This is a genomic window from Chryseobacterium sp. UNC8MFCol (assembly GCF_000482305.1).
Classification (GTDB): Bacteria; Bacteroidota; Bacteroidia; order Flavobacteriales; family Weeksellaceae; genus Chryseobacterium; species Chryseobacterium indologenes.
This window is the reverse complement of record NZ_AXUZ01000012.1, coordinates 230,686-273,851: the sequence shown is the minus strand read 5'-3', so window position 1 is coordinate 273,851 and position 43,166 is coordinate 230,686. Positions and strand designations below refer to the sequence as shown.

Genomic DNA, 43,166 nt, shown 5'->3' with positions numbered 1-43,166 from the left:
GAATCAAAGAAGTAGAAGGCACCTTAATTCTGCTTCCCACAAAAAAAGAAAAAACAAGATATGGGCAGCAAGTTGCAAGATTAAGATTCCGTGCAAGAGCAGCAATAGAACCCTGTATTTCACATTTAAAAAGAAACCACTCCTTAGGATTAAACTTCCTTAAAGGAGTGGCTGGAGATATTCATAACGCTCTATTAGCAGGGATTGGATACAATTTGAAGATGAGATTGAACCAAATCAAACAACAAATTCTTTTTTGGCTCGAAGTTGTTCTCAAAATCTTCTTAGGCAAGTATAATTTTCAAAATGAAAAATTAGCTTTTTAAGGAATGACTAAATAATAATATAAGTGAAAAAAAATATTTTATTCAAGCAACATTAAACCCGGAAGATTTAGAGGTAACAGGTAATTTTGTTCAAGAAGAAAGTGGAATGTATGCTTTGGAAACATACGAAGATTTTGACTTTAATAATGATAAATATAATCAATCTTTTAATAATAAATTTGGTATAAATAGTGTGGACGTGGGCTCAAAATTATTGGACAATTCAAACTTTGAGACTAAGCTTAAATTTTCCAGCAGCAATCTTTTGGATAAAGTTGGAGAGAAGTTGATAATAAATCCCGTTTTATTTCTTAAAAATGATGTTGAAATTTTTAATCAGGTAGAAGCTAGAAAGTATCCTATTGATTTCATTTCCGGATTTGTTAAAGAGAAAAGAATCGAAATCAACATTCCTGAAAACTATAAAATAGCTGATTTTCCAAAGAATAAGAAAATTAAAACAGATGATAAAGAGATTGGTTATTCATATATTATAGAAGAAAAAAACGGAAAGGTTATTTTAACAACTAAGGTAGAAGTACAGCGTGCAACTTACCCTAAGGAGTTTTATCCGGCTTTTAAACAAATTTGGAAAGTGATTTCAGATTGCGAAAACCAGGTAATCAGCTTAAGTAAGAAATAATTAGTGTATATTTTCTGAAATGAGTATCTTTAGAATAAGATTTTATAAAAACCGTTCATGTTTTGAATGGTTTTTGTATTTACCATTAAAATTGAAACTATGAGAAACACAATTGCCGTTTTGGCTTTATCCTCATTCTTAGCATTTACTGCCTGTACAAAAAATGAAAAAGCAGGAACAGTTACGGAAACGGCTGAAAAACAAGCAGAAGACTTTGTCGTAGATTCTGTTATAATAAATGATTCTACAAAGGTTGCCGATTCATTAACGCTTGCTTTTACTTCAAAGCTTTTGGTTTTTCCTTCAGTAAAAGATAAAAAACTCTTAGACAGTATTTATTTTCAGGATCCGAAAATTAAAGATTTTTCCAAAACAGGACTACAGACCTTTCTGGAAAATCAGAAAAATGAGTATTTCAATTCTATAAAAAAGGAGAATCAGGACTGGATTACTGAAGTGACCCGTGCTCAGAAGTGGTATTCAAATTCTTCCATGAATTTAAAATCCAATATCAACGGCTATATGCATATTCAGTATGAAACCAATGCCTATATTGGTGGCGCACATGATGAATATGGATATTCGGAGAGGGTTTTTGACCTTAAGAATAATAAAAAACTTGAATTAAAAGATATTACTTCCATGCCATCGGGCGCAATCGAAGCGATCCTAATGAAAAATATCAATACCATAAAAAGTGGAACAACGGATGAGAATGGCGAGGTAAAAAATTCTGAAATGCTGCTGGTTGATAAAATACCAGTCTCTGGTAATTTCTATTTTGATGACAAAAACCTGTATTTCCATTATAGTCCGTACGAAATTGCGGCCTTTGCTGCAGGAGATATTACAATTCCTGTTTCGTGGGAAGAACTTAAAGGAACCTTAAATGCCGAATTTAAAGAAAGAATGAAAATTAAGTAAATAAATGCTTCCGGTTCAGGAAGCATTTTTTAATTTTGCGGTAATGGAAAAAGTAGCTTTTATCATCAATCCTTTTTCGGCTAAGAAAAATTATCAGCCGTTTCTCAGCGAACTGAAAAAAAAAGTTGATAACCCGTCATATTATATCTCCGAATCTATTGCCGGAACAGATGAGTTTATTCAGACGTATTTTGATAAAGTGGATATTTTCGTAGCAATAGGTGGGGATGGTACTATTTCTACAGTAGCAAAAAATCTGATCAATACAGATAAAATTCTGGCCATTTTTCCGGCCGGTTCAGGAAACGGTTTTTCTAATGAAACCCGCTTTAATAAAAACCTCGATGAGTTGCTGGAAAAGATAAAAGCCAAAAAATCCAGAAAGATTGATACGTTCACAGTAAATGGCCGTTTGTCGATCAATGTATCGGGGACAGGATTTGATGGAAAAGTAGTTAAAGAATTTGAGAAAACCAGCCGCGGATTCAAAAATTACATTAAAGTTTCCCTGAAAACCTTCTTCAATTATAAACCGATCAAGGTGAAATTTTCTGATGAAGCATATAAGCAGTATAACGGTAAATACCTGATGCTGAATATCGCCAATACAAGACAGTTTGGAAATAATGCCTATATTGCTCCCAAGGCGAGTAAAAGTGATGGACTGGTGGATATGGTTTTGGTAAAAAAGTTTCCTCTTACTTATTCTGCTCTTTTTGCTTTCAGAATGTTTACCAAGAGACTGAAAGATGATGAATATGTGACCTATCTTCCCGTTTCCGAAATATCATTTAAAGTCAATACCAAAAATTGGCATCTTGATGGTGAGTTTAACAAGATTGAATCTCCTGTTCATGTGAAGGTACAGCCATCAAGCTTAAATATTTTGATTTAAAATCGCTGATTGATCGATAACAGGCTGATTTCGTAAATCTTATAACGAATTCTCTGTTTGCAAACTGAAGTAACGATGGGTGAATTTTAATTCTGTAACTTGTCTACACTTCCATCTTTTTTTCAACTTCCTGAGGATGATTTAAACAATAATGAAACTGTTCCTGGTCCAGTTGTTTTTCCCAATTGGCAACTACGACTGTGGCTACAGAGTTTCCGATAACATTCGTAAGCGCTCTGCATTCACTCATAAATTTATCAATTCCTAAGATCAGGGTCATTCCTGCAATCGGAATTTCCGGAACTACTGCTAATGTTGCTGCTAACGTAACAAATCCTGCTCCCGTAACTCCTGCAGCACCTTTGGAGCTTAACATAGCAATCAATAACAGCATCAGTTGTTTGTCAAGAGAAAGATGAATATTTAATGCCTGAGCAATAAACAAAGAGGCCAGAGTCATATAAATATTGGTGCCGTCCAGATTGAACGAGTAGCCTGTGGGAACTACAAGACCTACTATAGCTTTCGAACATCCTGCTTTTTCCATTTTTTCCATAATTCCCGGAAGTGCAGATTCTGAAGAGCTCGTTCCCAATACCAAAAGAAGCTCCTCTTTAAGGTAAAATAAAAGCTTGAAAATATTGAATCCGTTATACCATGCTACCGCTCCCAGAACAAGAACGACAAAAAGAATGGAAGTAATGTAAAAAGTAGCTACCAGAAATATCAGATTCAGTACCGAATGAAGACCATATTTTCCTATCGTAAAAGCCATGGCTCCGAAAGCGCCGATAGGAGCAAGTTTCATGAGCATATGAACAATTTTGAATACCGGAGCAGACAGATCCTGTAAAAAATGAGTGACATTCCCGCTCTTTTCCTTAGTTAAAACCAATGCAACACCCATTAAAATAGCAACCAAAAGAACCTGAAGTATGTTTTCACCTACCAAGGGACTAAACAGTGTTTCAGGAATAATATTCATAATGAAGCCCGTCAGTGTTGATTCGTGGGCTTTTGCCTGATATTGTGAAACATCACCGGAAAGACTTGCCGGATCAATATTCAGACCGTGGCCGGGTTGCAGTACATTACCTACCACAAGGCCAATGATAAGAGCTAATGTTGAAAACGTGAAAAAATAAATCATCGCTTTTACAGCAATCCTTCCAACTTTTTTTAGGTCAGTCATATGAGCAATACCCAAAGTAAGGGTAATGAAAATAACCGGAGCAATGATCATTTTTACAAGTTTGATAAAACCATCTCCCAGTGGTTTCATTTTTTCTCCCAATTCAGGATAGAATTGTCCTAAAAGAATGCCCGAAACAATTGCGATGATCACCTGGAAATAAAGATGCTGATATATTTTTTTTGCTTTCAAAGTGAAATAATTTTACATTTCTGAAAGTGCGAAAGTATGAATTTTTTATAAAAACATGACGAATGTCATGAAAAAGTTTCGGCGGGGCTGAAAGCCCCGCCGAAACGTCATTATCAAATGTATTATTATAAATTTTGTAATTTCCTCCGATACGGGAAATGATTATTCAACCGCCACGGAGTCATCTCCACGACCATCTGCGACTGCATGGATATTCCCTTTGTCATCCAGAACAATCATCTCTGTTTTTCCAATATATTTTGTTTTTTCAATGACGTAATTTTTACTTTTCAGTTCGGTAATGGTACTTTCCGGAAAATTATTTTCTACAGTTATCGTTTCCGGAAGCCACTGATGGTGAAATTTCGGTGCATTCACTGAAATGTTGGCATTCAGTTTAAAATCTACAACATTCACAATAGACTGGTAAACTGAAGTGGGAATGGTTGTTCCTCCGGGAGTTCCTACCACCATAAAAGGTTTTCCGTTCTTAAGAATAATAGTTGGAGTCATAGATGAAAGCATTCTTTTATTAGGCTGAATGGCATTGGCTTCTCCACCAACGGCTCCAAACATATTGGGTACTCCCGGCTTGATAGAGAAATCATCCATTTCGTTATTTAAAAAGAAACCTGCGCCTGAAACCAAAACTTTGCTTCCATAATAACCATTAAGAGTTGTGGTCACAGAAGCCGCATTTCCATCCTTATCCAGTACAGAAATATGAGTGGTCTGCATAGATTCATTAGGCTGGGCTATGATTTTTCCCACTTCAGAGCTTGGAGTTGCTTTATCAAAACTGAAATTTTTCCATCTGCCTTTCAGGTATTCATCAGAGATCAAATAAGAAGTTTTATCCTGAATAAAATCAGGGTCACCCATATATTCTGCTCTGTCTGCAAAGGCTCTTCTTTCTGCTTCAGTCATAATCTGAACAGCCTTCGTAGAGTTCTGCTGATATTTTTCAAGATTTTCAAAACTCGCCATTCTCAGCATTTGGGCCAGAAGTACCCCGCCACTTGAAGGTAAAGGCATGGTGACAACATCATTTCCTTTATAGTCAAATTCAAGAGCTTTTCTCTCTGCAACTTTATAGTTTTTAAGGTCTTCCAGGGTAATGATTCCGTTGCCTCTTTTCATTTCTGCAACCAGCAGATCAGCTGTTTTTCCTTCGTAAAATCCTTTTGCTCCCAATTTTTGGATGAGCTTTAAGGTTTCGGCAAGGTCTTTTTGAATTAATAGATCTCCTGCTTTCCATGGAGCGTCTTTTACAAAAATAATAGAAGACCTATTATGTTTCTGAAATTTTTCTCTTTGGCTATTCAGCATTTCTGCCTCTTTATCTGTGATGGCAAATCCTTTTTCAGCAAGATCAATGGCAGGCTGAATAATCTTTTCCATAGGTAGCTTGCAGTGCTTTAAAGTAGCAAAAAAACCGGCAACACTTCCCGGAATTCCTACTGCCAGTCTTCCGTTTTGAGAAAGATCGGTATCGGCTTTTCCTTTTTTATCAATATACATATCCCGGGAAGCTTTTTTCGGAGCTGTTTCCCTGTAATCTAATGTAAATTTTTCCCCATTGTTTTTTACCCCTACTAAAAATCCGCCACCTCCGATATTGCCTGCTTGCGGATAGACAACAGCCAGTGCATACTGTGTTGCGGTAATAGCATCATAGGCATTTCCTCCCATCCTTAAGATTGCGGCTCCCGCTTCACTGGCTAAGGGATGTGCAGAAACTACAACGCCCTTATTTTTTACCTGAACTTCCTTAATAGTATTGAAATTGGTCAACTGAGCCCAGCTCAGTTGACTTATCAACAGGATCGAAGCAATTAAGATCTTCTTCATATGATTGTTTTTCTTTATAACAAAATTACCGATTTTTATGTAAACCGTTGGTGTTGATTGTTCTTAAACCTTTTTTTTCCTTTTCTGATTTTTGAAATGATAAAATCAAGATCATTATTACATCTGAATATTCGACTTAGTGAAAAATATTTTAATACTTTAATTTTTTTTGTATTAAAATTTAAATGGTTTTATTTTATTTTTAGTAAATATTGTATTTATTTGATGTTTTGTTGGTTAATATTGTTTTTTGATGAATAAAATGTATGTTTTTGTGTTGTAATTTGCTACATTTGATAAAAAATACAGAATGAGAAAAAAATACCAGAAAATTACTTCTTTAGGAATGTTATTCTTTGTTACGGCTAATGTTTATGCCCAGGCAACAGATACAATAAAAGTAAAAACTGTTGATGAAATTAAAATTACTGTTGGATCGAGAAATAAAAGCAGGGTAGCTACTGATACGCCGGTTCCGGTAGATGTAATCAATATAGGGTCACAATCGGTCCTTAGCCCGCAGATGGATCTTAATCAGATTTTGAACTATGCAGCACCTTCCTTTACTTCCAATTCTACCACAGTTGCAGATGGGACAGATCATGTGGATCCTGCGCAATTAAGAGGTTTAGGACCGGACCAGGTTCTTGTATTGCTTAATGGAAAACGAAGACATACTTCGTCGCTGGTCAATATTAATGGTTCCCCGGGAAGAGGTTCTGTGGGAACAGACCTCAATGCAATTCCTGCTTTTGCTATTGAAAGGCTTGAGGTATTAAGGGATGGAGCTTCTGCGCAGTATGGTTCGGATGCCATCGCAGGAGTGATCAATGTTATTATGAAGAAAAATACAAACAATCTTACCGCTGCGATCACGGCCGGTGGCTTTAATTCGAAGGGAGCTAATGATCATCGAGGCGGTTGGGATGGCGGAAAGTACCAGGTTGATCTGAATTATGGTACAAAATTGGGGGCGACAGGATTTCTTAATTTTACGGCAAGTTTTCTGAACAGAGACGCTACAAGTAGGGCAGGAACGGCTACGGGAGATATTTTTAATGCCTATAATGCCATTGAACAGAGAGCTCGAGAAAATGGAGTTGATATCAATTCTTTATTCGGGAATATTGGGAATACTTCCAATACCCAACAGATTATTAATTATATTCATCAATATGCTCCTTATGTCAAGTACTTCAGTCCTTCAATGCTGGCGGGTATCCAGAATGCCAACACAATTCCTGATTTACAATCAATTTTAAAAGCTGATGTTACAAGCAATGAATTAGCGTACAGAGGGCTTGAAAGAAATGATTTCAATATGCGGGTAGGACAATCTAAGTTGGGGTCGGGTCAATTTTTTATGAATTCTGAATTTGATCTTTCTCCATCTGTTCGTGGATATGCTTTCGGAGGTGTTTCTTACAGACAGGGAAATGCAGCGGGATTTTACAGAAGACCCAATCAAAGCCGGACGCCTACTTCACTTTATCCTAACGGTTTTCTTCCGGAAATCGCTTCTGATGTGATTGATCTTTCACTGGCAGCCGGTTTTAAAGGGAAAATAGGAAAGGTGGGCTATGATATCAGTAATACTTTCGGGCAGAATACATTTGATTATACGATAAAAAATACAGCCAATACTTCCTTGTTGGGTTCAGATCAAAGAAAGTTTAGGGCAGGAGGTTTGGGATTCCTGCAAAACACCATTAATGCTGATTTTGATACCAAATTCGATTGGCTGAAAGGGTTTAACGTTGCATTTGGCGGAGAAGTAAGGCTGGAAAGATATAAAATAGAAAGCGGCGAAGAAGCTTCCTGGGCACTTTATGATATTAATGGAAATATACAAACTCCCGGAACTCCTGCTTCATTGAAACCTACAGACTTTATGGGCGCCACGAGACCAGGAGGTGCACAGGTATTTCCAGGATTCAGACCTGAGAATGCTTTGAAAAAAGGAAGAAGTTCTGTGGCCGCTTATCTTGATACAGAATTGGATGTTACCGACCGTTGGTTACTAAGTGCAGCGTTGAGATATGAGAATTATTCCGATTTTGGATCTACCTTTAACTATAAAGTCGCTACGAGATATAAGCTTACCAATAACATCAATATCAGAGCAGCTCATTCTACAGGATTCAGAGCTCCTTCTTTACAACAGATTTATTTTAATGCAACCGCCACTCAATTCGTCGGAGGAACAGCTTTTGAAGTAGGGACATTCTCCAATGATTCTAATGTTGCACAGATATTGGGTATTCCGCAGTTAAAACAAGAAGAATCTAAAAGTTTTTCTGCAGGTTTTACGGCTAAAATTCCACAGGCAAATCTGACATTTACAGTAGATGGGTATTATATCAGAATAAAAAACAGGGTGGTTTTAACAGATCAGTTTTCGAGACCTGTAGGTACATTCCCTGCGGGAAGTCCGGAATATGACCTTCAGCAAGGTTTTGATAAAGCTAATGCCAATGCAGCGACCTTCTTTGCTAATGCTATTGATACTCAGACCAAAGGAATAGAAGGCGTAATTTCACATCGGTTTAAAGCCTCCGAAAAAGTATCGCTGAATTCTGATTTAGCAGTTACGGTATCTAAAACTAACAGGGTAGGAGATATCAAAGGCTCGGATGTCTTAGTGAATGCAGGACAGATCAACCGGTATTATTCTGAAACGAGTCGTGTTTACCTTGAAGAAGCCGTGCCGCGATTTAAAGCTTCATTGAATAATTCTTTGGAATTTAATAATTTTAGTATCCTTTTAAGGAATGTCTATTTCGGAAAGGTTACCGATCCCAATACAACAGATGTTAACGGAGATGGAATGGTAGATAGCAGCATTGTTAACGATCAGGTGGTTCCCACTGAACATCCGGTATGGGGAGGTAAAGTGATCACTGACCTTTCGGTTGGGTATAAATTTACAAAAGAACTCAGGGTGACCATTGGGGCTAATAACTTATTTGATATTTATCCTGATAAAAATTATGGTCCAAAATCCCTGACAACACCTTCCGTAGATGCTTCAGGTCAGCCTATAACCAATATAGACCTTACTAATCAGGATCAGTTTGTATATTCCAGGAATATTTCCCAGTTTGGAATGAACGGAAGATTTCTCTTTGTACGGTTGAATCTGAGCTTTTAACCGGATCCGGTTATACCTCAATTTTGAAATATTTTCCTACAGAAAATCAATGGTGTGTTTTTTTAAATACACCTTTTTTATTATGGTTAACATGTTTTTTTTACTTTTGTACAATTCTAAAAAAATCTGAAAAATGGAATCCTATACGGAAAGAATACTGATTACAGGTGCCTTGGGACAAATCGGCACCGAATTGACGAACAGACTTGTTGAAATTCACGGAGCAGAAAATGTTGTTGCTTCAGGACTGGACAGATGGCAGGAAGGGATTACTTCTGCGGGGCATTATGAAAGAATGGATGTAACCAATACGCAGTTAGTGAGACAGGTGATTAAAGATTATGATATCACTACAGTGTACCACTTAGCTTCCCTCTTATCCGGAACTTCTGAAAAGCAGCCAATTTTTGCATGGAAATTAAATCTTGAACCTCTGCTTCATTTTTGTGAAATGGCGAAAGAAGGACTTCTTAAAAAGATCTTCTGGCCAAGTTCTATCGCTGTATTTGGAAAAGGAATTCCTAAGCATGATGTAGGACAGGATGTCGTTCTGAATCCTACTACCGTATATGGGATCTCAAAAATGGCGGGTGAAAAGTGGTGCGAGTATTATTTCGACAAATATGGTGTGGATGTAAGAAGTATCAGATATCCCGGATTGATTTCATGGAAAACTCCTGCAGGTGGCGGAACAACCGATTACGCTGTTGAGATTTTCTACAAAGCAATAGAGGAGGGCAAATATACAAGCTTCATTTCTGAAAACACCGGAATGCCGATGTTGTATATGGACGATGCTATTAACGCAACCCTGAAGTTAATGGATGCCCCCAAAGAAAGTCTGACCGTTCGTTCGTCTTATAATTTAGGAGGAATGTCATTTACGCCGAAAGAATTGGCAGAAGAAATCAAGAAAGAAATTCCTGATTTCTCAATCGATTATCAGCCGGATTTCAGACAGGCAATTGCGGATTCGTGGCCGGCCTCAATTGATGATTCCGTAGCGAAAAAAGACTGGGGACTGTCTTATGATTTTGGAATTTCAGAAATGTCGAAAGACATGATCAAAAATCTAAAAGTGAAATTAGAAAAGAATTAATGATGTAAAGTAAAGCTTTATTTAAACTTTTATTTAACATCTGATTTTTAGTATATTATAATTTTTATCTAAAATTTAATTTAAATGATTTTATTAACTTTCAACATTATAGAAATTGAGGCTGAGGTAAAAAACAGCTTCAAAATAACCGATGAAGAAAGATTGAAAATCACTGAAGAGAATACAAAAGCCATTCTCAGAATTTTAGATATTCATGATATAAAAGCAAGTTTTTTTGTGGAGGTTTCCCTTACCGGAAAACTGCAGAATCTTATAAAAGCAATTTCATCCAAAGGGCATGAAATTGCTTTTTATAATAAAGATTCAAATCTTGATGACATTGAAAATGCCAAGAAAAATATTCAGGACCTGCTCGAAAAACAAATTCGGGGAATCCGTCAGAAGGATGTAAAGATCCCTCAGGAACGTCTGAAGCTTCTGGAATTTAATTATGTTTCCAATATCGACAATGCCAATATTCTTTTTCCTTTTAAAAGACTGAAAAGAGATACTGAAATAACGGAAGAAGACGGATTGAGTATTGTTCCTGAAAGCATCTCACCATACAGTCAGTTGCCCTATAATGATTTTACCTTTCAGATCCTGCCGATGAAATATTACCAGAATATGATGCTGGAAACATTACAGAATGAAGAATTTGTACTGATCTATCTCAATACCTGGCAGTTTACGGATTTTAAAAAATACCGTTTTGATATTCCTTTTTACAGAACTTTGTTTTCAGGCAGAAAAATGGAGGACAAATTAGATGCCCTCCTGAGTTTTATTAATGGGAAAGAGCTTGCTGTTTCCCGTATGAAAGATTATATTTTTTAGATGTTGGGTAGCGGTTATTAGGTAGCAGCTATTAGGTAGCAGGTGCTAAATTAAAGGGTTTAAGCTCAAGATTCCAAGTTTAAGATAGCCATCCACAAAAATAGCCATTGTCCACCACGTAACTCGTAACTCGATCCCGTATCTCTAATTCAGTTCAAAAAGGGTAATTTCCGGCAATACGCCCACTCTTCCAGGATATCCCAGTACCCCGAAACCTCGGTTGACATACAGCATCTTTCCCTCACTTTCGTATAAATCAGCCCACTTTGGATAGCGGTATTGAACCGGCGACCATTTTATATTTTTAAGGTCCAGGCCAAACTGCATCCCATGAGTATGTCCCGAAAGTGTCAGGTGAATGTTTCCCGGATGTTTTTTTACAACATAATCAAAATGAGTAGGGTCGTGGCTCATCAAGATCTTGGTTGCAGATTCAGGAATCCCCTTCAAAGCATCATCGATCTTCCCAAATTGAGGAAACGGTTTCAGTCCCCAGTTTTCAACCCCCAGGATGTATAGTTTTTCGCCGTTTTTCTCAATGACACGGTGCTCATTTCTCAGCATATCAAAGCCGGCTTGCTTTTCATAGTCGATAAGGGTGTCCAGATTCTGTTTTTTAGCATCAAGGGAAGTCCAGGTTACATAATCTCCGTAATCATGGTTTCCCAGGACCGCAAACTTGCCGTCTTTCGCTTTGATCTTCGAAAACAGAGGAATAAAAGGTTTGAATTCGTCCGCTACATTATTTACCATATCTCCGGTAAATAAAACAAGATCCGGATTCTGCTCATTGATCAGATCAATAGCATGTTGCAGTTTCCCCGGGTCTGAAAAGCTTCCGCTATGCACATCGGAGATCTGGATGATTTTGTAACCTTTAAAGCTTTGGGGAAGATTCGCCAGCTTTACTTTGATTCTTCTTACTTTATGACGGTATTTCCCGAACGTTATTCCGTCAATAAACAACAAAGAAAGCACTCCGCCCATTCCCAGTCCCGCAAGGCTCAGGAATTTTCTTCTCTCGGGAAAGAAATTATCTGCAGACTGGGTAAATCCGATAGCATAACTTCCGATTCTGAAAATATCATCTATCAGTAAAAATAAAACGACAAAGATTTTAGGAAGGATAAATACCAGGAACAGTGAAATCATGATCTGTGCTCTTATCATACTGCGGTCCGACCTTTGATAATGGGTTACCTCGTAGGCGAAAATTCCGTAGATAACCAGAGATACTGCCCAGTAGCCGGTTCTCAGCCAGAAATTATCGGTCAGTGTTCTTACGGCCTGATAAATATAAATCTCCAAAAACAGGAAGATTCCGGCAATGATTAAAAGATTCTTTTGCATAATCTGATGTAAAAAAAGCACAAAAGAAGATTTCCTTTGTGCTTTTTTATATTTTTAATTGTTTAAATGCTATTTTTTAGGAAATCTGTAAACAAGAGCATTGATGTTCATTCCGGCACCTACCGAAGTCATCACAATGTTCCCGTTATCTTTAAACGATTGACCAGCCATTTTTCCTTTAATTATTAAATCATACATCGTAGGAATGGTTGCAACAGAGGTGTTCCCTAAGTCCTGAATAGTCATTGGAGAGATCGCATGATCATACTCTTTGATATCATAAAGTCTGTGAAGCCTTTCAATCATGGCATAATCCATCTTCGCGTTAGCCTGGTGGATCAGGATTTTGTCAATATCTTCAATGGATAGTCCTGCATCTGTGATCGTTTCCTTGATGGCAACGGGAACGTTTTTAAGAGCGTACTCATAAATTTTTCTTCCCAGCATTCTTACGTAAAGGCGCTTTTGGTCAACTTCTTTATTGATAGACGGAGCATTCTCAAGGTAATTTAATTCAGGGCCATTGTCACAGATTGTATTGTGAGCAATGATTCCTACATTTTCATCGTCAGTGGCTTTTACGACTACAGCTCCCGCACCGTCAGCAAAGATCATTCTGTTTCTGTCATGTGGATCTGTTACACGGCTTAATGTTTCACCTCCAACAACCAGAATTGTTTTTGCTACGTTAGCTTTAATCAGGTTGTCTGCTAAAATCATAGCTTCTACCCATCCCGGACATCCGAAAAGCATATCATACGTTACGCATTTTCTGTTTTTAATACCCAGCTTATTCTTTACTCTGGCAGCCATTGTAGGCATGAAATCAGCATATCCGTTCTCAGTAACTTCCCCGAAATTACTTGCGTAAATAATATAATCCAGTTCTTCGCCGTCTACTTTTGCATCCTCAAGGGCAATTTTAGCGGCTTCATATCCGATTTGTGAGTTGGAAAGATCATCCTCAATGAATCTCCTGTTTTCGATTTCTGTAATTTCTACAAACTTCGCAATGGTCTCTTCCACAGGCTTTTCAATCTTTACTCCGTCTTCAGTATAGAACTCGGAATTCATGAAGTAATCTCTACCAATAACTCTGTTCGGAATGTAAGATCCAGAGCCAATAATGATCGTATTCGGCATTCGTTTATATGATTTTTTTAAAGATGCAAAGTTAATAATTAATATTAATAACGGAGAATTAAAAATATTATTAAATTTGCAAAAATTGTACTTTACAATCTATGAAAAACAACTCGTCCTTGAAAGGCTTACTTATTGCAGCTGTGGCGTTTATCGTTGCCTTTGGGATCTACTTCCTTTTTTTAGCCAAGAAGAATTATTATGTTGTAGATAATCCTACCCCGAATACCTATTATTTTAAGATTAATAATGGTTCCGAAGGAATCATTTCTGCGGGGCAGTATGTGCATGTGGATCTGAAGAAGGGGAAAAACTCTATTCAGGTTTTTGACCAGAATAAAAAAATGCTGTACGATTCGGCATTTGAAGTAAACAAACTTCGTGGTTTGCTGAACATTGCTCACCAGGATTACTACGTGAATGACCAGTACTACGGGTATAATCTTAAAAAAGATTCACTGTTGATGTCCCTTGACAAGACCGTGATTGATGGAAAAGATTATGTCGGAGGAGCAAAGCGTTTCAACAAGCTTTACACAGAAGATTTTTATTACAATGTTGATGAAGATTATGACAAAGTGATCAAAAATATCCAGAAAGTGGAATCAAGATCCAAAATCTTCAGAAAGCAGGATTACCTAAATTATTATAAAGAATATTACAAGTTTTAAGTTTTGACAAAAGATATTACCAAAGTTACTCCCTACGATACAGGGGCTACAAAAAAAAGCCAGGTGGAGGATATGTTCGACAATATTGCGCCGAAGTATGACCTTCTGAACCATGTTTTATCCATGAAAATTGATGTTTTATGGAGAAATAAACTGGTAAAATGGATGAAAAATGATAACCCGCAGGAAGTGCTGGATGTGGCTACTGGAACGGGAGATCTGGCAATTACGATCGAAAAAGGAACCGGTTCCAAAGTAGTTGGTTTAGATTTATCACAACAAATGCTCAATGTTGGCGTTATTAAAATAAAAAAACTTAAATTAGACGGCAAAATTTCCATGCAAAAAGGAGATGCAGAAAATTTACCTTTCGAGGACAATAGATTCGATGCCGTTTCCGTTGCATTTGGAGTAAGGAATTTTGAAAACCTTACCAAAGGTTTGGCAGAGTTAAGAAGAGTAGTTAAAGATAACAAGAGTGTTTATATACTGGAGTTTTCAAAGGTTGAGGGTTTCATGGGGCCATTGTATATGTTTTATTTCAAAAATATATTGCCTGCCATTGGCAGATTGGTTTCTAAAGATAATAGGGCGTATACATACCTTCCGGATTCTGTAAATGCTTTTCCTTTCGGGGAAAAGATGAAGCAAATTCTTTTAGATACGGGATTTAAGAAAGTAGAATATAAAAAATTAAGTTTAGGTATAGCCACAATTTACAAAGCAACAAAGTAACCTATGAATAAATTTCTATTAAAAGCACTGGTTTTGACCTCAGTAAATGTTGCCGTTTTTGCAAACGCGCAATTTAGAACCCGAAACAGAATGGATAAGTTGGAAGATTTCGACGAACAAAAATTCAGCTGGGGGTTTTATCTGAACGGGAACAGACTAGACTACCGCATTGTACTGCACCCTAGGTACGGTATGAATGAAAATCAGAATCTTGTTACCTCTAAAGAAAGTTACAGTTTCGGTGCCGGTCTTATCGCAAAATGGAGACTGAACGACTATCTTGATGTAAGATTAGAACCTGGTTTACAGTTTGCTCAAAGACAGTTGACTTTTAATACGCAATCAAATGACATCTATGCCGGCGGATCTTTAACCAATCCTCCTTTCATGCCGATCCCTTTACAGGAAAAAGATAAAGTAAGAGAAATCAAATCTACCCTGGTAGATATTCCTGTAATGCTGGAACTTCATGGGCAGAGATGGTACAATTCAAGGCCTTATGTTGCTGCAGGGGTAAACTATATTGTGAACCTGCAGTCTAATGCATCTTCTACCGATGATAATATGCAGGGCATTTTCAGATCCACCACGCACAATTTTGCATGGTCTGCGGAAATGGGAATTCAGTTTTATTTCAATAAATTTAAACTGACTCCGGGAATCAGAGGAACGTTCTTTATGAACAACGAAAAAGTAGCGGATAATGCCACTACACCTCCGTACTGGGCTTCTGCGGTGTCTACATTACAGACAAGAGCTATCATGTTTGTCCTTAAATTTGAATAAGAAATATCCTATTGAAAAATACAAAGGAGGTGCTTTTGCATCTCCTTTTTTGTTGGCACCTCAAAATATAGTGGCTTTTATTTTTGTTAGTGTTATTATTTTTTTATTTTTGCTTCTAGTTAGAATATACAACCTGAAATGCTTCAAAATTTAGAAAACAATTTTTCAGAATTAGAGAGAAAGATTTTGGCTCTTCAAAAGAATTACAGAAATCTTACTGAAAAGTTAGCGGAATTAAGTACTGAGCATGAAGATTTGAAGAAGAAGTATGATGAGGAAAGAAGAAGAAATCAGGTATTAGCAGAAGAACAAAAAAATATAAAACTTTATTCAGCAATATCAGGAAATCCTGAACACAATAGGTTAATGAAAAATCATATCAACAGATTGGTGAAAGAAATTGATTTCTGTATTGCTCAGCTTCAAAACAGTGGACTATAATGGAGGTAAGGAGAATAACCGTAAACATTGCAGGAAGGGTATATCCGCTGAACGTACCGGCAGCAGAGGAGGAGACTTTGCGTAAAGTCGGGAAGCAGATCGAAAATATGATTAAAGATTTTGAACAAAACTTCGATGTAAGAGATAAACAGGATGCTTTGGCGATGTGTGCCCTGAAACTGGGAACCAATGCTGAGGTAGTATCTCTTAATTACGAAAAAAATATTAATTCTACCAACGACAGATTAACCCAAATTAATCAGTCATTGAATGAAATCGGGAAATAGATTTTTTTTCCTGAAAAAGACTGCCTACAATAATTCTAACACATTAAAGGTAAACTCAACGCTAAACAATTACCGAACAAATGTCCATTGAATGGCGTGCCGGTCTCCGGATTACAGACAGTGGAAATCAGTTCAAATCGTGTTGATTAGGAGTTTACTCTCAATCTCTGGATTATTGTGGGCTTTTTTTATTTAAAAAGATATGAATACAATTAAAACTCAATATATATTATGATAGAAGTTATAGTCGGCGTTATTTGTTTAGTTATTGGGGCCGTAATAGGGATATTTTTCTCTAAAAGCTCGCTCAATACGAAAGCAAAGTTTATCATAGACGATGCAAAGAAAAATGCCGAAAACCTTATAGAAAAAGCAAACGTACAGGCTGAATCCATAAAGAAAGAAAAGAACCTTCAGGCCAAAGAAAAATTCCTGGAACTGAAATCTCAGCATGATGCTGATATCCAGTCTCGTGAAAAGAAAATGCAGGAGGTTGAGAAAAGAACGAAGGATAAGGAACATAAGCTTAACGATGAGCTTAGCAAAGTAGGAAAGCTTGAAAAGGATTTAGACAAACAGATTGCAGATTATTCTAAGAAAAACGAAATTCTTGAAAGAAAACAGCAGGAATTAGATACCGCAACTGCTAAGAAAGTAGAAATACTTGAAAAAATCTCTAATTACACTGCTGAAGAAGCTAAAGCGGAATTGGTGGAAACCATGAAGGCTGAAGCAAAAACAAGAGCTCAGGCACACGTTCAGGGAATCATGGAAGAGGCTCAGCTGAATGCTAAAAATGAAGCCAGAAAAATTGTTATCCAGACCATTCAGAGAATCGGAACTGAGCAGGCCATCGAAAACTCGGTATCTGTTTTCAATATCGAATCTGATGAAGTAAAAGGTAGAATTATCGGTAGAGAAGGTAGAAACATCCGTGCTTTAGAAGCGGTAACAGGAGTTGAGATCATTGTTGACGATACTCCGGAGGCCATTCTCTTGTCTTGTTTCGATCCTGTAAGAAGAGAGATTGCAAGACTATCTCTTCACAGATTGGTTACAGACGGTAGAATTCACCCGGCAAGAATCGAAGAGGTGGTGGAGAAAACAAGAAAACAAATCGAAGAAGAAATCATTGAAGTAGGAAAGAGAACCATCATTGATTTGGGAATCCACGGATTGCACCCTGAACTGATCAAAATTGTCGGAAGAATGAAGTACCGTTCTTCATACGGACAAAACTTACTGCAGCACTCAAGAGAAGTCGCCAATATCGCTGCAACCATGGCTGCTGAATTAGGATTGAACGTAAAATTGGCAAAAAGAGCAGGTCTTTTACACGATATCGGGAAAGTTCCTGAGCAGGAATCTGAACTACCTCACGCGCTGTTAGGAATGCAATGGGCTGAGAAATATGGTGAAAATGCAGAAGTAGTGAACGCCATCGGAGCTCACCACGATGAGATCGAAATGAAATCATTATTATCACCAATCATCCAGGTTGCTGATGCTATTTCCGGAGCAAGACCGGGAGCAAGAAGACAAGTCTTGGAATCTTATATCCAAAGACTGAAAGACCTTGAATCTGCCGCATTAAGCTTTGATGGTGTATCGAGTGCTTACGCAATTCAGGCCGGTAGAGAATTAAGGGTAATGGTAGAGAGCGGAAAAGTAAATGACGAAGTGGCTTCTCAGCTTTCTTATGACATCTCTGAAAAAATCCAAAATGAACTGACCTATCCGGGACAGGTAAAAGTGACCGTGATCAGAGAAACAAGAGCAGTGAATATTGCCAGATAATAATCGGACAAAGATATTTTATAAAAACCTTTCAAGAAATTGAAAGGTTTTTTATTTTTATCAAAACTTAAAAATGCAAGAACTGTCCATGTCTTCAAAGCTGAAGTACATTTTCTCTATTCCCGTTATTATTTCTGCCTTAGGCTATTTCGTCGATATCTATGACCTTTTATTATTCGGGATTGTCAGAATTCCAAGTTTAAAGGCGTTAGGACTAAACCCTGATGCAGACGGAACCTTTATTCTGAATTGTCAAATGGTTGGTCTTCTGATCGGCGGTGTCTTCTGGGGGATTTTTGGAGACAAAAAAGGAAGGTTATCCGTACTTTTCGGATCCATTTTAGTGTATTCATTAGCGAATATTGCCTGTGGTTTTTTACCCTATTTTCCAAAAGAGCATTTAGTCTATCAATACGCCGCTTTAAGGTTTATAGCCGGTATTGGGTTAGCAGGGGAGCTTGGAGCGGGAATTACATTGGTTTCTGAAAGCCTGCCGAAGAGTTTGAGAGCCATTGGGACCTCAGTAGTTGCCGGATTCGGACTGATGGGCGCCGTTGTAGCTCAGCTTACAGTAGAGCTTGCAGGAGGATGGAATATATCTTATATCATTGGCGGGGTAATGGGAATTCTGTTGCTGTTACTCAGGATAAGTGTTTCAGAGTCGGGGATATATAAGAATATCGTGCATAAAAATGTTTCTAAAGGTAATTTTCTATCCTTTTTCACGAATAAGGATAGACTGATAAGGTATTTAAAATGCATCGCGGTGGGATTGCCAACCTGGTATTGTATCGGAATTCTGGCCGTTTTGGCCAATCAATTTGCCCCTGAATTTGGAATTAAGGATCTTAATCCCGGAAAAGCCATCATGTGGGCTTATGTAGGGATTTCTGTGGGAGATCTGATGAGTGGTTTTATCTCCCATGCTTTAAAATCCCGTAAAATGGCCATATTTTATATGTTGATATTCACTTTGGTGGGCGTCGCCATCATGCTCTTTGGCAATACCGACACAGAAACTAAATATTACTTATTTTGTGTATGGTTGGGCTTTGGAACCGGATATTGGGCTATGTTTGTCACTCTCGCAGCAGAACAGTTCGGAACCAATATCAGAAATACAGCTACAACGACCGTCCCCAATATGGTAAGGGGTCTGGTGCCGGTTATGATTCTGGCATTTGATACGCTGAAAGATAATTTTTCCGTAGTGGAAAGTGCTGCTATCGTAGGCGTGGTAGTTTTTGGCCTCGCCTTTTATTCTGCCCTTACCATCTCAGAAACCCACGACAGAGATCTGGAATTTACAGAATAGTAACTTCCTTTTTGTACTATTACATGTCAGAATTTGAGTTAATTAACTTTTTTTGTGATTTATGGAGCTATTTTTTAATTACTTTTGAAAGAAGACAAATTAAATTTTAACTAAAATCAAATCATCATGTCACAAAAAATTTTAAAAAACGCTAAAAAGCTAAAAAAAGACGATCTTAAAAATATCGTAGGAGGTGTAGCGGGAATCGCAACCCCGGATCTTTCGCAATGCGGCTGTAGTTGTACAGGTGCGGTTACAGGTCCGGCCTATTGTGTGAAATACAAAAACTGTTTACAGGTCATCACCTGCTAATGAAACAATTTATAGTGTTAAACCCTCTCCATTTGTGAGAGGGTTTAATTTTTTTATTGAAATGAGATTATTCGCGATATTCGTCATTTAATTGGTGATCATACCTTTTGAATATGGCGCTATTTTTAAGTTGTTTAATTAATAAATAATGTGTATTCCTTGTTTTTTATATTTTAATAATTTAAAAATCAGGTTTTTATTAAAATTTTTATGAAAATATGTTGCGAATATTTAATATTTGTTTAACTTTGGGAAGTAACTAAAACTATATTGTTTAATTAAAACTAAATCACATGAATAGTATTAAAAATGCTAAAAAATTAAGAAAAGCAGATCTTAAAAATATCTCCGGAGGAGTAATCGGAAATCCTGATTTATCTCTTTGCGGATGCAGCTGCTCAGGGTCTGTGACAGGTCCATGGTATTGTGTTCAATATATTGGCTGCCCTCAGGTATATACTTGTGGTGAAATATAAGAAAACATTTACATGAAATAAACATTTCCACATTTAATAAGCGGAACCCTTTTGATGATAAAAGGGTTCCGCTGCTTTTAATGGATGATATAAAGTAAGCTGCCAATACTTATACTGACCCAAAGCAGTACAGCGGTTAATAAAGGTTTACATCCTATTGTTTTCAAGGTTTGGATGGAAAGGGTAGAGCCAATGAAAAATAAAGTAAGATTTAAACCGGATTTAGCCACAGCAGTGATCGAAGTACTGAAAGCGTCAAGAACAGGAAAATAAGTATTCAGCAGAATGGCCACTATAAAATATCCGATAAACCATGGAATTTTTACTTTTGATTCTTTGTTCTTGAAAATAAACATCGTGATCAATGAAACCGGAATAATCCATAAAGCACGGGCTAATTTTACGGTAGTGGCCACTTTCAACGCCTCATCTCCATACTTGCCGGCTGCACCTACTACAGAACTGGTATCATGAATGCCCACAGCACACCAGAGACCAAACTGTTCCTGGGAAAGGTTCAAAAGGTGGCCGATAGCCGGGTAAATAAACAAGGCGATAGAGTTTAGGGTAAAAACAATAGCTAAAGCCAGTGAAATCTGTTTGGTACTTGGCTTAATGATAGGAGAAACTGCTGCGATGGCACTCCCGCCACAAATAGCAGTTCCGGCTGATAACAGATATGATAAAGGCCTTTCAAGCTTAAAAACTTTTCCAAGGATGAATCCCAAAAGCATTACGCTGACAATACTGACAACAGTTAACATCAATCCGGTTTTTCCTGCATGCAGGGCCTCATCAAGTTTTAGTCCGAAACCCAATCCGACAATTGAAATCTGCAACAGCAGATGAATATATTGATGCAAATGTTTTTCAAAAGGATTTCCTATAAAGACAGCCAGACCAAAACCAAGAACCAGGGCTATTGGAGATGATATAAAGGGAGTAAGACATAAAATAGCCAGTATGATAAAAACGGCTTTTCGTACAACTTCATTTTGAATGAGATCTTTCATATTGCGAACTTTAATGATGGGTCAAAATTCGGCAATATATTATCACAAAGTAAATTGTATTTTGTTATATTGGATAACTATAAGTTATAATAAAAGATAAAAGATAAAAGATAAAAGATAAAAGATAAAAGATAAAAGATAAAAGATAAAAGATAAAAGATAAAAGATAAAAGATATTGCCGTTATACAACTACTATCCATACGGATATCAATATTAATAGAGGTGAGCTTTAGTCTGCCACCCAAATAAATTAAATACATTCACCTGGCTTTAGCCAAAATCTGAAAAATATCGGAGTTATTCCGCAAACTTTAAAAATAGAGCTATCAGTTCGGACTGGTCACCCTTGGGAAGGATAAAATGAAAATTTCTTTCGATGCTGAAATTTTTAATATCAACAACAGTCAGGATATTATTCTTTAATTCGGTGAGAATCGTACTGATGGAAAGAAAGGCCATGCAGTCTGAGTAAAGCAGGTAATTTTTGATACTTTCACTGCTTCCAAGCTGTATGACTGTTTTTAATTCACTGATGTTAATTCCTTTTTCTCTTAACCTGTTTTGGATAAACTCCAATGTTCCCGAACCTTGCTCCCGGAAAATCATATCAATATCATACAGGTCTTTGGTCTGTAAAGTTTTGTGCGCAAGTGGATGACTGGCTTTTGCGGCAAGCACAATCTCATCTGCCTTAAAGGTTTTATAGTCGAAGTAGGCAGATTGTGATTCGCCTTCTATGATTCCCAAATCAATTTTTTCTTCCTTCAGAAGAGCAGAAATAGCTTCGGTATTTCCGGTAAGAAGTTCGATCTTTATATCTTTATAATAAGTATTGAACTTGGCCAGGATTTCAGGAAGGATATATTGTGCAACCGTTGTACTGGCTCCGATAATCAATTTTCCCTTATGTTGTTGATTAACCTGGCTGATCTGAAACTCCAGATCGCGGTAAATATTCCGTATTTTTTCAGCATATTCATGCAATATTTTTTCCGCTTTGTGTCAGCTGAATAGAAGTTCCCTTACGGTCAAATAGCTTGGCTCCCAGCTGAGTTTCAATTTCTTTGATGTGCTTTGTAACAGCCGGTTGTGAAATATGAAGCTCTTCTGATGCTTTTGTAAAACTTAGCCTTGATGCTACTGTATGGAAGACTTTTAATCTGTAATCGAACATAACGCAAAAGTACGGATTATAGTTGGAAATAGGGAGACACGATACTCTAGGGATAACCATCAACCAGCAAAAAAACTATAAGAAATCAGAAATAGACCTGTCCTGCTGACTTTCATATCTGCGGTTCTTGGCTTCTCCAATTTTTTGTTTAGTGTAAATACTGTTGTGCCCCGAAAGAAGATAAGAAACAACACAGGCGATAGCTACATAAACACCGCATTCGGCTCCAAATAATTCTATCCCCATTAGCATACAGGCCAAAGGAGTATTGGTGGCTCCGGCAAATACAGCAACAAAGCCCATTCCCGCCAGCAGACCGAAAGGAAGTGGAATAAATAATGATAATGCGCTGCCTAAAGTAGCTCCGATAAAGAATAAAGGTGTGACTTCCCCTCCTTTAAATCCTGCTGAAAGTGTGATAATGGTAAAGATCATCTTTAAGGCGAAATCATATAATGGAAGCTGCTTTTCGAATGATTCCACAATAATCGGAACCCCTAATCCGATATATCGGGTCGTTCCCATGATCAGAACCGCTAAAGTGATGATCGTTCCTCCAACAACAGGCCGTAGAGGAGGATATGTAATCTTAGACTTGAAAATAGCACCCGCCCAATGAATAATTTTACTGAACGCTGCTGCGCAGATTCCAAATACAATTCCTGCCAGGATACTGTAAACAATAGGTAAAAACTCAGGTTTTGGAATAAGATCGATATGGTAATGTGTATGTGTCACATTCCAGAGATTCGTGATCCAATCTGCGAGAATAGCCGAAGCAAAAGCAGGAAAAATGGCAGTGTATCGTATTCTTCCGATCAGAAAAACTTCAAGTCCGAACACAGCTCCTGCGAGCGGAGTTCCGAAAACAGAGCCAAAACCTGCAGCAATGGCGGAAATAATTAATACTTTTCTTTCGTTTCTGTCAAGTTTAAACGGTTTTGTCAGTTGGTCAGCAATAGCACCGGCCATTTGAAGAGCGGTACCTTCACGACCTGCCGAACCTCCAAAAAAATGAGTGGCAATGGTTCCAAGATAGACAAAAGGCGCCATTTTCAATGGAATAATACGCTGGGGATCATGAATGGTATCGATCAGAAGGTTATTCCCCGCTTCTACATCTTTTCCCCAATAATAATATAAAAGTCCGATGAGAAAACCGGCGACAGGAAGCAAGGCAACCAGCCAGATATGATTTTCTCTGAACCGGGTAGCCCATTCCAGAGATTGCAAAAATCCTGCAGAAGCTGTTCCTACCAATACCCCGATAATAGTACTGATCAGCAGCCATTTAAAAATATGGGGCAGTGCCGGAAATTTCCTGAAGAAAAAATAAGTGTGAAAAACTGCTTTTTTACCAAGTGTCCGTTGATGTTTTGACATAATAATCCTGATTAGTTATTGTTAATAATCTCTCAATCAGGCGTCATCAGCTTCTGTAAAGCGGTTGGGTAAGGAAGAACACCATTTCCTTTTGGTACTGCAAATATATGAATTAAGATAAAAAGATAAAAGATAAAAGATAAAAGATAAAAGATAAAAGATCTTGCCGTTACACCACTATTATCCATACGGATATCAATATCAATAGAGGTGGGCTTTAGCCCAAGCTTAGAAATGAAGCAAGTTTTTAATATATCGGGTAATGTATAGCCTTATCGATTTCAAGGGGATTGTTATATTTTCTGATCACCTCCTGCATACTTTTCGTTTGTGTATTCAGCTCATCAACATTATGTATTTCTTTTCCGTTGATATTGATTTTTAAATCATTATCTGTTTTGCTGAAGTTATTTCTTTCGTAGGCGAAAGGGTCATTATAGAATTCCATCATCAGCTTATGCTTTTGTTTTTCGTTAATAGGAATGGCTTTATTTCCGAAGTTAGATTCCACGAAAGATTCTGTGGAATAGCTCTGGGGAAGTTTCTGGCTTTTAATGAGATTGTAGATGAAATTTTTCTTTGTATCTGATAATTCAAAAATTAAACCGGGAAGTCCGCGAAATTTAAACGGGCCTTCATTAAAAGGAATATCTTTACAGAACCAGGCCGTCCAGCTTCTTCCTCCGAAATTTGCTGTTGCTTTTTGCAGGTTATAATGTTCTGCTTTCTTAGTTTCATCAGAAATATTCCAACTGATCTTATCGGTTGTTTTAAAAGTATAGTATCCCCGTTTTATATTGATGTAATTTTCGTGATCAAAAGAATTGATTTTTCTTTTGACGATCTGACCAGACATATCAGTATACTCGGAATTCATCCCGAATTTTTTGTTCAAAGAATCGGTAATCGCCAGGTTCTGACCATAAAATTTCACTTCTTTAGGGCCGATGTCTAATACCATATTCAATTTTTCAGGCATCATATCTGTAGAGTCCATTTTGTATTGCAACTCGTAGATAAATCTATTAGTCTGTGCGTGGATGAAAGCGATCATCAGCAAAGCAAAGATTGAGAAACTATTTTTCATCTTATGAATGTGAATGGTGTAAGTTTTCGAAGTTGAGATGTTATAAAAAAGGCTTCATTTCATCCTCAATCTGTGTTCTCAGCTCCATCAGGCGTTTGGCATACATTTCCTGCTGTTTTTCTTCTTCTGTGGTTGGAACCCATTTCGGAACAGGAAGTTTTTTGCCGTTTTCATCTACGGCAACAAATACAATAATGCAGTGTGTCTTTTTATCAAATGTAGGCTGCTTAAGGTTTCTTGAAAACACATTGATGGCAATATGCATACTTGATGTTCCGGTATAAATAACCTGAGCATCTACTTTTACTACTTCTCCGATTTTAATCGGTTCATAAAAGCGGATTCCTCCTACATACACCGTTACTGAATAATTTCCGCTCCATGTCGTAGCACAGGCATATCCTGCCTGATCAATCCATTTCATTACACTTCCTCCATGTACATTTCCTCCGTAGTTAACGTCTGAAGGCTCTGAAATAAACTGAAAAGTAATTGGTTTGTTCTCCATCTTTATAAAATTTGAATAAAGTTATTTAATAATTTTTAAAGTTTTAGATTAAATCCTACTTTTGAAAGACGAAACGTATTAACGAGAATTTTTAACACAATAAAAGACTTAGAAATTGTAATGAAGAAAGTATTCTATCTCAACACATGTGATACCTGCAGAAGAATTTTAGCACAATTTGACCTTACAGACTGGGAACTTCGTGAAATCAAAAAAGAGCCGGTCACAAAAGAAGAGCTTGCAGAAATGTATAAGAAAACAAAATCATATGTAGCTTTATTCAGTAAAAAATCAACTCAGATCAAGGTAAGAGGGTTAGATGTAAAAGCTTTAACTGAAAAGGATTTTAAAGAACTATTATCAGACCATTATACTTTTTTGAAAAGACCGGTTTTTCTAACTGACAAAGAAATATTTGTTGGCAATGACAAGAAGAATGTAGAGGCATTGCAGGAGTTTTTTAATGGTAAGTAAATCTTCCATGTTAGGATTTCATTTTTTAAAAAGCTGAAAAATTGATTAGTAGAGCAATTATTATCATCTCTTTGTTTTTGAACATTTATGGCAATGCTCAGAATAAAGCCGTAATGAAATCTCCAAAACGGGTTGAGAATAATAAAGCCCTGGATACATTGGGCTACCTCAAAACTTTTGAAGCGAATAAAGCAGAATATATAGGCAAAAACTTTTCTTATTTGTTATCAAAAATGAAAAAGCTGCAGCCGCAAACAATTTGGAGCGTTCCGAATTCAATGGATAGTACTGTGGTTACAAAATCTTTGTTTAGATTTTCTGATATTAATTATCCTGTCATGAATGAGACAAAAATGCTGATTACATGGGAAACGGAATTGCCTTTTAAAACTGTTAACTTTAATAATCAAAGGAACAAGTTTTATTTCTCGCAACCTGAAAGGCAGTTTTACGGATCTAAAATTGTAAGAAATATTTTAGTATATAGATAAGCAAACCAGAACAGACAAGCGCTACAGAATATCTGTAGCGTTTTTATTACTTTTTTTGTAAGTTGTTGATTTGCAGTTTGTATATTGGTGTCTTGAGTTTGAATTCCTATATTTGTAACTACCAAAAACAAAACTATGAAAACACAGTTTCTAAAAACAAGAATTCTGAGAAGATCAGAATTAAAACAAATTAACGGAGGAATTGGTCCCCTGAATCCGTGCAACGTCCTATGTCCCGGTGGTGGGGTTGTTTCAACAAGACCGGGAATAGGAGATGTTTGCAATTCAGACAGATCCGTCTGTTGTATCTGCTATTAATTATCAGGATATAAGGTAGAATAGTATTGCCTTTTGTGGACCCTGCGGTCCTTATCATAAAAAAGGATGTTCTTATCGAAGAACATCCTTTTTCTATATAGAAAATAAACCATTACACAAAAGGAGCTTTCACTACTTTTGCAGGAATGTTTTTGTTTCTTACCTGGATAAAGATTTCAGAGCCTAATTTGAAGTGAGGTTTGTCCACATAAGCAAGACCTAATCCTATTTTTTTCATCGGAGACTGTGTTCCCGAAGTTACTTTCCCGATCACATTACCTTCAGCATCTACAACAGGGTAGTCATGTCTTGGTACTCCTTTGTCCTGTAATTCGAATCCAACCAATTTTCTGGTCACTCCTTCTTCTTTTTGTTTTGCAAAAATATCTTTAGACACAAAATCTTTATCAAATTTAGTGATCCATCCCAGACCTGCTTCAATGGGAGACGTTGTATCATCAATATCATTACCGTAAAGGCAGAACCCTTTTTCTAACCTTAAAGTATCTCTAGCTGCCAGTCCGCAAGGAATAATCCCTTCTTCCTCACCTGCTTTCAGAATTTCATCCCACAGTTTTTCAGCGCTTTCATTGTTAAAATAGATCTCAAAACCTCCGCTTCCGGTGTAACCTGTATTGGAGATGATCACGTCATTCACTCCGGCAACGCTTCCCACTGTAAAATGGTAGTAAGGAATTTCCGAAAGATTCACATCGGTAAGTTTCTGAAGAATTTCCGTAGCCTTAGGGCCCTGGATTGCCAATAAAGACATATCGTCAGAAGCATTGGTCATTTTCGCCCCGAAAGTGTTATATTTTGAAATATGATTCCAGTCTTTTTCAATATTGGAAGCATTCACAACCACGAAATACTTATCATCATCCATTTTGTAAACGATAAGGTCGTCCACAATTCCTCCGTTTTCGTTCGGAAGACAAGAATACTGAGCTTTTCCATTTTCAAGAGCATCAACATTATTGGTAGTCACCAATTGTAAAAGGTCTTTTGAACCCGGTCCTTCGATGAAAAATTGTCCCATGTGTGATACATCAAACAATCCTGCTTTCTCTCTTACTGCAAAATGTTCTTCCGTAACTCCTGAATATTGTACAGGCATTTCAAAACCTGCGAAAGGTACGATCTTAGCTCCCAGAGAAGCATGTTTGTCGTACAAGGCTGTTTTCTTCATATTTACTTTTTATTTCTTTATTTTAAAACTGTTAAAAGTCTCGTTAAACAGAGTCATATAGTTTCCGTTCCAGAATTTCTGACCGCAATTGATGCTCACCAGATACAGGTCTTTTTCCCTTTGGAAAGCCCTGGTAATCCAGAATAGTTTTTCTTTTTCATCAAAATACTCGTAAAAATATTCTGTATATCCTTTCTTGCTTCTGTTTTCTTTTACCTTATTTTCGGGCTCTTCTGATTTATAGAGAGCGAGAATGAATTTCTTCATTTCTTCCTTAGGAAGTGCCAGATCATGGTATTCCGAAATCGTAATGGCCCCGATTTCATTAGTCGGAAAAATATTGACAATATCACTGTCATTGGTAGATCTCCAGCCTTGCGGAATATTGATGGAGTAATTCGGGCTATCATATACCTGTGCCTTTTGAGCAAAAAACAGACATCCCGTCAGAAAAGCGGTTACAAGGAATATTTTTTTCATCGTTAAAAATGGTGTTTGTATTCTTCAAGGATAATTTTGAACCATTCCGTGAAGTTTTCCGGAGTTTCGGCTATTTCTTTATCCAAATCGGTAAGAGAAATAAATCGTACTTCTTCTACCTCTTCTTTATTTAAATTAAAATCAGATTCATGATTCCCCACAAATACATGGTCAAGCTCATGTTCCCAAAGACCTCCTCCAACATCTGCTTTGTAAATGAAATTGAATTTTTCCGTAAGCTCGGCTTCAATTCCCAGTTCCTCTTTCAGCCTGCGGGTAGCGCCTTCAAGATAAGTTTCTTCTTCTCTCGGATGTGAACATACAGCATTGGTCCATTGATTGGGAGAATGGTATTTTCCTGAAGCTCTTTTCTGAAGAAGCATTTCACCTTTACTGTTGAAGAGAAACACGGAGAAAGCACGGTGCAACAAGCCATTGATATGTGCCTGTTGTTTTTCCATCAGACCCAAGACTTCATCTTCAGGGTTTACTAAAACTACAAATTCTTCCATTCCTACAAATGTAAGTGTAATAAATGTATTTTGGAAATTTTTAGATAAACATCATGTTTTTGCTGGGTGAAAGGCAAAAATAAAGCAGCATTCTGAATATTTGTTGAACTCTATACCAATAAATGATTGAACTTCCTTGAAGATCCGCTACTGACCATTTTATTCATCAATTAAACCCCGAAAACGAAAATTTTTAATCAAAACCAATAAAAAAACGAATAAAATGTTTATATTATTCTTTAAATACAAGTTTTTATAGTATAATTTTAATATAAACTAAGATTAATCTGTCTGATATATTCAAAAGCCTTAACTTTGTTACTTAATGTTAACGGATGGAATTAGAATACATAGAGCATTTAAGTCCTATTCTTAAGGACGGAGTTAAAAATTACTTAATAGACATAGACGGAACCATTACAGATGACGTTCCCAATGAAGAACCGGAAAGAATGGTTACCTGTGAACCTTATCCCGATGCATTGGCTACCGTTAATAAGTGGTATGATGAAGGACACCAGATCTGTTTCTTCACATCTAGAACCGAAAATCTAAAACAAATTACAATTGACTGGCTGGATAAACATGGGTTCAAATACCATAGCGTACTCTGCGGGAAGCCAAGAGGGGGAAATTATCACTGGATAGATAATCACCTTGTAAGAGCTACACGATATAAAGGTAGATTTACAGATTTGGTAGAAAAACAAGTGACTATTGAAGTTTTCAAAGAAGACGGAGAATAAAATATAACTGAGAGATTTAAAGATTAAATGTGGTGTATACTTTAATTTTTAAATCTTTTTACTTTTTAATATACGAGTATTTATGAAGATTTTAGCAAACGACGGCCTGGATCAATCCGGAATTGATGCATTACAAGAAAAAGGCTTTGAAGTTATTACAACAAAAGTTCCACAGGAGTTTTTAGTGGATTATATCAACGAGCACAAAATCCGTACTTTATTGGTAAGGAGTGCAACGAAAGTAAGGAAAGATATTATTGACGGATGTCCCTCTATTGAAATTATCGGAAGAGGCGGTGTCGGAATGGATAATATCGATGTAGATTATGCAAGAGAAAAAGGAATTCATGTGATCAATACACCATCTGCGTCATCAGAATCGGTTGCCGAGCTTGTTTTTGCCCACTTATTTTCAGGAGCAAGGTTTCTTCAGGACTCTAACAGAAAAATGCCTTTGGTGGGGGATACTGAATTCGCAGGACTTAAAAAAGCATATGCCGCCGGTATTGAACTAAGAGGAAAGACGATTGGTATCGTAGGTATGGGGAGAATCGGGCAGGAGGTAGCCAGAATTGCTCTGGGACTCGGGATGAGAGTGATTGCTGCTGACAATAATGTTGGTAGGGCCAGCATTAAAGTAAAGTTCTACAATAATCAGTTTATCAACGTAGATATAGAAACTGAACCTTTACAGGATGTTTTGAAGCATTCAGATTTTATCACCTTGCACGTTCCGGCTCAGAAAGACGGATACATGATCGGTAAAAATGAATTTGACATCATGAAAGATGGTGTGGCGATCGTTAACTGTTCAAGAGGAGGAGTAATTGATGAAGCAGCTTTGATCGAAGCATTGGATTCAGGCAAAGTAAAATTTGCGGGACTTGATGTTTTCATCAACGAACCTACACCTTCGAAAGAAATTTTAAACCACTCTAAAATCTCTCTGACGCCTCATACAGGTGCATCCACACTTGAAGCCCAGGATCGGATCGGTCTTTCTCTGGCAGAGCAGATTTCAAGTATTTTACAGATTCATAATTAAAATATGATAAAGCTGTTCCATTATTGAGACAGCTTTTTTTACACATTGCAGAAGATAGACATACCATTAATCTGTAATGACAGGCGAATTTATAGGGGTGTTGTTTTTTGCAATAATGAATGTAAAAATCGCATAAAAAGCATTTCCGTTTGATCCGTTATGGGTCCAGTCCTGAAATTTGTATTCGTAGCTGAAATTAGCAGGGACTAAGCGGTAATTTAATATATTTTATCTTTTTGATAGTATCGTGAATTTAATGTTATTGTTTCAAATATATCAATATGATGAGATTTAAATTGTCTTTTTTGTAATAAATAACTTGTTTTCGTTGCGGTATTTACAAGTTGAGGAAGTGTAAAAGGTATTTGATTCTTTTGTTTCAAAGCATAAAAAAACCGGAGAAGTAAAAACTTTTCCGGTAATACTATATAAATGCCGGTAACAGGCATTGGTGTTGTATTATATATTGTTTTTGCTTTTCAGAATATCTCTGATTTCTGCCAACAACTTTTGATCGTCAGTAGGTCCGGCCGGAGCAGGAGCTTCTTTCTTGATGATTTTGTTTGCTCCTTTGATGATCCAGAAAAGAACCATAGCAATACACAGAAAGCTGATCACTGCAGAAAGGAAATTTCCGTAGGCTACACCGTTCCATGTAAGTTTAGAAATATTTTCTGCGCCTGCAGCTTTTAACGCCGGGTTCAAAAGCAGAGGAGTCACAACATCTTCTACCAGAGAGGTAACAATCTTACCGAAGGCTGCTCCGATGATCACACCGACAGCCAGATCAAGCACATTGCCTTTAAAGGCAAACTCTTTAAATTCCTTAACAAATCCCATAATTTATATTTTTTTAATTGTATTTACACAAAAATATAATTAAAAAATGTAAAAAACATTACTTTTTACCGTTTTTTATTCTACAAATGTTGAATTTTGTCTTAAATTTAGGTATGTTGTTTTCATGAAAACAACCCTTTATCATGTTCTATTATTTAATATGGATGTAGCCGTATAATTAAGATCTTTACTAACTGGTTTAAAAGTCCTCAACAAGCAATGAAAATATTTACAGCAGAACAAATAAAGAAATGGGATGAATTTACCATTATGAATGAACCTGTTTCCTCTATTCAGTTAATGGAAAGAGCCTCATTGGCGATTGCCAACTGGATCTCGGAGAACTGTAAAAATCACAAAAAGCTGGTGGTTTTTTGTGGTAACGGTAACAATGGCGGCGATGGATTGGCCACTGCAAGGATATTATATCAAAAAGGTTTTGACATAGATGTTTTTGTACAAAACCCTAAGGGAAAGTTTTCGGAGAATGCTTCAGTCAATCTTAGAAGGCTGAGGGATATTTCGGGAATCAGTGTGAAACAGTTTAAAGATATTAATTCCTATTATTTTGATGATAAAACGATTATTGTTGATGCACTGTTCGGTACCGGATTATCCAGGCCTCTGGAAGGTGAGTATCAAAAAATAGTTGATCAGCTGAACGTAAAAAAGAATAATAAAATAGCAATAGATCTTCCTTCTGGTCTTTTATCTGATGCAATAAGTGAAACTGATGCTTCCATTGTAAAAGCAGATTATACTTTAAGCTTTCAGTCCTGGAAAAGAAGTTTTCTTCATCCCGAGGCTGGTGAGTATACAGGAAAAGTGATCATTCTTGATATCGATCTACACAAAGAATATGCGCAGATAACGAAAACGGGATATCAGGTGGTTGATGATCCTCTTATTGAATCTGTTTTCCGGCCCAGAAAAGATTTTTCGCATAAGGGAAGTTACGGAAAAGCTACGATCATTGCCGGAAGCTATGGAAAAATGGGAGCTGCGGTACTGGCTACAAAATCAGCTTTGAAAACAGGAGCAGGGCTCACTTTTACCCTTGCTCCCCAATGCGGATATGATATCCTGCAGACATCCTGCCCTGAAGCTATGTTTATCAAAGGCGGAGAAGATACGATTGAATATTTTGAAGTTGATAAAGATACATTTTGTGGAATAGGGCCGGGTTTAGGCAACCATCCTGATACTAAAAAAGGATTTCTGAAGTTTTTAAAAAACTATCAATTCCCTTTGGTTTTGGATGCCGATGCTCTGAATATGATTTCCCGGGATCCGAAAAACCTTACATTAATCCCGGAAAAATCTATTATTACCCCGCATCCGAAAGAGTTTGAAAGACTTTTTGGAAAAACAGACAATTCTTTTGCACGGTTAGAATTAGCCAGAGAAAAATCAAAAGAGCTGCAAATTTATATAGTTTTAAAAGACCATCATACCCAGATTATTACTCCTCAGGGAGATGTGTTCTATAATGTAACAGGAAATGCAGGATTGGCCAAAGGCGGTAGCGGAGATGTTCTTACCGGCATTCTGACAGCTCTTCGTGCGCAAGGATATTCTGAAGAACACACTTGTATTCTCGGTGTATGGCTGCACGGGAAAGCTGCTGACTTTGCAGCGGAAAAGTATTCAAAAGAATCTATGCTTCCTACCGATGTAATTAATGAGTTGGGGAATGTTTTTGCCTTGCTGAATAAAGAAGTGACGAAAAATTTATAAGTATTGAGCAAAAAATAAGTAAAAAAGGCAAATTTGCTGGTATGCAAATTTGCCTTTTCTATGGTTGAATTAATATTTTATCTTATTCAGGTTTTTCGTTTTCCGCCTGAGTGATCTTAAATTTTTTGGAAACAATCATAATGATAACTCCGGCTATCATGAACGGGATAGAAAGAACTTGTCCCGTATTCAGGCTTCCGATCTGGATGAATTCATCTCCCTGAGGTTCTTTCAGGAATTCTACAAAGAATCTGATTGCCCAGAGAATAATAAAGAAGAGCCCGAATAACCAGCCTTGCTGATATTTTTTATCTGTTTTTCTATACAAAACCCATAATAAAATGAATAAGGCAACATAGCCTACCGCTTCAAATAACTGGCTTGGGTAACGTGGTACGGTAACCCCGTATTCACTGCTTTGCTGAGGGAAAAGTAATGCAAACGGAGAATTAGGATCTGCAGGCTTACCTACAATTTCAGAATTGAAAAAGTTACCCATTCTTACAAATGCGCCACCCAGGGCAACCACGATACCTAATCTGTCATATACCCAGAATGGATTTTTCTTAATGATTTTGAACGAATAATAGAGCGTCGTGAAAATAAGCGCAATCGTTGCTCCATGACTTGCTAAACCTGAAAATCCAGTGAATTTCAGTCCGTTTTTCGTACTGATGGGTAAAAATACACTCCAGAAGTCTTCTTTAAACAATTCCGGCTGATAAAAAATAACGTGGCCTAATCTTGCTCCAAGGATAGTTCCTATCAGGGTCCATGTAAAAAGCGGCTCAAGGTATTTCTGGTTGACATTATCTATTTTAAAAATTTTGGTCATTAAAAGATATCCGAAACCAAAAGCGAATACAAACATCAGGCTGTAAAAGTGAAGGGTAACAGGTCCGAGCTGAATACCTTTAGACGGATCCCATATTTTGAAAGGTGTTTCAAGTTCTACTTTGTCAGAAGCTGAAATTGGTTTTGCCGATTTTACAGCGTATTTGAATGTGGTAATATTATCTTTGGTAATATCGGTATCAATCATTTTAAAATTCTTATCAAAAAACTGATACTTAGAATCTCTGAATCTTGCTAAAGTAGAGGCTCCGTAATTGTAATAAGCAGGCTCAAAATTTGATTCATTGAGGATAACAAGGATATTATTGTTGATCGCTCTGTCAGGAAAAGCACTGAGATCGCCCAGTTCTGTAGTAGAATAGATCTTTACAGGAACATTATTTCCGTTGACTTTTAATGAGCCATCCGATAGCCCCTCAGAATATTGCTGAGCAAAAAAGAACTGAGTGACCAATGCAAATATGACAAGATAAATTCTGAAAAAAATAGTACTCATTTTCTATTAATTTAATAGTTTGTTTTTAATGTTTATGTTTAGGGGGAACAGGATCGTAGCCGCTTCCTCCCCATGGGTGACAACTTAAAATTCTTCTGAACCCCATCCAGAATCCTTTGAATATGCCATGAACCTGAAGTGCTTCGATCATATAATGGGAGCAGGTAGGCTGATAACGGCAATTTCTGGGAAGTAATGGCGAGATAAACCATTGGTAAAATTTTATCAGAATTACCAGCGGGAATGTAATGATTTTATTGAATGTAAGTTTCAAAACAATGCAAAAATAGGGTAAAAAAATGAAAATTAGTTTAATTTTGTTAGAAGTTTCAGCGATCAGAAAGCTGAAGTATTTATCTCAAAAAAATAGCATTACCTTGAATCATAATATTCCATTAGCTGAAAAATTAAGACCCAAAACCCTGGATGATGTACTGGGGCAGGAGCATCTTACCGGAGAGAAAGGAACGATCAGGAAAATGATCGAAAATAACACCCTTAATTCCCTGATTCTTTGGGGGCCGCCGGGAACAGGAAAAACCACGCTGGCAGAAATTATTTCTGAAAAATCAGGCAGAAAGTTTTATAAGCTTTCGGCTGTTTCTTCAGGGGTAAAAGATGTGAGGGATGTGATTGATGATGCCAAGAAACAAAATCTGTTTTCGGGAAAATCACCAATTCTATTTATCGATGAAATCCACCGTTTTAATAAATCCCAGCAGGATTCTCTGCTGCATGCCGTTGAGAAAGGCTGGATTGTCCTGATAGGAGCTACCACGGAAAACCCGAGTTTTGAGGTGGTTTCCGCATTATTGTCCCGAAGTCAGGTGTATATTTTAAAGGCGCTGAGCTATGATAAGCTGGAAGAACTTATTGATATTGCTTCGGAAAGGTACAATAAAGATGAAGGAACTGATTTTAAAATTATAGAAAAAGAAGCTTTTATTCAGTATTCCGGAGGGGACGGAAGGAAACTGATTAATGCTGTAGAACTGGTTTTGAATCAATATAAGAACTCGGATATCCGGGAAATTACCAATGCGAATGTTCTTGAAGTGCTTCAGGAGACGATGGCACTGTATGATAAAAATGGAGAACAGCATTATGATATTATTTCAGCTTTTATTAAGTCTATGAGGGGTGGAGATCCTAATGGGGCGGTTTATTGGCTGGCGAGAATGATTGCCGGAGGCGAGGATATAAAGTTTATTGCGCGAAGAATGCTTATTCTGGCTGCTGAAGATATCGGATTGGCCAATCCCAATGCTTTAGTCATGGCCAACAATTGTTTTCAGGCTGTCAATGTGATCGGGAATCCCGAGTCCAGAATTATATTAAGTGAAACGGCTGTCTATCTTGCGGTTTCCCCTAAAAGCAATTCAACATACATGGCCATTAATGAGGCATTAGCTTTGGTAAAACAAACAGGAAACCTTCCTGTACCGCTTCATTTAAGAAATGCCCCTACCAAATTGATGAAAGATCTGGATTATGGCAAAGAGTATAAATATGCTCATTCCTATGAAGGGAGTTTTGTAGAACAGGACTTTTTACCTGAAGAAATTAAAAATGCCAAACTCTATCAGCCCGGAAAAAACTCTACGGAAAAGAAGATTTATGAGGAACTTAAGAAAAAATGGGGAAATAAATATTAAAAGAAAAAAGGATACTGTGTTTCAGTGTCCTTTTTTATATGATTGAGATCTTATTTATTTCAGGGTTATGAATAACGTTTTCTTTCCGTTGTAATCTTTTACTTCCCCATTGTCGATGATTTGGGGATATACCATTGTACTGGTGTCGCTAAATTCATGTTCACCCATAAATACGGGAGTATCTTTTGCAACCCCATATTGTGTATTGATTTCAGCAAGGGACATTCTGTCCATTACATTTTCTCCGTTTTTGAATTTATATTCGGTAACTCCTTTCGTAAAAATAGAACTGTATTTTTTCAGATCTGCCGGAAGATTGGCTGCCGTGTAAGTTTTTGAAACCTGCAGCACAGATTTTTTTGAATTGAACAGATTTACTGTCCCAATAGCGTTATCAGCAACTGCAAATTTCTGTTGAGCAAATAATGTTGCAGATGACAGTATTAAAAAAGAATAGAGTAATTTTTTCATAATCAGAATATATAGCTGTTAAAAACGAGATAAATATAGTTATTTTTTGTAAAATTTGAATTAAATATTACAATGTTTTAAATTTTGTTTATAAATAACGGCTTTTAGCTTCATTATACGTCAGTTTCTTCTTCATTTTTATTCTTTTGTTCAACCATATTTCTGATTAAATTTTTAAAACGCTGAAAAGTAAATGAACTCACCAACAATATAATACCTAATACAATGAATGCACTGATTCTCGAAATATTATCCATCTGCCACACATCATAGGTGTAAAGTTTTAAAACCATAAGGGCTATTAAAGCAAACCCGATTTTATTATATTCCTTACTGTTCTTTTTTAACCCTGTGTAGATGAGTACGCTGGCAAGAATCGTCCATATAATAGGTAAATATAAAATATTGAAATGCTTTTGTACTTCGAAATACTGTGTCAGATTATGGGAGGTATTGAGAACATAGGCATGATGGAGCTCGCAGCTTACAGCCGTAATGAATGCTAGAGATAAAACCCAGTAAGATATTTTGTTTTTGTGAAAATCTGAATCGGGAATCACGGTAAAGCATAGATATATAAATGGTATCCATTGCAGAAGATGAAGTAAATAGAACCTTGAATCGAGTTCTTTTGATAAAACAGCTGTCACTACAGATGAAGTAGAAACTGATATGGTAATGATTAACAATACCAGGAACAGGTAAATTAATGCATTCTGAAAAGTAACATTAATATTGAGCTTTCTTCTGAAAACCAATAATATAAAAATATAGTAAAGACTGAATAACAAAGCTACATTGACAACAGCAGCCCAGGGCATGCTATGAATATGGTAAATGATTTCCAGCAATAAGGCGGTATAGATCATTCCGTAACTAACAACGCTGATAAGATCTTCAAAAAAAGTATTGTTTTCTGACGGAGTTTCTTTGCGGGTGTTTTTTAACAGATATAAATTGGTAATTGCTGAAACAACAGTAACCAGGCTTGTTAAAAATACCGGATTTACTATAATGCTGAGATGTCTGCTATAAAAATATTCACTCCATGTGATGACCTGGGCGATAATAACCAGTGGAAAAAGAATATAAAAACAGGTTTTAAAAATTGTATGTCCGGTTCTCTTCCAGATAAAAAGAAGTAGAGTAGCTTCAATGGCCCAGACACTGGTAATAAGATGGGTTTTAAACTGAAGAGCAATAGCAATGGTAATAAGACTGACGCTGATACCTGCAAATACTGAAAAAGGAATTCCAAAATATTTTTTCCCGTATTCTCTGAACAAAAGAATGGTATTAATGATGGCAAAAACAAGTGGGAAAATAATAACCGGCTCGTATTTTAATTCGTTAAAAGTATAGAACAATCCTATAATACTTGTAAAATTAATTAAAGCAAGCATTAAAATATCCCAGGTTGAAAGTATATTTTTCCTTATGTAATCGTGCAGCGCAAAAATGTAGAAAATAACATAACTGATCATATAAAAAACAATGCTTAGGAGTTCCGGTTTTTCTGAAGTCCAGTAAAGGAGATAAAGGGTGGTAAAGACATAAGCTGTCCATCCTACACTTTTCCAGTTTTTCAGAAAGGCGGTGGTGAGCATTCCTACATTAAGGAGACTTAGATAGATAAACAGGAAAAGATAGTTACTTTGTCCTGTACTGATCATTAAAGGAGCAGAAAAACCTCCTATTAATGAGAAAATAATCAATACCTCACTTTTATAATAATAGGAGAGAAGGATAGAGATGACTGTGATAAGGATAGTAATGGCAAAAGCTATATTCTGGGAAAAAAGATGGTATTCGCGGAATGCTATTGTAATGGTAAAGTACAGCACGGCAATCCCGCCCCCTGTAATGATAGAGGCAAAAGTGGTATAACTTTTTCTGAGAAAATGTCCCGTAAGAATAATGGCTGCGGCGGTACAAAAACCTATTCCTGCTCTTGCGGTTTCCCCGATCCAGTTTTTATCAATCGCGTATTTTACAAAATATCCTATCCCAAGTACAAGCGTGAAGATACCGATAATAGTAAGTGCATTCTGTTTTAGAAAGTCAAATACCGGGCTAAGCCAATCTTTTTGAGTTGGGAGAGGATCAGCTTCCCGGATTTTATGCTGCTGTGCTTCTTCCTGATAAGCGGATTGTGTTGGTAGTGGCGTTTCTGCCTGAAGGGCTTCTTGCTTTGGTATTTCTGTCTGTACTAAAGGTTTTGTAATCTTGGCATTGAGGTCTGAGACCTTTTTTTCAAGTTTTCGGATCTTGTTATTCAGATTATTGAAGATGATAATAATCACCACGATTACTATGACAGCAAGAAGTTCATTCATTGTATAGTTTTTATCAAATATAAAGAAATTTGAAATGGGAGAAAAAATTAACCCATCACAGAGACAGTGATGGGTTAACGATATAGATAACTAACAATATGTTTTAGTTGGATATTTTATAAATATAGAAAGATGAGGTACTGGATCCAAGTAGTCCTACATCCAATGCCGTAGACCCTGTCAATCCGAATGAGATTTTATCTCCTGCCTGAAATGAATATACAGAGCTAAGAGAGCTGTCCGAGATGGTTAAACTTAAAAGTACAAGGTTGGCTCCACTGAACGGACGGCTATCGATTATAGTAGCGACACCGGCTCTGGTTCTTACAATTCCCACTCCGGGATTGTTTGCTAATAATGATGCCTGAAGCCCAGTTCCATAACGGAAAGAGAAACCTATCGCATATACTCCTGTTGAAGGAATTGTGTACGTATTGTCTGTGTCACTGAATAATGAAGCTGATCCGATTGTTCTTTCTGCGGCTAAGAAATTAACAGCTCTAAATCCGGAAGGAAAAAGACCAAGGCTTAAAAGACTGATCCCCGTAGTTTTTTTGGCTGCAAAAACTGAGGTGTTGGTGTTAGAAGCTGCTATTACAATTTGCGGATCCATGATGAAAACCTCATCATTCCCAAGATTGCTTGCCAGGAGTTGAAAACCGGGTAATGCTGTAGCTTGTGGAGTATCACGCACAATTAATGTTCCGTTGACATCAAGTGTTGCTGCTGGAGTTGAAGTGTTAATCCCAACTTGTGAAAACACAGGGAAACTTGCGAATGCTAAAAGTAGACTGTAGATTTTAGTTTTCATGATCAGATTTTTTTAATTAGTTTCTTAGGTATAAAGATAATAAAAAAAAATATTTAATATTATTATATTTTCAATTTTAACATTAATATGATATTGATAACTTAAACATATGTTTATATTTTACCCTAAGATGTTCCATAATGTGATTACTGTTTATTTTTTTTTAATTTTAAATAATGGGTTAAAGGTATAAAAAAAACATATATCCTATAGTATTGAATTAATTTTTTTTAAAAAAAATATCCATCACTTGTTAGGTGATGGATTTACAAAAGATTATCGCTGATTGATGATCCTGTTTAGAGGTAAAAATATCAGCTCTCCAGAAGGAATTCTTTGTAATTGCCTAAAAAATCCACTTCAGCATGAATAGACTCAAGTTCTTTTAAAGCATTACCATGCAGTACTTCCTCCCATGAGCCTACTACATTGATAAAGAAGAAATAATTACCCAGACCGGTCTTCAATGTTCTGGATTCAATTTTGCTCAGGTTCATTTTCCTCCAGGCAAAAACAGATAAAACCTGATGCAAGCCTCCCGGATGATCCTCCGGCATGGTAATCAACATCCCTGATTTCTCACCTAATATCTCCAGTTTATTATTGTCATAAGTACCGGGTTCTTTTGAGATAATGATAAACCGGGTGTGGTTTTGTTCAAAATCCTGAATATTACGGTTGATAATTTTCAACCCATATAAATTGGCCGCAAATTGATTGGCTACTGCTGCTATTTGAAGATCCGGATTTTCAGAAACGTATTTTGCTGCAGCGGCGGTAGAAGAGAAATCCTGTTTGGGAACCCCTTTGTAGTGGGTATCCAGAAAATGGAAGCTCTGTGCCAGCGCTTGCGGATGAGAATATATTCTCTCCATATCTTCAATAGCGTTTTCCGGATGGATCATCAGGTGGTGGGCGATAGGCATTACTGCTTCTGCCTGAATTTTAATAGACGGTGTCTTATACAGATAATCAAGGGTCATGGAAACAGTGCCTTCTATAGAGTTTTCTAAAGGAACTACTGCTTTTATTGCTTCTCCGTTTTCCACAGCATTGAAACAATCCAGAATACTGGCCTGTGGCATAAGCTCATTATCCGGGAAGAGCTGTGCTGCGGCAAGTTGGGTAAAACTGGCGTGAGGCCCCAAAAATGCAATCTTCATAAATAAATATATAGGGTGTTGTTATAATTAAAAAGCAAAGGTGCGAATTAAAGTTTAAAGTTCAACGAAGAAAAACCGGGCTTTCAGGGCTTTTCTTCCTTCCGGATCCATATTTAATAATAAACGGTAAACAGTGGGATCGTATAATCAATTATAGGCGGTAATTTTCCTAGTTTTTGATGTCCTCTATCTCTTGCCAGTTATCTTCAATAAACTTCATCAGAAAATCAGGACATTTAATGATCTTATTGGTGTTGGCATCAAGGAAGAATAAAGTGGTGGAAGCCTCTGTGATTTTAATATGCTCTTCGTTGTAGATCTCATACTCAAATTCAATTTTTACCCCCGGAATTTTTTTGATATACGTATGAATTTCTAATTTCTGATCGTACAAGGCAGGGCGTAAATATTTAATTTTATAGTCTGAAACAGGTAGCCAAATTCCTTGGTTTTCAATTTCATTGTATGAAATTCCTATGCTTCTGAAGAGCTCAACTCTTCCTACTTCGAAGTATTCGGCATAGTTGCCATAGTATACATATTTCATAGGATCCGTTTCTCCGTAACGTACTCGTATTGAGTGTGTTGTGTGTATCATTTTATGTGTTAAATTATACATACAAATATATTTTTAAATAATCAATACCTGCAATATTTTTTTTTGAAAAGAAAAAATTGGACCTTTGTCTTCCTTCTAAAAACAGTACAAACAAAGAATAATCGGGGCATAAAAATGGATGACAATTTAATGATGATATGGCAGAAGTGCCTTCAGTTTATGCGTGATAACCTCAACGCAGCTGAAGATAATTCTGATCTAAAAAAACTTGAGAAATCTTTCGATATGTTATTTGATAAGGTTCAGCCGCTTTCATTAGTAGCCAATAACCTTACATTGATCGTGCCGAGTGATTTTTACAAGGAATATATCGAGGACAATTACCTGTCCTTACTTTCTGCTGCCCTGAAAAAAAATGTTGGAAAAGGAGTTAAATTATGGTATTCCGTAATGGAAAACAGACCAAAAGGTGAAGAAAAACCGGTTACCATGAATATGAAGGGACAAAGTGTTCCTACTCCTAAAACACAGGAAACAATGCCGCAGGGCTTTTCCGCTAATATTGTAAATCCTTTTGTTGTACCTGGAATAAGAAAAGTAAACATCGATTCTAATCTTAAACCTGATTATTCATTCGATAGTTATGTAGAAGGGGAAAGCAATAAATTTGCAGCTACAGTAGCAAGATCTATTGCCAAAAGACCTGGTGCCACTGCATTTAACCCTTTATTTCTGTACGGAGGTTATGGAGTAGGAAAAACTCACTTGGGTCAGGCAGTTGGTCTTGAAGTAAAAAACCAGTTCCCGGATAAAGTGGTTCTTTATCTGTCTTCAGAAAAATTTATTCAGCAGTTTATTTCAGCTGCAAAAGCTCATAAGCAAACAGAATTTGCCAATTTCTACCAAATGGTGGATGTACTGATCATCGATGATATTCAGTTCTTATCAGGAAAATCTGCAACACAGGACAGTTTCTTCCATATTTTTGATCACCTGCATCAAAACGGAAAACAGATTATCCTTACCTCGGATAAAGCTCCTGCTGATATTATGGATATTCAGGACAGGATTGTATCCCGATTCAAATGGGGACTTTCCGCAGAAATAAAATCTCCTGATTTATCGACAAGAAGACAGATTATTGAAGACAAATTAAGCAGAGACGGAATTGTTCTTCCTGGAGATATGTTGGATTTCCTTGCGGCAGAAGCAAAAACTAATGTAAGAGAACTTATAGGGGTAATCAACTCCGTGATTGCATATTCTACAGTATATAAGAGAGACCTGAGTCTTGAGTTATTAAAAGAAACCATCAACAGAATTGCAGCCAACCAGAAAAAGGTCATCAATATTCCTTATATTCAGGAAGTGGTATGCGACTATTTTGGAATCAAAAAAG

At 36.8% G+C, this 43,166-nt stretch carries 44 protein-coding genes, 1 pseudogene and 1 riboswitch (1 of these 46 running past the window's edge); of the genes and pseudogenes, 24 read left to right on the top strand and 21 right to left on the bottom strand.

What is annotated here, in order from left to right; all coding sequences use genetic code 11:
- From M030_RS25725 to M030_RS0107045, 4 genes and pseudogenes are all read left to right on the top strand, one after another.
- Window positions 1-326: pseudogene (locus M030_RS25725) on the top strand (IS5/IS1182 family transposase); the annotation flags it as partial.
- Between the two features lie 115 nt (window positions 327-441).
- On the top strand, window positions 442-969 hold the full coding sequence (locus tag M030_RS0107055) for a hypothetical protein (protein ID WP_185097385.1): 528 nt from the start codon (window positions 442-444) through the stop codon (window positions 967-969).
- A gap of 99 nt (window positions 970-1,068) precedes the next feature.
- The gene (locus tag M030_RS0107050; RefSeq protein WP_027372854.1) at window positions 1,069-1,893 is read left to right on the top strand and encodes an RsiV family protein; all 825 of its coding nucleotides are present in this window, start codon (window positions 1,069-1,071) and stop codon (window positions 1,891-1,893) included.
- A 43-nt stretch (window positions 1,894-1,936) separates the two neighbouring features.
- On the top strand, window positions 1,937-2,788 hold the full coding sequence (locus tag M030_RS0107045) for a diacylglycerol/lipid kinase family protein (protein ID WP_027372853.1): 852 nt from the start codon (window positions 1,937-1,939) through the stop codon (window positions 2,786-2,788).
- A gap of 103 nt (window positions 2,789-2,891) precedes the next feature.
- Here M030_RS0107045 and M030_RS0107040 read toward each other — a convergent pair whose 3' ends face one another.
- A complete protein-coding gene (locus tag M030_RS0107040) occupies window positions 2,892-4,172 on the bottom strand; it encodes a dicarboxylate/amino acid:cation symporter (RefSeq protein ID WP_027372852.1) in 1,281 nt (426 codons plus the stop codon).
- A 162-nt stretch (window positions 4,173-4,334) separates the two neighbouring features.
- A complete protein-coding gene (gene ggt, locus M030_RS0107035) occupies window positions 4,335-6,023 on the bottom strand; it encodes a gamma-glutamyltransferase (protein WP_027372851.1) in 1,689 nt (562 codons plus the stop codon).
- A 310-nt stretch (window positions 6,024-6,333) separates the two neighbouring features.
- On the opposite strand from ggt, the gene M030_RS0107025 reads away from it, so the two are divergent.
- The 3 genes from M030_RS0107025 to M030_RS0107015 all read left to right on the top strand — a co-directional run bounded on the left by M030_RS0107025 (window position 6,334) and on the right by M030_RS0107015 (window position 11,110).
- Window positions 6,334-9,174, top strand: a complete 2,841-nt coding sequence (locus tag M030_RS0107025; RefSeq protein WP_027372850.1) for a TonB-dependent receptor plug domain-containing protein — start codon at window positions 6,334-6,336, stop codon at window positions 9,172-9,174.
- A 133-nt stretch (window positions 9,175-9,307) separates the two neighbouring features.
- Entirely contained in the window at window positions 9,308-10,273 is a 966-nt protein-coding gene (locus M030_RS0107020) for an NAD-dependent epimerase/dehydratase family protein (protein WP_027372849.1), read from the top strand.
- A gap of 84 nt (window positions 10,274-10,357) precedes the next feature.
- Complete coding sequence (locus M030_RS0107015; protein WP_027372848.1) at window positions 10,358-11,110, top strand: polysaccharide deacetylase family protein; 753 nt, start codon at window positions 10,358-10,360, stop codon at window positions 11,108-11,110.
- Between the two features lie 144 nt (window positions 11,111-11,254).
- On the opposite strand, the gene M030_RS0107010 is transcribed toward M030_RS0107015, so the two are convergent.
- Complete coding sequence (locus tag M030_RS0107010; RefSeq protein ID WP_027372847.1) at window positions 11,255-12,460, bottom strand: metallophosphoesterase; 1,206 nt, start codon at window positions 12,458-12,460, stop codon at window positions 11,255-11,257.
- 69 nt (window positions 12,461-12,529) lie between these two features.
- Window positions 12,530-13,603, bottom strand: a complete 1,074-nt coding sequence (locus tag M030_RS0107005) for a 3-oxoacyl-ACP synthase III family protein (protein ID WP_027372846.1) — start codon at window positions 13,601-13,603, stop codon at window positions 12,530-12,532.
- A 101-nt stretch (window positions 13,604-13,704) separates the two neighbouring features.
- Here M030_RS0107005 and M030_RS0107000 point away from each other — a divergent pair, with 101 nt between their 5' ends.
- The 9 genes from M030_RS0107000 (at window position 13,705) to M030_RS0106955 (ending at window position 20,423) form a co-directional block, all read left to right on the top strand.
- Window positions 13,705-14,274, top strand: a complete 570-nt coding sequence (locus M030_RS0107000; protein ID WP_027372845.1) for a hypothetical protein — start codon at window positions 13,705-13,707, stop codon at window positions 14,272-14,274.
- A gap of 3 nt (window positions 14,275-14,277) precedes the next feature.
- Complete coding sequence (gene ubiE, locus M030_RS0106995) at window positions 14,278-15,009, top strand: bifunctional demethylmenaquinone methyltransferase/2-methoxy-6-polyprenyl-1,4-benzoquinol methylase UbiE (protein WP_027372844.1); 732 nt, start codon at window positions 14,278-14,280, stop codon at window positions 15,007-15,009.
- A 3-nt stretch (window positions 15,010-15,012) separates the two neighbouring features.
- Entirely contained in the window at window positions 15,013-15,795 is a 783-nt protein-coding gene (locus M030_RS0106990) for a porin family protein (RefSeq protein WP_027372843.1), read from the top strand.
- 138 nt (window positions 15,796-15,933) lie between these two features.
- A complete protein-coding gene (locus tag M030_RS0106980) occupies window positions 15,934-16,236 on the top strand; it encodes a hypothetical protein (protein ID WP_027372842.1) in 303 nt (100 codons plus the stop codon).
- Window positions 16,236-16,523 (top strand): cell division protein ZapA, encoded by a 288-nt coding sequence (locus M030_RS0106975; RefSeq protein WP_027372841.1) that lies wholly within the window; start codon window positions 16,236-16,238, stop codon window positions 16,521-16,523. Before M030_RS0106980 ends, M030_RS0106975 begins: the two co-directional genes overlap by 1 nt.
- Window positions 16,524-16,754: 231 nt before the next feature.
- Entirely contained in the window at window positions 16,755-18,320 is a 1,566-nt protein-coding gene (gene rny, locus M030_RS0106970) for a ribonuclease Y (RefSeq protein WP_034722227.1), read from the top strand.
- A gap of 73 nt (window positions 18,321-18,393) precedes the next feature.
- Window positions 18,394-19,635, top strand: coding sequence for an MFS transporter (locus tag M030_RS0106965; protein WP_027372839.1), 1,242 nt, complete (start codon window positions 18,394-18,396; stop codon window positions 19,633-19,635).
- Window positions 19,636-19,761: 126 nt separating this feature from the next.
- Entirely contained in the window at window positions 19,762-19,947 is a 186-nt protein-coding gene (locus M030_RS0106960; RefSeq protein WP_027372838.1) for a hypothetical protein, read from the top strand.
- A gap of 293 nt (window positions 19,948-20,240) precedes the next feature.
- A complete protein-coding gene (locus M030_RS0106955; RefSeq protein WP_027372837.1) occupies window positions 20,241-20,423 on the top strand; it encodes a hypothetical protein in 183 nt (60 codons plus the stop codon).
- Window positions 20,424-20,500: 77 nt separating this feature from the next.
- Here the strand turns inward: M030_RS0106955 and M030_RS0106950 are convergent, their stop codons facing one another.
- From M030_RS0106950 to M030_RS0106925, 6 genes are all read right to left on the bottom strand, one after another.
- Window positions 20,501-21,436 (bottom strand): YeiH family protein, encoded by a 936-nt coding sequence (locus M030_RS0106950; protein ID WP_027372836.1) that lies wholly within the window; start codon window positions 21,434-21,436, stop codon window positions 20,501-20,503.
- A gap of 298 nt (window positions 21,437-21,734) precedes the next feature.
- Entirely contained in the window at window positions 21,735-22,421 is a 687-nt protein-coding gene (locus M030_RS23840; RefSeq protein ID WP_228375191.1) for a LysR substrate-binding domain-containing protein, read from the bottom strand.
- Window positions 22,414-22,611: a LysR family transcriptional regulator gene (locus M030_RS25860; RefSeq protein ID WP_228375190.1), complete on the bottom strand. Its 198-nt coding sequence runs from the start codon at window positions 22,609-22,611 to the stop codon at window positions 22,414-22,416. Before M030_RS25860 ends, M030_RS23840 begins: the two co-directional genes overlap by 8 nt.
- Window positions 22,612-22,686: 75 nt before the next feature.
- Entirely contained in the window at window positions 22,687-23,994 is a 1,308-nt protein-coding gene (locus tag M030_RS0106940; RefSeq protein WP_027372835.1) for a voltage-gated chloride channel family protein, read from the bottom strand.
- 30 nt (window positions 23,995-24,024) lie between these two features.
- Window positions 24,025-24,092, bottom strand: a riboswitch (Fluoride riboswitch).
- Window positions 24,093-24,241: 149 nt separating this feature from the next.
- Complete coding sequence (locus M030_RS0106930) at window positions 24,242-25,081, bottom strand: GLPGLI family protein (RefSeq protein WP_081806299.1); 840 nt, start codon at window positions 25,079-25,081, stop codon at window positions 24,242-24,244.
- Between the two features lie 40 nt (window positions 25,082-25,121).
- On the bottom strand, window positions 25,122-25,589 hold the full coding sequence (locus M030_RS0106925) for an acyl-CoA thioesterase (RefSeq protein ID WP_027372833.1): 468 nt from the start codon (window positions 25,587-25,589) through the stop codon (window positions 25,122-25,124).
- A 120-nt stretch (window positions 25,590-25,709) separates the two neighbouring features.
- Here M030_RS0106925 and M030_RS0106920 point away from each other — a divergent pair, with 120 nt between their 5' ends.
- The 3 genes from M030_RS0106920 to M030_RS25455 all read left to right on the top strand — a co-directional run bounded on the left by M030_RS0106920 (window position 25,710) and on the right by M030_RS25455 (window position 26,872).
- The gene (locus M030_RS0106920) at window positions 25,710-26,063 is read left to right on the top strand and encodes an arsenate reductase family protein (protein WP_027372832.1); all 354 of its coding nucleotides are present in this window, start codon (window positions 25,710-25,712) and stop codon (window positions 26,061-26,063) included.
- A 41-nt stretch (window positions 26,064-26,104) separates the two neighbouring features.
- Complete coding sequence (locus M030_RS0106915; RefSeq protein ID WP_123861930.1) at window positions 26,105-26,554, top strand: hypothetical protein; 450 nt, start codon at window positions 26,105-26,107, stop codon at window positions 26,552-26,554.
- 135 nt (window positions 26,555-26,689) lie between these two features.
- Window positions 26,690-26,872 (top strand): hypothetical protein, encoded by a 183-nt coding sequence (locus tag M030_RS25455; RefSeq protein WP_123840990.1) that lies wholly within the window; start codon window positions 26,690-26,692, stop codon window positions 26,870-26,872.
- 112 nt (window positions 26,873-26,984) lie between these two features.
- Here the strand turns inward: M030_RS25455 and gcvT are convergent, their stop codons facing one another.
- Genes gcvT through idi form a run of 3 tightly spaced genes read right to left on the bottom strand, consistent with a single transcriptional unit; the run spans window position 26,985 to window position 29,053 of the window.
- Window positions 26,985-28,061, bottom strand: coding sequence for a glycine cleavage system aminomethyltransferase GcvT (gene gcvT / locus M030_RS0106910; protein ID WP_027372830.1), 1,077 nt, complete (start codon window positions 28,059-28,061; stop codon window positions 26,985-26,987).
- Between the two features lie 9 nt (window positions 28,062-28,070).
- Window positions 28,071-28,541 (bottom strand): hypothetical protein, encoded by a 471-nt coding sequence (locus M030_RS0106905; RefSeq protein ID WP_034722224.1) that lies wholly within the window; start codon window positions 28,539-28,541, stop codon window positions 28,071-28,073.
- 2 nt (window positions 28,542-28,543) lie between these two features.
- The gene (idi, locus tag M030_RS0106900; protein WP_027372828.1) at window positions 28,544-29,053 is read right to left on the bottom strand and encodes an isopentenyl-diphosphate Delta-isomerase; all 510 of its coding nucleotides are present in this window, start codon (window positions 29,051-29,053) and stop codon (window positions 28,544-28,546) included.
- Between the two features lie 335 nt (window positions 29,054-29,388).
- Here idi and M030_RS0106895 point away from each other — a divergent pair, with 335 nt between their 5' ends.
- Complete coding sequence (locus tag M030_RS0106895; RefSeq protein WP_027372827.1) at window positions 29,389-29,799, top strand: phosphoheptose isomerase; 411 nt, start codon at window positions 29,389-29,391, stop codon at window positions 29,797-29,799.
- An 82-nt stretch (window positions 29,800-29,881) separates the two neighbouring features.
- Window positions 29,882-30,844 (top strand): D-2-hydroxyacid dehydrogenase, encoded by a 963-nt coding sequence (locus tag M030_RS0106890; RefSeq protein WP_027372826.1) that lies wholly within the window; start codon window positions 29,882-29,884, stop codon window positions 30,842-30,844.
- A gap of 459 nt (window positions 30,845-31,303) precedes the next feature.
- On the opposite strand, the gene mscL is transcribed toward M030_RS0106890, so the two are convergent.
- Complete coding sequence (mscL, locus tag M030_RS0106880; protein ID WP_027372824.1) at window positions 31,304-31,684, bottom strand: large conductance mechanosensitive channel protein MscL; 381 nt, start codon at window positions 31,682-31,684, stop codon at window positions 31,304-31,306.
- A 219-nt stretch (window positions 31,685-31,903) separates the two neighbouring features.
- On the opposite strand from mscL, the gene M030_RS0106875 reads away from it, so the two are divergent.
- Complete coding sequence (locus M030_RS0106875; RefSeq protein ID WP_027372823.1) at window positions 31,904-33,421, top strand: bifunctional ADP-dependent NAD(P)H-hydrate dehydratase/NAD(P)H-hydrate epimerase; 1,518 nt, start codon at window positions 31,904-31,906, stop codon at window positions 33,419-33,421.
- Window positions 33,422-33,503: 82 nt separating this feature from the next.
- Here the strand turns inward: M030_RS0106875 and lgt are convergent, their stop codons facing one another.
- Both lgt and yidD read right to left on the bottom strand, forming a co-directional pair.
- Window positions 33,504-34,352, bottom strand: a complete 849-nt coding sequence (gene lgt, locus M030_RS23835; RefSeq protein ID WP_034722268.1) for a prolipoprotein diacylglyceryl transferase — start codon at window positions 34,350-34,352, stop codon at window positions 33,504-33,506.
- Between the two features lie 445 nt (window positions 34,353-34,797).
- On the bottom strand, window positions 34,798-35,046 hold the full coding sequence (gene yidD, locus M030_RS0106865) for a membrane protein insertion efficiency factor YidD (RefSeq protein ID WP_027372821.1): 249 nt from the start codon (window positions 35,044-35,046) through the stop codon (window positions 34,798-34,800).
- A 103-nt stretch (window positions 35,047-35,149) separates the two neighbouring features.
- On the opposite strand from yidD, the gene M030_RS0106860 reads away from it, so the two are divergent.
- Window positions 35,150-36,427, top strand: coding sequence for a replication-associated recombination protein A (locus M030_RS0106860; protein WP_027372820.1), 1,278 nt, complete (start codon window positions 35,150-35,152; stop codon window positions 36,425-36,427).
- Between the two features lie 54 nt (window positions 36,428-36,481).
- Here M030_RS0106860 and M030_RS0106855 read toward each other — a convergent pair whose 3' ends face one another.
- The 5 genes from M030_RS0106855 to M030_RS0106835 form a co-directional block, all read right to left on the bottom strand.
- Complete coding sequence (locus M030_RS0106855; RefSeq protein ID WP_027372819.1) at window positions 36,482-36,898, bottom strand: hypothetical protein; 417 nt, start codon at window positions 36,896-36,898, stop codon at window positions 36,482-36,484.
- 113 nt (window positions 36,899-37,011) lie between these two features.
- Entirely contained in the window at window positions 37,012-39,234 is a 2,223-nt protein-coding gene (locus M030_RS0106850; RefSeq protein WP_027372818.1) for a DUF2339 domain-containing protein, read from the bottom strand.
- Between the two features lie 103 nt (window positions 39,235-39,337).
- On the bottom strand, window positions 39,338-40,045 hold the full coding sequence (locus M030_RS0106845; RefSeq protein WP_027372817.1) for a hypothetical protein: 708 nt from the start codon (window positions 40,043-40,045) through the stop codon (window positions 39,338-39,340).
- 314 nt (window positions 40,046-40,359) lie between these two features.
- The gene (gene pheA / locus M030_RS0106840; RefSeq protein ID WP_027372816.1) at window positions 40,360-41,208 is read right to left on the bottom strand and encodes a prephenate dehydratase; all 849 of its coding nucleotides are present in this window, start codon (window positions 41,206-41,208) and stop codon (window positions 40,360-40,362) included.
- 169 nt (window positions 41,209-41,377) lie between these two features.
- On the bottom strand, window positions 41,378-41,806 hold the full coding sequence (locus tag M030_RS0106835) for an acyl-CoA thioesterase (protein WP_034722220.1): 429 nt from the start codon (window positions 41,804-41,806) through the stop codon (window positions 41,378-41,380).
- Between the two features lie 135 nt (window positions 41,807-41,941).
- On the opposite strand from M030_RS0106835, the gene dnaA reads away from it, so the two are divergent.
- Window positions 41,942-43,166, top strand: the 5' portion of a protein-coding gene (gene dnaA, locus M030_RS0106830; protein WP_027372814.1) for a chromosomal replication initiator protein DnaA. Its footprint extends 230 nt past the window's final position; 1,225 of the gene's 1,455 nt are visible here — the first part of the coding sequence; its start codon is at window positions 41,942-41,944; its stop codon lies off the right edge, out of view.

Bases quoted from the DNA above. Each gene is read 5' to 3' on its own strand.
- M030_RS0107050 (WP_027372854.1), top strand. From the start codon at position 1,069: ATGAGAAACACAATTGCCGTTTTGGCTTTATCCTCATTCTTAGCATTT.
- M030_RS0107045 (WP_027372853.1), top strand. From the start codon at position 1,937: ATGGAAAAAGTAGCTTTTATCATCAATCCTTTTTCGGCTAAGAAAAAT.
- ggt (WP_027372851.1), bottom strand. From the start codon at position 6,023: ATGAAGAAGATCTTAATTGCTTCGATCCTGTTGATAAGTCAACTGAGC.
- M030_RS0107025 (WP_027372850.1), top strand. From the start codon at position 6,334: ATGAGAAAAAAATACCAGAAAATTACTTCTTTAGGAATGTTATTCTTT.
- M030_RS0107020 (WP_027372849.1), top strand. From the start codon at position 9,308: ATGGAATCCTATACGGAAAGAATACTGATTACAGGTGCCTTGGGACAA.
- M030_RS0107015 (WP_027372848.1), top strand. From the start codon at position 10,358: ATGATTTTATTAACTTTCAACATTATAGAAATTGAGGCTGAGGTAAAA.
- M030_RS0107010 (WP_027372847.1), bottom strand. From the start codon at position 12,460: ATGCAAAAGAATCTTTTAATCATTGCCGGAATCTTCCTGTTTTTGGAG.
- M030_RS0107005 (WP_027372846.1), bottom strand. From the start codon at position 13,603: ATGCCGAATACGATCATTATTGGCTCTGGATCTTACATTCCGAACAGA.
- M030_RS0107000 (WP_027372845.1), top strand. From the start codon at position 13,705: ATGAAAAACAACTCGTCCTTGAAAGGCTTACTTATTGCAGCTGTGGCG.
- M030_RS0106990 (WP_027372843.1), top strand. From the start codon at position 15,013: ATGAATAAATTTCTATTAAAAGCACTGGTTTTGACCTCAGTAAATGTT.
- M030_RS0106980 (WP_027372842.1), top strand. From the start codon at position 15,934: ATGCTTCAAAATTTAGAAAACAATTTTTCAGAATTAGAGAGAAAGATT.
- M030_RS0106975 (WP_027372841.1), top strand. From the start codon at position 16,236: ATGGAGGTAAGGAGAATAACCGTAAACATTGCAGGAAGGGTATATCCG.
- rny (WP_034722227.1), top strand. From the start codon at position 16,755: ATGATAGAAGTTATAGTCGGCGTTATTTGTTTAGTTATTGGGGCCGTA.
- M030_RS0106965 (WP_027372839.1), top strand. From the start codon at position 18,394: ATGCAAGAACTGTCCATGTCTTCAAAGCTGAAGTACATTTTCTCTATT.
- M030_RS0106960 (WP_027372838.1), top strand. From the start codon at position 19,762: ATGTCACAAAAAATTTTAAAAAACGCTAAAAAGCTAAAAAAAGACGAT.
- M030_RS0106955 (WP_027372837.1), top strand. From the start codon at position 20,241: ATGAATAGTATTAAAAATGCTAAAAAATTAAGAAAAGCAGATCTTAAA.
- M030_RS0106950 (WP_027372836.1), bottom strand. From the start codon at position 21,436: ATGAAAGATCTCATTCAAAATGAAGTTGTACGAAAAGCCGTTTTTATC.
- M030_RS25860 (WP_228375190.1), bottom strand. From the start codon at position 22,611: ATGTTCGATTACAGATTAAAAGTCTTCCATACAGTAGCATCAAGGCTA.
- M030_RS0106940 (WP_027372835.1), bottom strand. From the start codon at position 23,994: ATGTCAAAACATCAACGGACACTTGGTAAAAAAGCAGTTTTTCACACT.
- M030_RS0106930 (WP_081806299.1), bottom strand. From the start codon at position 25,081: ATGAAAAATAGTTTCTCAATCTTTGCTTTGCTGATGATCGCTTTCATC.
- M030_RS0106925 (WP_027372833.1), bottom strand. From the start codon at position 25,589: ATGGAGAACAAACCAATTACTTTTCAGTTTATTTCAGAGCCTTCAGAC.
- M030_RS0106920 (WP_027372832.1), top strand. From the start codon at position 25,710: ATGAAGAAAGTATTCTATCTCAACACATGTGATACCTGCAGAAGAATT.
- M030_RS25455 (WP_123840990.1), top strand. From the start codon at position 26,690: ATGAAAACACAGTTTCTAAAAACAAGAATTCTGAGAAGATCAGAATTA.
- gcvT (WP_027372830.1), bottom strand. From the start codon at position 28,061: ATGAAGAAAACAGCCTTGTACGACAAACATGCTTCTCTGGGAGCTAAG.
- M030_RS0106905 (WP_034722224.1), bottom strand. From the start codon at position 28,541: ATGAAAAAAATATTCCTTGTAACCGCTTTTCTGACGGGATGTCTGTTT.
- idi (WP_027372828.1), bottom strand. From the start codon at position 29,053: ATGGAAGAATTTGTAGTTTTAGTAAACCCTGAAGATGAAGTCTTGGGT.
- M030_RS0106895 (WP_027372827.1), top strand. From the start codon at position 29,389: ATGGAATTAGAATACATAGAGCATTTAAGTCCTATTCTTAAGGACGGA.
- M030_RS0106890 (WP_027372826.1), top strand. From the start codon at position 29,882: ATGAAGATTTTAGCAAACGACGGCCTGGATCAATCCGGAATTGATGCA.
- mscL (WP_027372824.1), bottom strand. From the start codon at position 31,684: ATGGGATTTGTTAAGGAATTTAAAGAGTTTGCCTTTAAAGGCAATGTG.
- M030_RS0106875 (WP_027372823.1), top strand. From the start codon at position 31,904: ATGAAAATATTTACAGCAGAACAAATAAAGAAATGGGATGAATTTACC.
- M030_RS0106855 (WP_027372819.1), bottom strand. From the start codon at position 36,898: ATGAAAAAATTACTCTATTCTTTTTTAATACTGTCATCTGCAACATTA.
- M030_RS0106850 (WP_027372818.1), bottom strand. From the start codon at position 39,234: ATGAATGAACTTCTTGCTGTCATAGTAATCGTGGTGATTATTATCATC.
- M030_RS0106845 (WP_027372817.1), bottom strand. From the start codon at position 40,045: ATGAAAACTAAAATCTACAGTCTACTTTTAGCATTCGCAAGTTTCCCT.
- pheA (WP_027372816.1), bottom strand. From the start codon at position 41,208: ATGAAGATTGCATTTTTGGGGCCTCACGCCAGTTTTACCCAACTTGCC.
- M030_RS0106835 (WP_034722220.1), bottom strand. From the start codon at position 41,806: ATGATACACACAACACACTCAATACGAGTACGTTACGGAGAAACGGAT.